Consider the following 55,762-nt stretch of genomic DNA (forward strand, 5'->3'; position numbering starts at 1 on the left):
CGGCGTCATCTGGCTCTCCTGGCCGTTCCCGTGGTTCTTCTTCCTGTCGCTCGGCCTGAAACGCGAGCACCTCACCAGGTACACGGGATGGGTGGGGGCGATCGAGGGGTGGGTCCCGGGCGTTCGGCGTGGTCGTGTTCGCCGCGTCGTGGCCGCTCACTGATCCGGAGCCGATCCGGCACCGATCCAGAAAGAGGACGTCTCATGCCGAAAGTCGTGTTCAGCATCGACCAGTCGAAGTCCATGCGCGAGCAGGCCGTACCAGGGCACAACCGCTGGCACCCCGACATCCCCGCGGTCGCCACCGTCCGGCCCGGGGACGAGTTCCGCGTCGAATGCCGGGACTGGACCGACTGCCAGGTCGGCAACAACGACTCCGCCAACGACGTGCGGGACATCGACCTGACCCAGGTGCACATGCTGAGCGGGCCCTTCGCGGTCGAGGGGGCGGAGCCAGGCGACCTCCTGGTCGTCGACATCCTCGACATCGGCCCTATCCCGTGTCCCGAGCGGACCGGCGACGTCCCGGGGCAGGGCTGGGGGTACACCGGCATCTTCGCGAAGGCGAACGGCGGCGGGTTCCTGACCGACTACTATCCCGACGCGTACAAGGCGATCTGGGACTTCCACGGCGTCCAGGCGACGTCCCGGCACGTGCCCGGCGTCCGGTACACCGGGATCACCCATCCCGGCCTGTTCGCCACAGCGCCGTCGGCGGAGTTGCTCACGGGCTGGAACCGGCGGGAGAAGGCGCTCATCGACACCGACGCCGGCCGGGTCCCGCCGCTGGCCAACCCGCCGGAGCCAAACAACGCGGTCACCGGCACGGCGACCGGCGACCTCGTGGAGCGCATCGCCCGTGAGGGAGCCCGCACCGTCCCGCCACGCGAGCACGGCGGCAACCAGGACATCAAGAACTTCACGCGGGGAGCGCGGGTCTTCTTCCCCGTCTACGTCACGGGCGCCAACTTCTCGCTCGGCGACCTGCACTTCAGCCAGGGCGATGGGGAGATCACCTTCTGCGGCGCGATCGAGATGGGCGGTTTCATCGACCTGCACGTCGATCTGATCAAGGGCGGCATGGCGAAGTACGGGGTCACCACCAACCCGATCTTCATGCCGGGCAACGTCGAGCCGCGGTACTCCGAGTTCCTCTCCTTCGTCGGGATCTCGGTCGATCACGACACGGACACCAACCACTACCTCGACGCGACGGTCGCCTACCGCAGGGCGTGCCTGAACGCGATCGAATACCTGAAGACGTGGGGCTACTCCGGCGAGCAGGCGTACCTGCTCCTCGGCTCGGCGCCCATCGAGGGACGGATCAGCGGGATCGTCGACATCCCCAACGCGTGCTGCACCCTCTACCTGCCGACCGAGATCTTCGACTTCGACGTGCGGCCGAACGCCGACGGGCCGGTGAGGAAGGACCGCGGGCGGTGCGCCGTGACGTCCTGACCCCGCCGGTGACCCGCCCGCCCGCCTGACACGTACGGCTCCCGCCCCGGGAAGACGGGGGCGGGAGCCGTAGCCGCATGTTCAGGTGCCGGGCACGGGCGCCTACTCGACGGTGACGCTCTTGGCCAGGTTGCGCGGCCGGTCGACGTCCCGGCCGAGGGCGACGGCGGCGTGGTAGGCGAAGAGCTGGAGCGGGATCGTCAGCAGGATCGGGTCCAGCTCGGTCTCGTTCTTGGGCACCACGACGCAGTCGTCGGCCGCGTCCGCCGTACGGTGGCCGATCATCAGGATGCGGCCGCTGCGCGCCCGGATCTCGCCCAGCGTGGTCAGGTTCTTGTCGAGCAGCTCGTCGTCGGGGACGATCGCCACGGTCGGCAGCTCGTGGCTGATCAGGGCGAGCGGACCGTGCTTGAGCTCGCTCGCCGGATACGCCTCGGCGTGGACGTAGGAGATCTCCTTGAGCTTCTGCGCCCCCTCGCGCGCCACCGGATAGCCCCGGACCCGGCCGACGAACATCATGCTGGGCGCCTGGGCGTACTTCTCGGCGAGCGTCTTGATGTGCTCGTCCAGCTTGAGGATCTGCTCGATCTGCTCGGGCAGCTTGCGCAGGCCCTCGCAGATCCGCCGGCCGTCCGCGGGGGAAAGGTCGCGCACCCGCGCCAGGTGCAGGGCGAGCAGCGCGAAGGACACGGCGGTCGAGGTGAACGCCTTCGTCGAGGCCACCGACACCTCGGGGCCCGCGTGGAGGTAGAGCCCGCCGTCGCACTCGCGGGCGATCGCGCTGCCGACCGTGTTGACGATGCCCAGGACCCGGCCACCCTTGCGCTTGAGCTCCTGGACGGCGGCGAGCGTGTCGTACGTCTCCCCCGACTGGCTGATCGCGACGTAGAGCGTGTCGGGCTCGACGACCGGGTTGCGGTACCGGAACTCGGAGGCGGGCTCGGCGTCGGCGGGGATGCGGGCCAGCTCCTCGATGAGCTGCGCCCCGATCTGCCCGGAGTAGTACGCGGAGCCGCAGCCGATGATCTTGACGCGGCGGAACGACCGGGTCTCCCTGGCGTCCATGTTGAGGCCGCCGAGGTGAGCGATGTGGAAACGGTCGTCGATGCGGCCGCGCAGCGTGCGGGCCACCGTGTCGGGCTGCTCCGAGATCTCCTTCAGCAGGTAGTGCTCGTAGCCGCCGTTGTCGTAGTGGCCGGTGTCCCAGTCGACCGTGAAGGGCTCCTTCGCGGTCTCCCTGGCGTCGCTGGTGAACGTGTGGAAGCCGTCGGCCCGCAGTACCGCCAGCTCGCCGTCCTCCAGGTGGACGACCTGCCGGGTGTAGCGGACCAGCGCGGCGACGTCGGAGGCGGCGAACATCTCCTTCTCGCCGATGCCGAGGACGATCGGGCTGCCGTTGCGCGCCACGACGATCTCGCCGGGGCGCTGCGCGTCGATGACGGCGATGCCGTACGTGCCGACGACGCTCTTCAGCGCGCGGCGGACGGCGTCGTCCAGGGAGTCGGTCTCCTTGACGGTCCGCGCGATCAGGTGGCAGAGGACCTCGGTGTCGGTCTCGCTCTCGAAGGTGACACCCTCGCCCTCCAGCCGCTGCCGCAGCGCGTCGGCGTTCTCGATGATCCCGTTGTGGACCACCGCGATCCGCTGCTCATGGTCCAGGTGCGGGTGCGCGTTGACGTCGCTCGGCACGCCGTGCGTGGCCCACCGCGTGTGCCCGATGCCGCAGGCGCCCTTGAACCGGGCGGGTACGGCCTCCGCCAGGTCGGCCACCCGGCCCTTGACCTTGCGCATCTTCAGCGACTTGCCGTTGACCACGGCGAGGCCCGCGGAGTCGTATCCGCGGTATTCCAGTCGCTGGAGCCCTTCGAGCAGGATGGGGGCCGCGTCCTTTGGCCCGACATAAGCGACGATTCCGCACATATCCGCTCCTATCCGTAGACGATCCGGCGCAGCTGGCGTAGAGACAGCTCCGGTGCCGCGACGCGCCTTCCCGAGAGCTCTGCCGAGATCCTCGGGAAGATCTTGTCGTTGGAGAACCCCTTCGACTTGAGCTCACCGTGGCGGCGCCGCACGTAGTCGTCGACGGGCTCACCGAAGTAGATGAGCACGTCGGCGACCACACGCGCCGCTTCTCCGGGACCGAGCGCGGTCGTCCGGGTCAGGTGAGCGATGAGGTCCTCATGGGGATGCCGTTGCGTCGACACAGAGCAGGACCTTACGGAGGGCGAATGTGGAACACCAAGTTTCGTGCCCGAAATCGGGCAGGATCAGTATCTCAGAGCCCCCCGAGATCGTCGCGTGCGGGTTCTCGGCCGCCGTCGTGGTCCGTCAGCGGAGCAGCGCCGCCCCCTGGCGCACACTCTCGATCATCAGGTCGCGATGCTCTGGGAAAGTCCGCCGGGCGAGTGATCGTGGTGCTCGTGAGGCGGCGCAGGCCGTACGCCCGCGCCGGGGGTCAACGGCGCGGATTCCACCGGCCGAGAAAACGGACACGGTTCCCGATCCGGCGCGGCCCGCGCTCGTCGTTGCACGGGCAGGGGCCGGAAGGCGATAGAGTCTTCCGCGTGGCCGGGAGTTCTCCCGGAAGCACGCGGAAGTGGCTCAGTGGTAGAGCATCACCTTGCCAAGGTGAGGGTCGCGGGTTCGAATCCCGTCTTCCGCTCGGGTTCGTCGGCGGGCACCTCGTGTGCTGACGACGTACGATCCTGGTGGAGTGGCCGAGAGGCGAGGCAGCGGCCTGCAAAGCCGCGTACACGGGTTCAAATCCCGTCTCCACCTCTGGCGGATGGCACGGACACCCCGTCTGATCCGCTAAAGTAAAGAAGGCGTCGCCGAGGGAGACCTCGGAGATCGCGCGGAAGTGGCTCAGTGGTAGAGCATCACCTTGCCAAGGTGAGGGTCGCGGGTTCGAATCCCGTCTTCCGCTCGCAGTTCCTGCACGGACGATTAGCTCAGCGGGAGAGCGCTTCCCTGACACGGAAGAGGTCACTGGTTCAATCCCAGTATCGTCCACCAGCGTCGAGGACCCCGGGCCGAAAGGTTCCGGGGTCCTCTGCTTTTCCTCCACCTTCTCTCGGCGGAGAGCAAATGCATCGCGACGGGGCGTTCCTGAATTGCCTGGATGGCAGGGCCCGGCGATTCTCGTCGCGCGCCGGAAAACGCGGGACGGCAACCGGGCGGCGGCATCGGGGCGGAAAGGATCCGTCTGGTTTTCCGCCGGACTCTTCTCCCCGTTTCGATCCATCCCCATGGATCCCCCGGCTGCTTGACTCGACAGGACCGGCGTCGTGTACTGGGCCACATTAGGCCGCCTACCTGCGAAGACGATCGTCACGAACCTCGGGAACACGGGCTGGGAGCGGTCGTGTGCGCCCTGCGGTCCCGGCAGGGTGGACGGCGCGGAACATCGCGCGAGGGCCGGGGAAAACCCCGCGGCGAACCCGGCAAGAAATCGCATCCCGATGCCAAGAATGCGTTTCGCGGGACGCCCGGGACGGCCACACGGGTATCTGCCCTCAGACCGATTCTCCGAATGAACGGAGACTTCAATGGCAACGACCTCGACGCAGTACGACCAACTGCAGCGACAGGCCTCGAACCTGAGCCCCGCGGATCGCCTTCCGCTGGACTCTCCGTACGAGATCTCCAACGAGCTGTACGACGCCCTGCGCAAGGTGCTCCACGACGTCGGCGGCCAGCCCGACACCCCCGTTCCGTTCACGGAGAAGGGTGAGGAGGACTGGGAGATGAACACCTACCTCACCTGCGAATGCCTCGGATGGCGTGGGGTGTGGAACTCCGAGGAACGGCGGCGCCGCGAGAACGACCTCGGCGCGACGCAGTACTTCGGGCTCCCGTACTACGCCCGGTGGATCACGGTGGCGGCGAAGGCCCTCGTCGACCGGGGACTCATCACCACCGACGAACTCGGCCAAAAGATCGACGAGGTGCGGACCCGCCTGGAAAGGAAGCGCTCATGAAGACGATGACCCCGCGGTTCCAGGTCGGCGACAGGGTCACCGTTCGTGACGCGACGACGATGTTCCACACCCGGACCCAGGGCTTCACCCGCGGCCAGACCGGCACGGTGGTGGAGCACCGGCCCGCGTGGATCGTTCCCGAGGACGAGGCGTTCGGCATCATGGAGAACGGGCGGTACACCCCCTTCTACGTCGTGCGCTTCAAGCAGACCGACCTCTGGCCGGACTACACCGGCTTCGAGGTCGACACGCTCGAGACCGAGTGTTCGGAGATGTGGCTCGAACCAGCAGGCAAGGGGAAGAAATGAGCACGACGCACAGCCACGCTCCGCTCGAGGAGTCGCCGCTCACCGAGTTCGAGGTCCTCGAACTCGCGGTGCGCGAACTCGCGATCGAGAAGGGACTGTTCTCGGCGGACGACCACCGCCGGTTCTCCGAATGGGCGGAGGCCCGCACGTACACCGTGGGCTCCCGGATGACCGCCAGGAGCTGGCTGGACCCGGCGTTCAAGGAGCGGTTGCTGAGCAACGGCACCGAGACCAGCAAGGAGGTGGGCGTCGACTGGCTCCAGCCGACCGGCCAGGGGACGCCCAGCGACTACACCTTCTTCTACGTCCTGGAGAACACGCCGAAGGTGCACAACGTGATCGTGTGCACGCTGTGCTCGTGCTATCCCCGGCCCGTTCTCGGGATGTCGCCGGACTGGTACCGGACGCCGAACTACCGCCGCCGGATGGTCCGCTGGCCGCGCCAGGTGCTCGCCGAGTTCGGCCTGCACCTCCCGCCGGACGTCGAGGTGCGGGTGCACGACTCCAACCAGAAGTCGCGGTTCATGGTGATGCCCATGCGGCCCGAGGGCACCGACGGATGGAACGAGGACCAGCTCGCCGCCATCGTCACCCGCGACTGCCTCATCGGGGTCGCGCTGCCGCGCGCGGACGTGACCGCCTCCCAGGTCCCCAAGCAGCCCAAGGGACGGAGCGGGGGGAAGAAGCGATGAGCGGCGGAAACCGCCCGTACGACGTGCTCATGAGCACCCTGGGCGACGTGGAGGAACGCACGAGTGCCGATCTGGTGTGCGGTGAGCGGACGCCCGCTCCCTGGGAGTCCGCCATGCAGGCGACCTGCGAGTGCCTCTCCTCCGGGGGGACGCTGGACAACCTGGAGCGCCGCCAGGCGGAGGACCGTCTCGGCGAGTCGGTCTACGCCCGGTTCCCCGTTCACACGCGCTCGGCCCTGATCGTCGCGCACTCGCTCATGGACCGGGACGTCATCACCGAAGAGGAGCTCCGGGCGAAGATGAAAGAGGTACGCGCCCGCCTGGAAATGGTGTAGACGTGCTCTCTGATCGAGCTGGGACGATCACCGCGAATCCTCACAAAGGCATCGACCGGCGGGACTGGACCCGCATCGGCGCGATGGCCGCGGTGATCGTCCTTCTTCATGCCGTCGCATGGGGCACGCTGCTGCTGGGCGTGTTGCCGGGGCACTACACGATCGGCTCCCAGGTCTTCGGGCTCGGACTGGGCGTCACCGCCTACACCCTCGGCATGCGGCACGCGTTCGACGCGGACCACCTCGCGGCGATCGACAACACCACGCGCAAACTGATGAACGACGGCGGGCGCAAACCGGTGTCGGTGGGCTTCTGGTTCGCGCTCGGCCACTCCAGCGTGGTCCTGATCCTGGCGCTGATCATCCTGGTCGGAGCGCGCGGGGTCGGGATGCTGACCTCCGAGCGGTCCACGGCCCACCACGTGCTGAGCTTCATGGGCACCAGTGTCTCGGCCGGCTTCCTCTACCTGATCGGCCTGCTCAACCTCGCCGCCCTGATCGGCATCGTGAAGGTGTTCCGGAGGATGCGCAGGGGAGACTTCGACGAGGCCGAGCTGGAGAACCGGCTCAACAGCCGGGGGTTCCTCAACCGCTTCCTCGGCGGGCTCACCCGGTCCGTCCGGAGCCCGGTGCAGATGTTCCCGCTCGGGCTCGTGTTCGGGCTGGGATTCGACACCGCGACCGAGGTCACGATGCTCGTCCTGGCCGGAACCGGCGCCGTCGGCGGGCTGCCCTGGCATGTGATCATCGTGCTGCCGCTGCTGTTCGCCGCCGGGATGACGCTGCTCGACACGATCGACGGCACCTTCATGAACGTCGCGTACGGCTGGGCGTTCGCCAATCCGATCCGCAAGGTGTACTACAACATCACCGTCACCGGGCTCTCGGTCGCGGTCGCGCTGGTCATCGGGAGCATCGAGCTGGTGGCGATCCTGCGCGACGACTTCGGCCTGGACAATCCCGTGACGGCGTGGATCTCCGGACTCGACCTCAACAACGTCGGCTTCGTCATCGTCGGGTTGTTCGTCGTCGTGTGGGGCGTCTCGATCGGCTACTGGCACCTGTTCCGGCTGGAGCGGAGACTGGAGCAGGGATACGAACGGGCACCGGAGGCCCCACCGGTCCCCTGACCACCGCCACCGGCCCGCGATCCGATCCGCGGGCCCGGATCAGAGCCGGACAGTGCCACACAGAGTGGATTTTGTGCAATTCCGGATGATATGTACTGCTATCGCGGGACAAGATCTGTAAAGTGCCTTACCAATGATGTCGGCGTGAACTCGTCGTGACGCGGAACGCGTCGTTGTTGGGGTGGGCATGGAGGGTCGTACGGCCAGGCCAGCCGTACCGGGCGCTCCCACGCCGCTGGTCGGACGGCGGGACGCGCTGGGCGCCCTGCACGACGCGCTCGGCGCGATCGGGCGGGACGGGTTCCGGTTTCTCGCGCTGGCGGGCGAGCCCGGGGCGGGCAAGACCCGGCTGCTCGGTGAGCTCGCCACGATGGCCGCGGACCTCGGCCGCGTCACGATGTGGGGCCGGGCCGCCGAGTTCGAGCAGATGATGCCGTTCAGCCCGCTGGTGGACGCGCTCGACGACCATCTGGAGACCCGGCGCGCGGACATCACGGACATTCTCGGACCCACGACGGCCCGGCTGCTGGCGACGGTGTTCCCCTCCCTCACTTCGCATCACACCGGGCACCACGCGGAACCCGCGCGTTCCGGGGCGCCGGAGGAGTCCGGGGAGCCGGGCCCGGATCGGGGCGGCCTGGCGCGCTACCGGCTCTACCGCGCCGTGCGGCAGATGGTCGACACGCTGTCGGCGCCGCGCGGGCTCGTGCTGATCCTCGACGACGTGCACTGGGCCGACGAGAGCTCGCTGGAGTTCCTCGACCACGTCACGCGCCACCCGCCGGCCGGGCCGGTGCTGCTCGCGGTCGCCTTCCGCCCGGCCCAGGCGCCGCCGCGGCTGGCGACGCTGCCCCTGGGCGCGGGCGCGCGCGGCCACGAGATCACGGTCGGTCCCCTCGCCCCGGAGGAGGCCGACGAACTCCTCGGCCCGCGGTTCAGCAAGGGGCGCGGCCGGGCCCTGTACGAGGCGAGCGGGGGCAACCCCTTCTACCTTGAGGCGCTGGCCAGGATGGACGGCGACGCGCCCGAGGCGATGGGGGCGCTGCCGCCCACCGTGCTCGCGGCGCTCCAGGTCGAGCTGGGCGAGCTGTCCCCCGGCGCCCTGCTGGTGGCGCAGGGCGCCGCCGTCGCGGCCGACGAGTTCGACCCGGCCATCGCCGCCGTCGCGGCCGAGGTCCCCAGGGCGTCCGCGCTCGACGCTCTGGACGAGCTGGCCCAGCGCGACATCGTCCGGGCGCACGGCGGCCGGTTCCGGTTCCGCCATCCGCTGGTCCGGCGCGCCGTCTACGAGTCGGCGGCGGCCGGCTGGCGGGTGGCCGCGCACGGGCGGATCGCCGCCAGGCTGGCCGCGCTGGGCGCGCCCGCCGTCGCGCAGGCGGGCCATCTGGAGCGTTCTGGGTCGTTCGGGGACCAGCGCGCCGTCGAGGTGCTGGTCGACGCGGCCCGCGCGGTCGCCGCGCACGCGCCCGCCACGTCCGCGCACTGGCTGCAGGCGGCGGTACGGCTGATGCCCGACGCCCCCGCCACCCGCGACTCCCGCATGGAGCTGCTGCTGGAGCTCAGCCGGGCCCAGGGCGTCAGCGGCAGGTTGGCGGAGGGCCGGGACACCGCCCGCGAGCTCCTGCGCATGCTGCCGGGCGACGACTATCCCCGAAGAGGCAGAGCGGCGCGGCTGTGCGCGCTGATGGAGCGCCAGCTCGACCGCCCGCACGAGGCCCGCGCCCTGCTCCTCGACGAGCTGGGCCGGATGCCCAACCCGCGGGCGGCCGCCGCCGTTCCGCTGCGCATGCGGCTGGTCGCCGAGAGCCTCATGCGGGTCGACTTCGACGCGGCGCAGGCCGTACTCGACCTGATGCCGGACGCCGCGGAGGACTGGGAGCCCGGCCTCGCGGTGGCGGTAGCGGCGCTGCGGCCCATGTCGGCGTACGCGGCGGGCCGTACGGACGAGGCCGTGCGCTACGCCGAGTCGGCCGGGAGGCTGATGGCCGCCGCACCCGACGACCACCTGGCCGAGTGGCTGGACGCCATCTCGTGGCTGTGCTGGGCCGAGATGAACCTCGGCAGGTACGGCGAGGCCCTGCGGCACTTCGACCGGGCGGCGGCGGTGGCCGCGGCGACCGGGCAGAGCTACATCCTGACGCACCTTCTGGCGGGCAAGGCGCGAACCCTGGTCATGGCCGGCCGGCTGGCCGACGCCCTGGCGACCGCGGAGGAGTCGGAGGGTGAGGCGCGGCTGCTCGACTCCGGGCAGCAGCTCGTCTTCGCGCTCACCCAGCGTTGCCTCGCCGCGTCCTGGTCCGGTGACGACGACGCGGCGATCCTGGCCGGCGAGGAGGCGGTACAGCGCGGCGTGGGCGGCGGGGAGGTCTGGGGGGCGATGGCCCGGCACGCGCGGGGTCAGGCCCTGATCAACGCCGGTCGCCTGGAGGAGGGCGCGGAGGCCGTGCTGGACGCCTGTGACAGGTTCTCCGCGCCCCGGCTGGACCGGGGGACGCTGCTGCTCTGCTGCGAGACGCTCGCGCGGGCGGCGGCGGAGCTCGGACGCCAGGACCAGTCGGCGGCCTGGGCGGACCGGGCCGCCACGCTCGAGGATCCCGGCCTGCCCGCCTTCCGTGGGCTCATCCCGCTCGCCCGGGCGCACGCGCTGCGGGCGAACGCACCGGCCCGCGCCGCGGCGGCCGCGCGGGAGGCGGCCGGCCTGCTGGCCGTGGCGGAGCGGCGGCTCGACGCCGGGCGGGCCCTGCTGGTCGCCGGTCTGGCGCACCTGGAGGCCGGGGAGCGGGCGCGGGCGCGGGAGGACCTGAAGGCCGCGGCCGCCGCCTTCGACGCGTGCGGCGCGCGGAACCTCAAGGCGCGGACCGACCGCGAGCTGCGCCGCCTCGGGGTGCGGGTGGCGAGCGCGCCCGCCGGGAAGGCGGACACGCCGTTCGGGCTCTCTCCGAGGGAGTTGGAGGTGGCCATGCTGGTCGCCGACGGGCTCACCAACCAGCAGGTCGCGCAGCGGTTGTTCCTCAGCGTCAGGACCGTCGAGACGCACCTCTCGCGGATCTTCGCCAAGCTCGACGTCTCGTCGCGGGTCGGCGTGGCGACGGCCCTGAGCCGTTCCGGCTGATCCGAGCCGGCCCGTACGGCGCGTGCGGCGCGTGCGGCGCGTGCGGCGCGTGCGGCGCGTACGGAACTCCCTTGAACCTGAGTGACGTCTGTACGGGAGATGTACGGGTTTTCCACGATGCCGCCGATACCCGCGGTGTTGGGAACATGAACGCCGTCAAGGAGGAGTAACGAGATGGGCCACAGCATTCCGCGTTTCACGCTGGACGGTGTGTCCGGCGCGACCGTGTCGGTCCACCCGTTCACGACCGAGGACGATCTCGGGCTCACACTGACCCGGTTCCTCGACCCCGGCGCGGGCGCGTCGGAGGGCGACGTCGTGCTGTTGGTCCACGGACTGACCTCGTCCAGCGACATGTTCATCATGCCGGAGCACACGAACCTGGTCAGGTTCCTGCACGGCAACGGGTTCGGGGACGTCTGGGCGCTCGACTTCCGGATGAGCAACCGGTTCCCGTACAACGTCGAGACGCGCAGGCACACGCTGGACGACATCGCGCACTTCGACCACCCGGCCGCGTTACGTGAACTCCGCCGCCACGTTGGGGCGCGGCGGATCCACGTGATCGCGCACTGCCTGGGGTCGGTGTCGTTCCACATGAGCCTGTTCGGGGGCGCGCTTGACACCGATGACGACGGTCCCGGCGGCGGCGTCGCCAGCCTGGTCGCGAACAGCGTCGGGCCGATCCCGCGGGTCCACCCGTGGGCGCGGCTCAAGCTGAGGCTCGGCCCCGCCCTCCTGGAGCACGCGGTCGGCCTGTCCTGCCTGGACCCGCGGTTCGCGGACGCGCCGCCGCTCTCCCGCCGTCGCCTGCTGGCCGGGGCGATCTCGCTGGCCCATCCCGAGTGCCGGGAGCCGGCCTGCCACATGCAGAGCTTCATGTGGGGCAGCGGCAGGCCCGCGATGTACCGGCACGGCAACCTCCGCCCGGAGACGCACGTGCACGAGCGGCTGGCCGACCTGAACGGCGCGTCCGGCCTGCACTACTACCGGCACGTCGCGGCGATGGTCACGGCGGGGCGGGTGGTGCGGCACGATCCCGGCGACCCGCGGCACGCCGGCCTCCCCGGCGACTATCTCGCGCACCACCTGGCGAACCCGGGGCGGGTCACCACGCCGATCCTCTTCCTGACGGGCGACCACAACGACGTGTTCACCGACTCCAACATCGTCGCCCACCGGATCCTGGAGCGGGCCGCGCCCGGGCGGCACGAGCTGGAGATCCTGCCCGGTTACGGGCACATCGACCCGATGATCGGCAAGAACGCGCACGTGGACGTGTTCCCCCGCATCCTCGACTTCCTGAAGCGGCACTGACGTGGCATCTGACACCGAACATGTGGACGTCGTCGTCGTCGGTTCCGGTTTCGGCGGCTCTGTCACGGCCTACCGGCTCGCCGAGGCCGGACTCTCGGTGGTCGTGCTGGAGCGCGGCCGGCCGTACCCGCCGGGATCCTTCCCGCGCAGCCCCTCACAGATGGGCCGCGCCTTCTGGGACCCGGCCGAGAACCTGTACGGCATGTTCGACGTGTGGAGCTTCCGCGACTGCGACTCGGTGGTGGCGAGCGGCCTCGGCGGCGGCTCGCTGATCTACGCCAACGTGCTGCTGCGCAAGGACGAGAACACCTTCGTCCACGAGGAGCCGCTGCCGGGCGGCGGGTACGAGTGCTGGCCGGTGAGCCGCGCCGACCTCGACCCGCACTACGACGCGGTGGAGCGCATGATCGGCGTCACGCCGTACCCGTTCGACCGGCCCGCCTACTCGGGCACGCTCAAGACCGGGGCGATGCGGGACGCGGCGGCCGAGCTGGGCCTCGACTGGCGGCTGCCGCCGCTGGCGATCAGCTTCGCCCCCTCCCCCGGCGCGGAGCCGGGCCTCGGACTGCCCGTCGCCGACCCCCATTACGGCAGCATGCACGGCGTGCTGCGCCGTACCTGCCGGTTGTGCGGCGAGTGCGACATCGGCTGCAACGACGGGGCCAAGAACAGCCTCGACCACACCTACCTCGCCGCGGCCCGGCACCACGGCGCCGACCTGCGCACCCTGCACGAGGTCAAGACGATCGGGCCACGACATGGGCGCGGGCACGGCGGCGGGCACGGCGGCGGGTACGCGGTCGACTACGTGCGGCACGACCCCGCCGATCCGGATCGGCGATCCGCGGGCACGATCACGTGTGATCGTCTCGTGCTCGCCGCGGGCACGCTCGGGACGTCGTACCTGCTGCTGAAGAACCGGGCGCGCCTGCCCGGCCTCAGCGGGACGCTCGGCACCCGGTTCTCCGGCAACGGCGACATCCTCTCCTTCCTGCTCCGGGCCAGGGACCGCAGCCGCACTCTGCCGGTCAGCGCCAGCCACGGGCCGGTCATCACCAGCGCCATCCGGCTGCCGGACGGCGAGGGAGGCCGGGGGGCCTACATCGAGGAGGGCGGCTATCCGGGGTTCGTCGACTGGCTGGTCGAGGGCGCCGACGTGCGCGGCGAGCTGGGCCGGGTGGCCCGCTTCGTCGTGGACCGGCTGCGCGCCCTGGCCGGGCACGACACCAACATGTCGGCGGAGATCGCCGCGCTGCTCGGGCCGGGCGACCTCTCGGGGAGCTCGCTGCCGCTGCTCGGCATGGGCAGGGACGTTCCGGACGGCGAGCTCAGGCTCAGGGACGGGCGGCTCGACGTCGTGTGGACGGCGGAGACGAGCGAGGTGTACGTCGAGCGGGTGCGGGCCACCATGCGGCGGATCGGCCATGTCCTCGGGGCCGAGTACGCCGACAGCCCGGCGCGGCACCGCGAGCGGACGATCACCGTGCATCCGCTCGGCGGCGCGCCCATGGGCCGCCACCCCGGTGAGGGGGTGTGTGACGCCCACGGCGAGGTCTTCGGCTTCCCCGGCCTGTTCGTCGCGGACGGGGCCGCGATGCCGGGCCCGGTGGGGGCGAACCCGTCGCTCACGATCGCGGCCCTCGCGGACCGCATGTGTACGCGCCTGCTGGAGGCCGGGCCACCGGTCCTCACGGCGGGTGTGGGGGGAGACGCGGCGTGCGACCGCCTGGACGGACCGGCCCATCTGGGTGGCCCGGACCGGGCGGGCGGGCGCACGTCGCTGTCGTTCGTGGAGGAGATGCGCGGTTTCCTCGCCCCCGGCGCGACCGACCCGCGCGAGCTCGACGGCATGCCCGAGGGGGGCCGGTTCGCGTTCCGGCTGACGGTCACCGCCGACGACGTGGACCGCTTCCTGGCCGAGCCGGAGCATCCCGCCCGGGCCGAGGGATGGATCGACGCCGCCACATGCGGGGGCCGGCGTCCGGTCGAGCGGGGCTGGTTCAACCTCTTCGCCCCGGGCGACAGCCCGGACCGCAGGGAGATGCGCTACCGGTTGCAGTTCACCGACGGCGAGGGCCGGCCCCGCACCCTCGTGGGCTGGAAGGACGTGCGTCCGGGCCCGCCGACCCGGGTGTGGCCGGACACCACGACGATGCTCGCGCGGCTGCTCGACGGCCGTCCGGCCGACGAGAAGGAGGACGACGGCGCGCCGGTCCTCGCGGCGGGAACGCTGCACGTGCTGCCGTCCGACCTGGCCCGGATGCTCACGACGTTCCGTACGGAGGGGCCGGGGGGCACGGCCGCGCTGGCCAGGTTCGGCCGGTTCTTCCTGGGCGAGCTGTGGGAGGTCTACCGGCCGCGCCAGGGGTCGTAGTCGACGTCGAGCGGCTCCTGGGCGGGCCGTTCCGCCTCGGGGACGTGCTGGAGGTTCACCCGGATCCGGGTCCAGGTGGAGCTGCGGCCGCGCATGGAGTCGACGAGCACGTCGGCGGGCCTGAGCAGGCGGGCGGCGCCGGGATGGCGGGCCTTCCAGCGCTCGAACCCGGCCATGGCCTCGTCCACGGTCTCGGCGCGGGCGATCTCGATGAGGGGCATGACCGAGCGGCGGCGGCCCCTGGTCTCCCCGGAGTCCGAGGAGTCCCCGCCGTGTTCGGCCCCTTTGGCCGCTTTGGCTGCGCTGGCTGCTTTGGCTGCTTTGGCGGGCGCGGGCCGGGGGCCCTGCGCCTCGGCGAGTTCGAGCAGCCCGTCCAGCGATCCGGCCGTCTCGTCCATGGGCGCCCAGGGGTCGCCGGCCCCGGCGAGGCGGTCGGGGACGGTGGTGAGCGTGAACGCGTCCGGGCGGCACCGCTCCACCTCGTCCCAGTGGAGGGGTGTGGAGACGTGACCGGTGGGCCGCACCGAGTACGCCGAGGCGACGGTCCGGTCCCTGGCGTTCTGGTTGTAGTCCACGAAGACGCCCTGCCGCTCCTCCTTCCACCAGCGGCTGGTCGCGATCTCGGGGGCGCGCCGCTCCACCTCGCGGGCGACCGCCTCGGCGGCCCGCCGTACCTCGCGGAACGTCCACCGGGCCGCGATCCGGGAGTAGACGTGGAAGCCGCGCGAGCCCGACGTCTTGGGCCAGGCGGCCAGGCCGTGGTCCTCCAGCACGTCCCTGGCGTGCAGGGCGACCCTGACGATCTGCTCCCACCCGACGCCGGGCACCGGGTCCAGGTCGATCCGCAGCTCGTCGGGGTGGTCGAGGTCCGCCGCGCGTACGGGATGGGGGTTGAGGTCGACGCAGCCCAGGTTGACCGTCCAGAGGAGGTGCGCGAGATCGCGGACGACCACCTCGTCGGCGCTGCGCCCGGAGGGGTAGGAGAACTCCACGACCTCGATCCACTCGGGCCGCTTCGCGGGTGCCCGCTTCTGGAAGAACGGCGCGTCCTCGACGCCGTGGACGTACCGCTTGAGGATCACCGGACGGTCCGCGACGCCGCGCAGGGCCCCCTCGGCCACCGCCTGGTAGTAGGCGACCAGGTCGCGCTTGGTGTGTCCCGTCCGCGGGAAGACCACGCGGTCCGGGTTGGTGATCTTCACGTCCCTGCCGCCGGGTTCGAGCACCATGCGGCCACGATACGTGGTGACGGCGGGTTACAAGGGGACGCCGAAGATGACCCGGCCCCTAGGCTTCTCGGCCACGGTCCAGACCGTGTTCTTGCCCCGCCACACGGTGAGGTCCTCCGGCCCCTTGGGGTACTTGCGCTCCTGTACGGCCTGCCCGGGGAGCGCGGTGAGCAGCCGGTCGTTCGCGCCGGTGCCGCCGGACTGGCTGAAGTACCAGCGCCCCTTGTAGGAGACCGCGCCCTGGATCTTCTGGCCGGGGCTGTTGTACGCGTCGACCGGAACGGCCGTGCCGTCCGCGTCGGCCGCGAGGGTGCCGTCGGCGGCGAGGGCCCAGCGGACCACCCGCCCGGTGCCCGAGGTGAGGTACTCGCCGGACACGAGCAGGACGGGGTCGGCGCTCCGGTCCAGCGAGGCGAACGAGAACCTCGCGCCGAGCGCCGGGTCGCAGCGCCACATGTCCGACTGCGGCAGCATGAACGAGTAGCCGAAGAGCCCGCCCTCGCTCAGGTCGCGCAGGTCGAAGATCCGCAGGCCGCCCGTGGTGTCGGGCACGTAGAGCAGGTTCTTGTACCAGACGAGCCCGCCCGCGTGCACGTTGATCGGCGTGGGGTTCCCGTCGGCGTCCGGCTCCACCAGCAGCACGTGGGCGTACCGGAGCGTGGCCACGTTGAGGAAGCTGACCCGGATGCCCCGCTCCGGCTCGGCCGTGGGGTCGGGTTTCCAGTACCAGCTGACCGCGAACGCCGACGGGCTGCTCAGTCCGGCGTCGGAGCCGCACGACAGGCCCTGGGGGTACCACTTCTCGGTGGCGTCGTCCTTGGCGTCGAAGCAGAACCAGTCGCTCGCGGCCACGCCGTTGAGCGCGGCGACCGGCCGCTTGCGCGTCGCCACCCGGGACGCGGTCGCGAGAACCTTCGCCACCGTGGTCGTCCTGTGCGCCCCGCGGAAGGCCGCGAGGGCCTGCTCCCGTGCCGCCGCGCCCGTCGTGTCCCGTCGCAGCGCGTACGGCAGGGCCGCCGAGGCGGGCAGCCGCGCCACCCGAGCCAGAGCCACCTGTCGCCTCCATCGTGTGGGGATGGCTTCCACCCTGCCGCGCCGAAGCACGAAATATCGCCGTTCGGGGGGAGCGGTCACCGATTCGTGATCGAATCATCCCGAACCGGTATCCGCGAGGAGATCCCGGGGTCAGCGGACCGTGTAGCCGCCCACCAGCCCCGCCCGGGCCAGCCGATCCAGGTTGGCCCGCTGGTCGGCGGCGACCCGGCCGAGATCCCTGCCGCTGCCGGCGACGTCCTGCTCGACGACGACCCACCCCTCGTAGCCGGCCCGCCCGAGCTCGCGGACCACGCCCTCGACGTCGAGGTCACCCGCGCCGAGCGGCGGGAAGACCCCGCCGCGGACGGCCTCCCACAGGTCGCCGCCCGCCGCGCGGACCCGGGCGAGCGTGTCGCGGGAGGCGTCCTTCACGTGCACCTGCCGGATCCGGCCGGCCCAGCGGCCGATCGCGGCCACCGGGTCGCCGCCCGCGAGCCACAGGTGCCCGGTGTCCAGGCAGAGGGACACGTCGGTCAGTTCGAGGAGCCGCTCGATCTCCCCGGAGGTCTCCACGTCGGTGCCGAGGTGGTGGTGGAAGACGGGCTCCAGGCCCCGGTCTCTGCACCGGGCGGCGGCGCGGAGCACCCGGACGGCGAAGCCCGCCCACTCCTCATGGGTCAGCCCGAGCCCCGGGTCCACCGGCGCCCCGGGCCGGGCGAACCTGGCCAGGTTCGGCGGGCAGGCGAGCGTCGGCCGCGGCGCGAACCTGGCGTCGTCCACGGGGACCCCGGCGAAGACGTCCAGGGCCGCGTCCAGCGCGGCCAGGTCCTCCTCGAACCCGCCGGCGTCGCCGTATCGGAGGTCCACCCAGCCGCCCGCCAGGCCGAGGCCGTACCGCGTGAGCCGCCCGGCCAGCTCCGCTCCGGTCCCCAGATAGCCGATGGGGCCGGAGTCCGTGCCGGCGTATCCGGCGTCGCGCATCGTGGCGAGCATTTCGTCGGGGCCGATCGCCGCGCCCTCGGCCGCGTAGACGCCGAAGCTGACGGGCGCGCTCGCGATCCTGATGGGGCCGGGGGCGGGCGGGATGCGGTCCGGCGGGATGCGGTCCACGGCGGGGATTCCTCTCGCGCGGGTCTCCCCCGACCCCTACCCCGGCGTACGGCGGGGCACGCGGAGACGGTCAGTCCTTGGGCCGCTCGTCCGGGAAGCGGACCAGCCGTCCCTGCTCGCGTGCCGAGTGCGTGGTGCCGGTCGCCCCGCTGACATGGACGAGGATGCGGGTGCGGTCGCCCCGGAAGACGTCCTGCGAGAACTCGAACGGGACGCCCTGCTCGTCCGACGTGGTGCGGGTGATGGCCAGCACGGGGACGCCCGGCTCGACTCCGAGGACCGCCGCCTCCTCCTCACCCGCCGACACCGCCTCGATGCGCTCCAGCGCGGCAGCGGGGCGTACGCCGTACTGGCCGGCGAGCAGCTCGTAGACGGATCCGCCGAGCGGCTGCTCCAGCAGGCCGGGGAAGCGCATCGCGGGGAACCGCGCCTGCTCCAGGGACAGGGGGACGCCGTCGGCGAACCGGATGCGGACGATCTCGGTCACGAGGTCGCCGGGCTGGATGCCGAGGGCCGCGGCCGTCGGCTCGTCGGCACCCGCGATGGTGGCCCTGACCACCCGCGACCCGGCGGTGAACCCCTGCTCGCGCAGCAGGTCGGGCACGCCCACGACGCTCGACAGGTCGCGCTCGACCTTGGTGCCGCTGACGAAGGTGCCTCCGCCGCGGCCGGGCACCCTGCGCACGGCCCCGACCTGTTCGAGCAGGCCGAGCGCCGTGCGCAGGGTGGTACGGCTGACGCCCATCCGGGCGGCGAGCTCCCGCTCGGAACCGAGCCGCTGCCCCGGCTGGAGCTCGCCGGTCGAGATCAGCCGGAGGACCTCCTGCCGAGCCGTATCGACCGCGGACTCACCGTCCAGGTCGCGGGACACCTCACTCACCTCATTCAACGGCGGCGAACCATGACGAACCATGAAGAACCATAGGTCCGCCCGATTAGATCACACTACGTCGAGTGCTTCCTGCGATTCCGGCAGGACCTGGCCGCCGTCCACGACGAGGGAGTGTCCGGTGATGAACGCCGCCTCGTCGGTGGCGAGGAAGAGGCAGGCGTTGCCGATGTCCTCGACCGAGCCGAGCCGGCGCATCGGGATCGCGGCCTCCATGGAGCGCAGGTACTCCTCCCCCAGGTCGGCCAGGCCCTCGGTCATGATGTTGCCGGGCAGGACGGCGTTGACCGTGATGCCCTTGGACGCCAGCTCCAGCGCCGCCGTACGCATGAAGCCGAGCTGGCCCGCCTTGCTCGCGCCGTAGTGCGACCAGCCGGGAAACCCGGTGAAGGGGCCGGTGATGGAGGACGTCAGGATCACCCGACCGCGTCCGGACGCCTCCAGCGCGGGCAGGCACGCCCGTACGGTGAGCATGGTGCCCTTGAGGTTGACGCCGAAGACCTCGTCGATGTCGGCCTCGGTCATGTCCGCCAACCTCTTGTCAGGAAATATCCCGGCATTGGCGCAGAGGACGTCCACGCCGCCGTACCGTTCTGCGGCGGTCTCCGCGATCCGCGCGCAGTCGTCGGCGCGGGAGACGTCCGCGACGACGTGGGTCGCGCCGAGTTCCTCGGCCGCCGCCTTCAGGCCGCTCTCGTCCCTGCCCACGATCAGCACGTTCGCGCCCGCACGGGCGAAGACCCGCGCGATGCCCTTGCCGATGCCCTTGCTTCCGCCGGTGACGACGACCGACCGACCCGCGACTGAGGTGAACACACGCACTCCTTCAGAGTCCGTTTCAGAGTGATCCGGTGAGGTAACGCTCGGCGAGCTCGCAGCTGCCGTGGGTGTATCCGGCGCCCAGTTCCCCGGCGACGTCGGCGGCCGAATGGGAGCCGATCCAGGCGACCAGGAGCAGGCGGCGGAGCATGATGAACGTCCAGATCTCGTCCTCGTCCTCCTGCGGGAGGTCGAGCACGGTCCGGTAGCCGCGGACCCAGGAGTCGATCATCCGCGGCACCAGGGGATGGTGCTCGATGAAGCTGACGGCCGCGCCGAGGTCGTAGAGATACCAGCCGAGGCCGCAGTCGTCGAAGTCGATGACGCTCGTCCCGGCGGCGTCGTCGACGAGCAGGTTGGCCAGCCGCAGGTCCGCGTGGATCAGGCCGTAGCGTTCCGGCCCCCTGCCGAACCTCGCCAGCCGGTCGCGCAACTCCGCCTCCAGCCGGGAGAGCACGGCGAGGGCCTCGCGGTCCACGCCCACGCCGTCCTGCCATCTGCCCCACCGGGGGGCCGGGCCGAACGCGGCGTCGGCGTCCCAGTGGAAGCGGGTGAACGCGGCCGGCCGTGCCCACCCACGGGCGTGCCGGTGCATGCGCGCGGTGATCGCCCCCAGCGGCTCGAACTCCTCGACCAGGCGGTCCTCGGCGGGCTCCGCGCCGGGGAGGAACTCGAACATCACGCATCGGCGCGGCTCGGCCCCCGGATCCTCCACGGTGACGACCCGCGATCCGTCGCGGGCGGGCAGCACCGTGGGGGTCCGTATCCCGGCCTCGGCGCGTAGCGCGCCCAGCCAGTCGAGTTCGGAGGCGATCGCCTCCGGCGAGTGGTAGCCGAGCCGGTGCACCCGCAGGATCGTCCGGGATCCGCGGTCGTCCACCGCGAAGGTGGCGTTCTCCGAGACGTTGAGGAGGCTCACGTCGGCGTCTGCGGAGACGTCGTACCGCCGGAGGGCGCCGCGGGCGACCCTCTCGATTCGGGCGAGCACGTCGTCTCCCCCGGACAGGTCGTGGACCTGCATTCGTTCTCCTAGGGCTCTCGTGGCTCCTATGGGTGGGTCGCGGGCGCGGCCCGCTTCCAGGTCGTGGCCCTTCGCACATCGCGGGACGTCCCTGGATCGTTTCCGGGTACATTCCGCGGATCTTCGCCGAGGCGCCGGCCGGGGCCGTCCGGCGCCTTTTAGTGATCCCGGCCCTCGTCAGTGATCCCGGCCCTCGACGGACTCCAGGACCCGGACGATCGCGTCGCGGGCCGCGCGTACGGAGCCGGGACGGCCGCTGATGTACAGCCGCCCGGCCGACCCGATCATCTGCACGTCGACGAGGGTGATGTCGGGCGCGGCCGCCTCGGCCTCGTTGGCCGCGACGGTCGCGAACAGCGCAGGGGTCATCTCGCAGACCAGCAGCGTCTCCCCCGGCAGCACCATCGACGCCTGCCGGTTGCGGTTGACGAGCACCGCGTGCTGGTCGGTGATCTCCTCGATGACGTCGGTGTAGAGGATGCGCGGCCGGAGCTGGTCTCCGGCCGACGCGCCGATGCCGTCGAGGATGGCCTGGCCGGCCCGCCGTACGTCGTCCAGGGAGGAGCCGTGCACCTCCAGCACGCCGAACTGCCGCTCGACGAACAGGATGCCGGGCTCGACGGACGGTACGGCGCGCAGCGCGAGGTCGATGACCCGCTCGATCGCCAGGCCGGGGGCGACCTCGACGATGAGCGCGTGCTGCCCCTCGTACGGCGGGTAGCCGCGGGCGCGGGTGGGCGCCGCCATCGCCGCCGTGAACTGCCGCCGCAGGTTCTCCACCAGCAGGTAGACCCGCAACTCCGCGGACCGCCGGCCGGCGGGCGGGGTCTCGGACGCGGGTGTCCCGGGGGTGGGTTCCACGGGGGCGGGCGCCGCCTTGGCGGCGCGCGCACGGGGGCGGGGGGAGGCGGGGGCGCTACTCACCGGTCGAGACGTTGAAGGCGCGCGTCAGGTCGGCGTGCGGGCGCGGGATGACGTGGACCGAGACGAGTTCGCCGACGTTGGACGCGGTCTCGGCGCCGGCCTCCGTCGCCGCCTTGACCGCGCCGACGTCACCGATGACGGTGACGGCCACGAGCCCGGAGCCGACCTGCTCGCGGCCCACGATGGTCACGTTGGCCGCCTTGACCATGGCGTCGGCGGCGGCGAGCGCCGCAACGTAACCCTTGGTCTCGATCAGGCCGATCGCGTTGTTCGCCATTGTCGTTTTCTCCTTCAGGCGGGGTCGCTTGCGGGGATGCCGCTCATTGGGGGTCGTCGATGGAACCGATGATCAGTGCGTCGATCGGCGGCGGTATCTGCCGCGCGGAGAACCAGGAGGCGGCCACCGAGCCCTGGACGATCAGGACCCGCTCGCCGATGCCGGTGCCGAGCACGTCGAAGGCGACCAGGGCGGCCCCGCCGTCGAGCTCGACCTCGAGGAAGGCGCCTCCGGGTACGCCGTCGATGCGTTTGGTGGCCCACACGCTGGCCGTGACGGTGCCGCGCAGCATCAGTCCTCCCTCTCCACGGCGAGGCCGCTCGCGCGCACCCGCTCCCTGGCGAGCGGGGTGAGCACGGCCCTCGGCCCGAGGACCAGCCGCGCGCCCGCCGCCGCCGCGGCCGCGACATGGCGCTCGGTGACGGCGCCTTTCTCGTGACGATGCACGGCCTCCGGCGGAACCGCCGCCGCCACAGTGGGCTCGGCGGGCTCGGCGGGCTCGGCGAGTGCCTCCGTCCGGGCGGGTGGCGGATCCAGGCGGAACCTGAGCCGTCCGGCACGCAGGTCGGCGCTGCGCGCCGGATCGGCCGCGAGGTCGAGGACGCGCAGGGCGAAGGCGGTGAGGTCGCCGTCGGCCCCGACCGCGACCTGCTCCACGACAGGCTCCGCGACCGGTGTCGCACCGGCGGCGGACCGCCCCGCCAGGGCCGGAAGCACCGCGGGCAGGAGGTCGCGCAGGACCTCCCTGACCAGCAGGCGAAGCTCGTCCGGCTCGGTCATCTCCGGCCTCCCGGTGACGGCACACGGTCGCCGAGGGCCTGCCGCGCGGCGTCGGCGGCCTGCCGTACGTCGGACTCGCGGCCGGACAGGTACACCCGGCCGGTCGCGCCCATCATGCGGTAGTCGACGACCTTCACCTCTGCGGCCTTCTCCGCCTCGTTGACGGCGAGGATGGCGTACGAGGCGGGCTGGCATTCCAGGACGAACAGCGACTCGCCCGGCAGCGCCAGCGAGCCGACCCGGTTCCGGTTGATGAGGAAGGCGTGCTGCCCGTCCAGACTCGACACGATCTCGGAGGCGAGGATGCGCGGGGCGACCGCGTCGGCGACGGTGGCGCCGAGCGCGTCGAGCACCGCCCCGGCCGCGGCCCTGACCTCGCCGATCTGGCCGTGGAACTCCAGGTAGCCGAACTGCCTCTCGACGACCAGCACGCCCGCCTTCACGTCGGCGTGCTTGAGCGCCACGTCGGTGAGCGGCTCGATGTCAAGGCCCGGGGCGATCTCGATGATCTGCGCCGCCTGGTTGAGCCGGGGCAGCGCGCCGCGCATCCAGGTGCCGAGGTAGCACATGGTCTGCGGCTGGAGTTGGTCGATGAAGATGAAGGAGCGCAACTCGGCCATGTCAGGACCTCACCAGCGACGCGAGCTCTTCGAGGATCAGCCGCCTGATCTCGTCGCGCAGCGTGTCCTGCGCCGTGCCGGACGAACCCGTGCCGGACGGGCCCGCGCCCGGGTCTCCGGACGGCATCCCGGGTGCGGCCGCGGACGTACGGCGGGCGTTGGACGGCTCGGGATAGCGCGGGACCGGTCCGTCGGGCGGCGACCACGGATCGAGCCCGGCGAAGTCGCCGAACGGCGCGTCCACGTGGTAGGCGACCCGGGTCCAGTCGACGAGATCGCCCGGCTGGAGGTTCGCCCCCGCCGACGATCCGCCGACGTACCCGGTGCCGATCGTCATGGAGATCGGCAGGTTCGTGTGGACTCCGGAGGAGCCCAGGCTGTTGCCGGCGTTGACGGAGATCCGCAGCACCGGGACCGCCGCGCCGAACTCCATGATCGTGCGCGGGTCGGTGCTGTGGATCGCGGCCGAGTGACCGGCTCCGGTGATGCGCAGCACCGCCCTGGCCGCGTCGATCCCGCTCCTTGCCGAGGGCACCCGGAGCAGGCCGAGCACCGGGCAGAGCTTCTCGTGGGCCAGCGGCTCCTCGGGCACGGCGAGGTCGATGGGGGCGAGCAGCACCCTCGTCCCGGGCGGCACGCGCACACCGGCGCGCTCGGCGATCCAGGTCGCGTCCTTCCCGACGAAGCGGGTGTCGAAGGTCCCGCCGGGGAAGAGCGCGTCGCGTACCCGGTCGCGGTCGGGGCCGGACAGCAGGTGGGCGCCGCGCATGAGCGACACGAGCCGGTCGGCGACCGCGTCCTCGGCGATGAGCACGGACTCGTTGGTGCAGAGGATCGAGTTGTCGAAGCTCTTGCTGTCCACGATCAGCCGCGCCGCCGACTCCAGGTCGGCGCTGCGGTCGACCAGCACCGGGACGTTGCCGGGACCGACGCCGAGCGCCGGGTTGCCGGACCGGTACGCGGCCCGGACGACCGGGGTCCCTCCGGTCGCGACGACGACGTCCACGAGCGGACTCGCCATCATCGCCTCGACGAGCGGCAGTTCCGGCTCCTCGATGACCTGGACGACCCCGTCGGGGGCGCCCGCGGCGACGGCGGCCTCGGCCAGCGTCCGCGCGGCGTCGGAGCAGCACTCCTTGGCCATCGGATGGGGGCTGATGATGATCGCGTTCCTCGTCATCAGCGACAGGATGATCTTGAAGTAGACCGTGGCGACCGGGTTCGTCGACGGCGTGAGCGCGAAGACCACGCCGGCCGGCCGGGGAATAGACATGATCTTCTCGGCGGCGTCGGTGCGCGGCGACACATAGTCGTGGCCCGCGTACGCCTCGGCCAGCCCGGTCGAGCAGGCCACGTTCTTCAGCGCCTTGTGCTCGGCGACGCCGAACCCGGTCTCGCGCACCGCCCACTCGGCGTAACGGGTCGCGTTGTCCGCCGCCGTCCGGGCGACGGCCGCGACGATCCGGTCCACGGTCGCCCTGTCGTAGCGGGCGAAGGCACGGGAGGCCCACCGCGCGCGTTCCAGCAGGCCGTTGCCCGCGGTCGCCGTCTGGCCGCTCATCGGTGGACCTCCTTCGCGGCCCGCGCGATCGCGTGGGCCGTACGGTCGAGCATCTCCTCGGCCAGCGACGGGTCGATCAGGATGCCCGGCTTGTACTGCAGCACCCGGGGATCGAGGGTGGAGAAGATCGCCCAGACGCCGTTGTCGTAGAGCTGCCGCATGACGTGTTTGGCGCCCTCGGGGTGGTCGAACTCCAGGCCGATGACCAGGCCGTTCTGCCGGATGCCGGTGAACCAGCCGGGGTGGTCGGCCCGGATGCGCTCAAGGCCGCGCCCGATCAGGTCGGAGGCGTGGTGGACGATCGAGCGGGTCTGCGGCCGGTTGCAGATCTCCAGCGTCTTCATCGCGGCGACGCAGCCGAGCTCGGCGCCGCCGAAGGTGGCCATGTGGGCGAAGCCGTCCTCCGTGAGCCAGCCGGCGCAGCGTTCGCTGACCAGGACGGCCGCGATCGGGTAGAGGCCGCCCGAGATGCCCTTTCCGGTGACCATGATGTCGGGCGTGATGCCGTGCTTGGTGATCGCCCACAGCTCGCCGGTGCGCATGAGCCCGGTCTGCACCTCGTCGGCGATGTAGAGCGCGTCGTACGTCTCGCAGAGCCGCTTGACGCCCTCCAGGTAGCCGGGCGCCGGCAGCGGGAAGCCGTACGTCGCGGGGATGGTCTCCATGATCACCGCAGCCACGTCCCGGGCGCGCAGCGCGGACTCCATCGCCGCCAGGTCGTTGAACGGAACATGGGTGAACTCCTCCGGCCGGTCGGCCAGGAACAGCTTGGCGAACCGGTCGTCCCCGGTGCCGACGGCCAGGCCGGTGTGCCCGTGGTACGCCTTGACGATCGAGACGATCCTGCGCTTCCCGGTGGCGTGCCGCGCGGTCTTGAGCGCGATGTCGATGGCCTCGCCGCCGCCGCTGCCGTAGATCACCTTGCTCATACCCTTGGGCGCCGAGGCGATCAGCGCCTCGGCGAGAGCCGTACGGGCGAGGGAGGGGAAGTGGTGGTTGCCGATGTCGAAGTGGTCCATGGCCTGCTTCAGCGCGGCCACGACCTCGGGATTGCGGTGGCCCAGGTTGTAGGTGCCCCCGTTGAGGTGCACGTCGATCAGGCGCCGGCCGGAGACGTCGTAGAGGAAGTAGCCCTCCCTGCGGTCGATGACCAGGGGGACCCCGGAGTCGACCCAGAACCGGGTCTTCCCCGGATTCCAGTACGTCGAGGACTTCTCCAGCACCTCGTCCTTCGACGCGAAGGTGAACAGCCCGTAGTCCAGCATCCCGGTCCCATCGGTCCGTCAATCGGTAGGACCAAATAGTTAGCCGGGCGACCATAAAACGTCAATGGTTCTTTCTGTGCGGATTCGGAAACACCACGGGTCTTGCTCGGGCCGACCATAGGGTGGCACGATTTGCGCACCTTGTGTGACTTGGCACACATCATCCCCCCCTACAACGGTCTCTCCGGAGGGCCCACCTGTGAGCACCTTTGAGACGCGGGCGGTCTCGCCCGCCGAGCCTCCCACCGGAACACAGGGCGTCAGCCGTCTGCGCAAGGACGCCGTCGGCCTGGCCGGCGTCATCTTCATGGCCGTCGCCACCGCCGCTCCCATCACCGCCATGACGGGCAACGTGCCGATCGCGCTCGGCTTCGGCAACGGCCTCGGCGCCCCGGCGGGCTACCTGTTCGCGACCATCGTGCTGACCGTCTTCTCGGTCGGCTACGTCGCGATGGCGAAGCACATCACCTCCGCCGGCGCCTTCTACGGCTACATCTCGCACGGCCTCGGCCAGGTCGTCGGCATGGTGGCCGGCCTGCTCGCGACCATGGCGTACGTCGTGTTCGAGGCATCACTCATCGGGTTCTTCGCCTACTCCGCCCACGACACGTTCCTGACCATGGCCGGGGTGGACGTCCACTGGCTGGTGTTCGCCTTCGTCGGCCTCGGCCTCAACGCCGTGCTGACCTACTTCGACATCAACCTCACCGCCAAGGTCCTCGGCTTCTTCCTGATCACCGAGATCTTCATGCTGGGCCTCACCGCCACCGTGACGCTGTTCCACGGAGGCGGCCCCGACGGCTTCATGGTCTCGTCGATCAACCCGCTGAACGCCTTCCAGTCGAACGGACTCGCGGCCGGCGCCGTCGGGCTCGGGCTCTTCATGTGCTTCTGGTCGTGGGTGGGCTTCGAGTCCACCGCGATGTACGGCGAGGAGTCGCGCGACCCCAAGAGGATCGTGCCCAAGGCCACGCTGGTCTCCGTCGTCGGCATCGGCCTCTTCTACACGTTCATCTCCTGGATGACGGTCGCCGCCAACGGCGTGAAGGCGCCCGAGCTCGCCGCCACCGAATTCGCCGGGATCTTCTTCAACCCGACCAGGGAACTCGTCGGCGCGTGGGCCGTGGACCTGTTCAAGGTGCTGATCCTGACCGGCTCGTTCGCCTGCTCGATGGCGTTCCACAACTGCGCCTCGCGCTACCTCTACGCGCTCGGCCGGGAGAACCTGATCCCGGGCACCGGCCGCACCCTCGGAGCCACCCACCCCAAGCACGGATCGCCGCACATCGCCGGATTCGTCCAGACCGCGATCTCCGTGGTGCTGGTCCTCGCGTTCTTCTTCGCGGGCATGGACCCCTACATCCACCTCTACACGCTGCTCGCGGTGCTCGGGACGCTGGCGATCCTCATCGTGCAGTCGCTCTGCTCCTTCTCCGTGATCGGCTACTTCCACGTGAAGAAGAAGCACCCCGAGACGGCCAACGTCTTCCGCACCCTGATCGCGCCGCTCACCGGCGGACTGGCCATGCTGTTCGTCGTCCTGCTGCTCTTCCAGAACCAGGAGGCCGCGGCGGGCGACGCGTCCAAGACCCTGCTGTTCCGCCTCATCCCCTGGATCGTGCTGGCGTTCGCCGCGCTGGGCGCCGGACTCGCCCTCTATCTGAAGGCCAGGAACCCGGCCAAGTTCGCGATCATCGGCCGCATCGTGCTCGAGGACACCGTCGAGCGCGACTGACCCCGTCCCGCCGATCTCCCCGCCCGTTCCCCGCCGCAGAACCGCAAGGAAGGAGAGCGCGATGATCCCTCCGTACGACAGCGACGACGACAGCAGACCGGCCGTCCCCGGACCGGTCGGCCGGATCCGCTTCATGGACGCCCAGCGGGTCAACCTCGACGGTTTCGCCGTGGAGAATCCCGAACTCGGACTGGTCGCCCTCGCCTCGCCGTACGACCCGAAGCCCGGTCTGGTCGTCGAAGACGGCGTGGTCACCGAGATGGACGGGGTGAAGGCGGCCGACTTCGACTCGATCGACGCGTTCATCGCGGCCCACGGCCTCGACCTCACCGTGGCGAGCGAGGCCATGGCGCTGTCCGACGTGGCCGTGGCCCGCATGATGGTCGACCCGTCGGTCCCCCGCTCGGAGGTCGTCTGGCTCTGCGCCGGGATGACACCGGCCAAGCTCGCCCGGGTGCTGGCCCTGCTGCGCCCGGCCGAGCTGGTCATGGCCATGACGAAGCTGCGGGCCCGCCGCACGCCGTCGAACCAGGCCCACGTCACCAACCGGCTCGACGACCCGCTGCTGCTCGCCGCCGACGCGGCGACCGCCGCCGCGTTCGGGTTCCGCGAACTGGAGACGACCGTGCCCGTGCTGGCCGACGCCCCGTCCAACGCGGTGGCGGTCTCGATCGGCGCGGCCGTCGGATCGCCGGGCGTCCTCGTGCAGTGCTCCGTCGAGGAGGCTCTCGAACTGGAGCTCGGCCTGCGCGGGTTCGTCTCGTACGCCGAGACCGTCTCGCTGTACGGGACCGAGCAGGTCTTCACCGACGGCGACGACACCCCGTGGTCGAAGGCGTTCCTCACCAGCGCGTACGCGTCCCGGGGGATCAAGATGCGGGTCTCGTCCGGCGCCGGGGCCGAGGTGCTCATGGGCGGGGCGGAACGCCGGTCGATGCTCTACCTGGAGTCACGCTGCGTCGCGCTGGCCCGGGCGATGGGCGCCCAGGGCGTGCAGAACGGCGGCATCGACGGCGCCAGCGTGGCCGGCGCCGTCCCGCGCGGCGTGCGCGAGCTGATGGCCGAGAACGTCATGGTCATGGCACGCAACCTGGAGTCCTGCTCGGGCAACGACGCGCTGATGTCGGAGTCCGACGTGCGCAGGACCTCGCGAACGCTGCCCATCTTCCTGGCCGGATCTGATTTCGTCTGCAGCGGATTCGGCTCGATCCAGCGCTACGACAACATGTTCGGCCCGTCGAACTGGAACGCCGAGGACATCGACGACTACCTGGCGATGCAGCGCGACTGGGGCGTCGACGGCGGCCTGCGCACGGCCGACCCCGCCACGGTCGCGGAGCTGCGCGAACGGGCGGCCCAGGCCGTACGCGCCGTGTACGCGTGGTTCGGCCTGGCCGACTTCACCGACGAGCAGGTGGCGGCGGCGGTGGACGCGGCGGGGTCCAAGGACCTCGCCGGGCCGGACACGGTGGCCGTCATGCACGCCGCGCGTGTCATCCGCGAAACCGGGCTGACCATGGCCGACGTCGTGACCGCGCTCCAGGAGACCGGTTTCGAGCCCGAGGCGGAGCGGCTGCTCGACATGCTGAAGGTCAGGGTGGGCGGCGACTGCCTGCAGACGTCGGCCATCCTCACGCCGGAGATGCGCGTGTTGTCCCTCGTCACCGATCCCAACGACTACACCGGGCCGGGAACGGGGTACGAGCCCACGCCGGAGCGCCAGGCGGAGATCGACGCCATCCGCCAGCAGCGCTCCGTCGAGGACCTGCGCCGCGAGCAGGCCGCGTACGCCTCGGACGCGCTGCGGCCCCGCGGCCCGGCGACCCAGGGCGGCGATCCCCGCGAGGTCGTCGTCGGCGTCTCCCCCGCGACCGGCAGGGACGTCTGGGTCACGCTCTCGGGGCTGCCCGTGGTGGAGGTCCTGCGCCAGCTCCTCGCCGGCCTGGAGGAGGAAGGCTGCGTCGCGCGGATCGTACGGTTCGACGACACGATCGACCTCGGCATGATCGGGCTGTCCGCGGCCCGCCTGTCCGGCTCGGGGATCGGGATCGGGCTGCAGGCCAAGGGGACCGCGCTGATCCACCGCAGGGACCTCGCCCCGCTGGCCAATCTGGAGCTGTACAGCATCGCCCCGGTGCTGTCGGCCGACGACTATCGGCTGATGGGGGTGAACGCGGGCCGCCACGCCAAGGGCGCGACCCCGGAGCCGGCCCGCAACCCGTACACCGACGAGGCGATCGAGGCCCGCTACCACACCAGAGTGGTCTCGCTCGTCGCCATCGAGCGCGCCTGCTGCCGGGCCGCCGGACCTGAGGAGCTGACCTTATGACGAGCCCCGGACGACGTGCGTACTCCGGACGGCCGGTGGAGTCGGTGACCGTGGAGTCCGTACGGCGGGGCGAGGTGACCCAGGACGACCTGCGCATCCATCCGGAGACGCTGGAGTCCCAGGCGGTCGTCGCCGAGCGGCACGGCAACCCGCAGCTCGCGGCCAACCTGCGGCGGGCCGCCGAGCTCGCCCTCCTCCCGGACCGGGACGTGATGCGCGTCTACGAGGCCCTGCGGCCGCGCCGCTCGACCGCGGACGAGCTCTCGGCCCTCGCCGGATGGCTGGACGAGCGGGGCTGCCCGCGCAACGCCGCGCTGGTCCGCGAGGCCCGGGACGTCTACGTACGGCGGGGCCTCGCGCGATGAGCGCCCTCATCGCGGGCGTGGACGTCGGCAACGCGACCACCGAGATCGTGGTGGCGCGCGACGGCGTCCCCGTCGCCTGGGACCGGGTCGTCACGCGCGGCGTCAAGGGATCGCCCGCGTCCCTGGCCGGGGCCGTCGCCCTGCTGCGGCGGATCGAGCGGGGCCTGGGCGCGCGGGTGGACGAGGTCGTGATGGCCCCCCTGCGCCCGGTCACGACGACCACCGCTGAGGTCCCGTACGGGCCGGGGCGCACCGGGCGCCTGCGCGTCGTCGCCGCGGGAAGCCCCACCCCGGGAGGCGAGGGCGTGGCGGTGGGCCGCCCGTACCCGCTCGGCGGGCCCGTCGGCGAACCGCCCGAGGGAGGGCTGATCGCCCTGGTGCCCCGCCGGACGGGGTACGAGCGGGCCGCACGGGAGATCCGCGCCGCGCTGGGCGCCGGTGTGCCGATCACCGGGGTGCTCGCCGAAGGGGACGAGGGCCGCCTGATCGCCAACCGGATCGGCGTGACCGTTCCCGTGGCCGACCAGGTCGACGTCACGGCGGTCGCCGCCGCCGAGCTGGTCGCCGTGGAGGTGCGCCCGCCGGGCCGTCCCCTCCGGCACCTGTCCGACGCGCTCTTCCTCGGGTCGCGGCTCGGCGAGCGCGAGGGCGCTCCGGCGGTCTGCGCGCGGCTCCACGACGTCTCCAGCGCGGTCGTCGTCCTGCTGCCCGGCGGCCCTCCCGCGTCGCCGGCCGATCGGGAGCCCGCCGAGGACGCGGCAGCGGGCACGGACGTGCCGGCGGCCTCGACCGGGCGGGCCGTGATCGACCTGGACGCGGTGGCGGGATCGGTCAACGCGCGGGCCGGCACGACCGGCTCGCGATCATTGCTGGTGGCCACGCTGGGGCCGGAGTCCCCCGCCGTCCTGCCTGCCGATCTCGGCGTGCCCGTACGGCTCGCGCCGAGCGAGGCCGGGGCGGCACGCGCCGGGGCGCTCACCACGCCGGGCGCCGACGAGGGGGCCCTGGTCGTCGACCTCGGCGGCGGCACGGTGGACCTGATCGGCCCGTCGGAGGAGGTCGTGGCGGCCGGCGCCGGGGATCTGCTCACCGCGGCGGTCGCGGCCGTGCTCGGCGTCCCGCGCGGCGCGGCCGAGTGGGTCAAGCGCGGGCCGTGCGTCCGGGTGGAGACGCCCGGCGTGACGCTCGGGGAGGACGGCGTCCGCGTGTTCCTCGACTCCACCGCGCCGCCCGGGACGGTGGGGTGGCTGACCGTGCCCGGCCCGGCCGGGCCGCTGCCCTTCTCCCCGGCGATGAGCCCGGCGGAGTGGCGCGCCCTCCGGCTGTCCATCAAGCGCGAGGTGCTCGGCGCCACGGTCAGGCGGGCGCTGGCGGAGCTGGACGGTCCGGACGGGGTGGGGCGCGGGGCCGTCATCGTGGGCGGCCCGGCGGGAGACGACGAGGTCCTCGGCGTGCTGGCCCGCGAGCTGCCCCGTGGCCTGGCGATCGGACGCGGCGACGTGGCGGGCACGCTCGGCCACCGGTACGCCGTCGCCTACGGCCTGCTCGTCTCGGCCCCGCCCTGACGCGTCTCCTGCCGGGATGTCCGCAGGACGCGGCGGGCCTGGCGGACCACCGCCTCGTCCACGAACCGCCCGTCCGGGAGGGCGACCGCGCCGCGACCGGCCGCCGCGATCACCTCGTGGGCGGCGGTGATCTCCGCCTCGGTCGGGCGGTACGCGTTTACGATCACCGGGAGCTGGGCCGGGTGGATCGCCGCCCGGCCGCGGAACCCCGACGCCCGGCCCTCCAGGCAGGACGCGGCCAGCCCGGCGAGGTCCCTGACGTCCGGGTAGACCGACTGGGCGGGCGCGGGCAGCCCGGCCGCGCGGGCGGCGACAACCACGCGGGACCGCGCCCAGGCCAGCCCGGCGTCGGCGGTGACGCCGAGGTCGGCGCGCAGGTCGGCCTCGCCCAGCCCGATGCCCGCCACCGCCTCAGCGGCGGTGGCGATCTCGAAGGCGCGTTCGAGCCCGAGCGCGGATTCGAGCAGCGGGTGCAGGGGCACGCCGGGCACCGCCGCCGCGATCTCCCTCACCTCCGCCGCCGACTCCACCTTGGGCACCCGGATGCCGCACGTCCCGGTGACGAGGGCGGCCAGCGCGTGCAGATCCGCCTGCCCGTACGGCGTGCGCACGTCGTTGACGCGGACCTGGACCCGGGGCTGCGGCGTGGCGAGCAGCGCGACGGCCTCGGCCCTGGCCTGGCCCTTGTTCTCGGGCGCGACCGCGTCCTCCAGGTCGACGATCACGACGTCGGCGTCCGTGGCCAGCGCCCTGGCCACCCGGTCCGGCCGGTCGGCGGGGACGTACAACCAGGTCAGCGGTGCGGTCTGCGGCACGGCGTCACTCCTCATGGCGTTCGCGGTCGCCTGATGATCCCCCTGACGCGCCGGGTCAACCCCGGCCGGGCTGTGATCCGTCACACGATGCCCTTCGCGCGGAGCGCGGCGATCCGGCCGGGAGGCAGGCCGAGCGAGGTCAGCACCTCCTCGGTGTCGGCCCCGTGCGGGCGGCCGGTCCAGCGGATGGCGCCGGGCGTCCCCGACAGCCGGAACATGACGTTCTGCATGCGCAGCGGCCCCAGCTCGGGGTCCTCCACCGTGGTGATCGCGTCGAGCGCCCGGAGCTGGGGGTCGGCCATGACGTCCCGCACGTCGTAGATCGGCGCGACCGCGGCCTGCGCCTCCTCGAAGGCCGCGAGGACCTCGTCACGGGTGCGGTCGGCCACCCAGGCGGCCACGGCCGCGTCCAGTTCGTCGGCGTGGCCGACCCGCCCGGCGCCGGTGGCGAACCAGGGTTCTGCGACGTACTCGGGCCGGCCGACGAGCCGCATGACGCGTTCGGCGATGTTCTGCGCCGAGGTGGACACGGCGACCCAGGAGCCGTCCTTGCACCGGTAGGTGTTGCGCGGCGCGTTGTTGACGGACCGGTTGCCGGTGCGCGGCGGCACGACGCCGAGCCGGTCGTAGATGGTGGGCTGCGCCCCGAGGACGCCGAGGATCGGCTCGATGATCGACATGTCGACGACCTGTCCCCGGCCCGATCGCAGGGCCGTCATGATCGCGAACGCCGTGGCGAGCGCGCAGATCCCGTCGGCCAGGCCGAACGGCGGCAGCGTCGGCGGGCCGTCCGGTTCGCCGGTCATCGCGGCGAACCCGCTCATCGCCTCGGCCAGCGTGCCGAACCCCGGCCTGCGGGCGTACGGGCCGAACTGCCCGAACCCGGTCACCCGGGCGAGCACGAGCCGCGGGTTCGCCTCACCGAGCCGGTCGTAGCCGAGGTTCCACCGCTCCAGCGTGCCGGGACGGAAGTTCTCGATCACCACGTCGGCGTCCCGTACCAGCTCGACCAGGAGGTCCTGGCCGTCCGGCGTGGACAGGTCGAGGGTGATCGCGCGCTTGTTGCGGCCGAGCGTCTTCCACCACAGCCCTTCCGGCCCGTGACCGCGCGCGGGGTCGGGTTTCGCCGGATGCTCGACCTTGATCACATCCGCTCCGTAGTCGCCGAGCAGCATCGCGGCCATCGGCCCGGCGAACAGGGTCGCGAGGTCCAGCACGCGGACGCCCGACAGCGGCGGCGCGGGCGGCACCTGTGGCGCAGGTGGCGCAGGTGGCACCGGCGGCGTGGCGGGGGTGGTCATCGTTCCTCCGTTTCGGAATTCCACGCGGCCGGAGGCCGGCCGGGGCGGGGTGCGGGGCACCACCGCCCGGCCGGCCTCCGGTCACAGCCCTCCGGTCACAGGAGGGCCGCGTCGATCTCGGCGCGGCTCGGCATGGACGTGCTCGCGCCCTCGCGCTGGACGGACAGCGCGGCGGCCGTCGAGGCGAACCGCAGTGCCTGCGCGGGCTCGCGGCCCTCGGCCCTGGCGACCGCGAGCGCGCCGACGAACGTGTCCCCGGCCGCCGTGGTGTCCACCGCCTCGACGGGTACGGCCGGCACGAGCAGGCGGGTCCCGGCGCGGGAGCCGTACAGCGCGCCCTTGGAGCCCAGGGTGATCACGGCCTCCGGGACGCGGTCCAGCAGGATCTTGAGCGCGTCGTCCGGGTCGTCGGCGCCGGTGATCGCGGCGGCCTCGTGCTCGTTGGGCACGATCAGGTCCACCGAGTCGAGCAGCTCGTTCGGCAGCTCGACCACGGGAGCGGGCGTCAGGACGACGGGCACGCCGGCGGCGCGGGCCGCGCGGGCCCCCGCGACGACCGCGTCGAGCGGCAGTTCGAGCTGCAGGAGGAGCGCCCTGGAGCGAGCGATCATCTCGATGTCCTCGGCGGTGCATCCGGTGATGGTGCCGTTGGCGCCGGGCACGACGATGATCGAGTTGCCGCCGCTGTCCTCCACGACGATGTGCGCGATTCCCGACGGTCCCGGCTCGACCCGCAGCCTGCTCGTGTCGACGCCCGACTCGAACAACGCGCCGCGCAGGGCCGGGCCGAAGGGGTCGTCACCCACGGCCCCGATGAACGCGACCTGGGCGCCCGCCCTGGCGGCGGCGACCGCCTGGTTGGCGCCCTTGCCGCCGGGCACCGTGCGAAACGCCCGTCCCGTGACGGTCTCACCCATCTTGGGGGCGGACGGTACGTAGGCCACCAGGTCCATGTTGGCGCTGCCGAACACCGAGATCACGATGCTTCCTCCAGGATCGTCACCTTTATCCCGCTTACCCTGCCATCAACCGGGTCCGCCGGGCGAGCTCGCCCAGGGCGATGCCGTCGAATCCGGTGATGCTGCTGGTCAGGCGGTCCTTCATGGACCACTGCCCGGGAACGCCCCCGTTCAGCGCTCCGGCGATCGAACCGACGGTCGCACCCGCCGAGTCGGTGTCCCAGCCGCCCGCGACCGCGCCCGCGATCGAGGCGGTGAAGTCTCCCCCTCCGTGGACCAGCGCCGCGGCGATAAGGGCGGCGTTGTTGATCGTGTGAACCCAGTGCAGGTGGCCGTGCCGGGCATGCAGGTGGTCCACGACCCGCTCGAAGTCCCGCTCCGCGCCCGCCACGGCCACGGCGTCCCGTACGGCCGCCGCCAGCCGGGACCCCGCCGGGACGACGGACAGGCCCGCCTCGACCACCTCGGTGACGGACGAGGCGTCGAGGGACCGCGCGCACATGGCGGCCGTGAACATCGCGCCGTAGACGCCGTTCGCCGTGTGGCTGAGCCGGGCGTCCCGCCAGGCGAACTCGGCCGCCGTCGCGGGGTCTCCCGGGTTCGCCCAGCCGTACACGTCGACCCTGATCAGGGCGCCGATCCATTCACGGAACGGATTGCGGTAGGTCGCGGTCTCCTCCGGCTCGATGCCCGTCAGGAGGTTGCGGTAGGCCACCCGCTCGGCGGTGAACACCCGGCCGCCCGGCAGCTCGTCCAGCCACATCTGGGCGACGTTCCCGGTGGTGAAGTCCCTGCCGTGCCGCTCCAGGACGGCGAGCGCGAGCAGCGCGAAGTTGAGGTCGTCGTCCTCGGGGATCCCGTCGATGTTCTCCGCGAGGCTGTTGACCGCGCTCCGCCGGTTCCACGGCCACCTCCGGGCGGTCTCCGGCGGCAGGCCCCTGGCGGTGAACCAGCCGCGGATCGGCCAGTTGCCGGTCGCCTCGGCGATCTCCCTGATGCCCTCGCGCGGGATCTTCTCCACCGGCTTGCCCAGCACGCATCCGGCGGCCCTGCCCTGCCAGGCGCCGAGCACCCGGGCCGGGTCGGCGCCCGGCACCCGGTCCGCCCGTCCTCGGGCCGGCCACGCGGGGCAGGCGGCGACGATCTCGTTCCAGCCGGACGGCTCCGGCAGCGGCGAGGGGATCGCGGCCAGCCGGTCGAGCAGATCCTCCGCCAGGCGGCGCAGCCGTACGGGAGGGGCCTCCGGGGAGGCGCCGGCGCGGGGCGGCGCCGCCTGGCCTCCCGCCGCGTGCCAGCGCGCGGCGATGTCCCGCACCTCGGGCAGGTCCCACCGGCCGTCCTCGGCGGCCTGGCGCAGCTCGTGGCCGACCAGGTCCTCCGGCTGGACCCAGGTGAGCCGCATCACGAGGCGTCTCCGGCGGCCAGCAGCTCGGCGAAGGCGGCGTCGGCGGTCCGGCGGCGCTCCGCGTCGGCGGCACGCACCCGGCGCGCCACCGCGGCGATGGCGAGTCCCGGGGCGACGAGGTCGGTCCTGCTGGCCGCCGACACCTCCTCGACCCACCCGGCCGGTACGGCGGCCCGCCCGCCGAGCGCCCCGGCGACCGCGCCGCCCATCGACGCGATCGAGTCGGCGTCCCGCCCGTAGTTCACGCCGCCGAGCACCGTCTCGCGGTAGTCGCCCTTGGCGATCAGCAGGAACGCGAGGGCGAGCGGCAGCTCCTCGATGCTGTGCGTCCGGCTCGGGCGGCGGGCGCCGAGCCCCTGGTCGCGGTAGGTGTCGGCGACCGTGTCGTAGGGCCGCATGGCGGCGCGCAGCGCCTCGAAGGACTCCTCCCAGTGGCCGTGGTCCCTGGCCGCCGAGCACACCGCCTCGATGGCCGCCTTCGTGCCGTCGCGGGCGAGCCGTACGCAGGTCGCGACCACGGAGTCGGGCGTGGCGCCGGGGCGCATCGCCTCGGCGACGGCGGCGGCGAGGACCCCCGCCGCCTCCCGGCCGTAGCTGGACTGGTGCGCGCCCGCGAGGTCGATCGCCTCGGCGTAGGCGCCGTCCGGGTCGCCCGCGTTGACGACGCCCACGGGCGCCATGTACATCGCGGCGCCGCAGTTGACGATGTTCCCCACGCCGGCCTCGCGCGGGTCGACGTGCCCGTAGTGCAACCGCAGGACCAGCCATTTCTCCGCCAGGAACACCCGGTGCAGCGGCAGCGCCTCGGCCTCCAGCTCGGGGATCCAGCGTTTCTCGCCCATCATCTCGGGGACGAGGTGCTCGGCCGCGGCGTAGGCGTCCAGATGCCCGCCGGCCCGCTCGTACACGCGGATCAGCGCATGGGTCATCAGGGTGTCGTCGGTCACGTGGCCGTCGCCCTTGTGGTACGGCGCGATCGGCCGGGCGTTGCGCCAGTCCTCGAAGTACGGCGGGACGACGCCTTCGACGCGGCCTCCGTACCGCGCCAGGATCTGCTCGGGCGTCCACCCCTCGGTGGCCCCGCCGAGCGCGTCCCCCACCGCTGCCCCGGCCACGCAGCCGACGGCCCTGTCCTCAAGCGGCGTCATGCCGTCCCCTCCGATTCGACCCACGCGGAACCATGGAACCGCGCAACTGTGATGAATGCCGTGTATCGCGGTTGTCCGGGCCACGGCGTCATGCCGGGCTCCCCGTCCCATGATCGGACGCCAGCGCCCGCGCGACGGCGAGCAGGTCCACGCCCGCCATCTCCGGCAGGCAGCAGCCCGTCAGCGTGCGCGCCGCCGCCCGCCATCCCTCCGGCAGCGCCGCGTGTCCCGCGTACGCGCCGGCGAGCGCGCCGGTGAGCGCGGGGGCCGAGTCGGCGACCGACGCCAGACAGGCCGCCGCCGACACCGCGGCTCCGAACGCCCCACCGGACGGGCCCACAGGCGAACTCGCGGACGAACTCGACGACGAACTCGACGACGGACTCGCCGACGGGCTCACGGACGACATCGCGGCGTCGGCGAGGGCCAGGGCGATCGGGACGGTCTCCGCGGCCGCCACGCCGTAGCTGTAGACGTGGCCGAGCAGCGCCGCGTCGAGCGCCGGGACCGCGGCGAACGGGTCGCCGTGCTCCCGTGCCACCGCCACGGCCCTACGCGCGGCGAGCCCGATCGCGCTGTCCTCCGGGAGCGCACCGACCGCCGCGTCGATCGCCTCCCGCATCGGCGCGCCCCGCACCAGCCCGCCGACCGCCGTCGCCATCGCCACGGCGCCGAGGACGCCGTCCCCCGAGTTGGTGACCCGCGCGTCGGCGACCGGGTCCATCCCCGCGGCGCCGAACGCCACGGCCCGTACGGCGGCCGCGTCGTCGAAGAAGTGCGGGTTGTCGTGGCCGCTCGCGGGTGGCCCCAGCCCCGCGGCGAGGTTGTCCAGCGCGGACCAGACGGAGATGCGGGCGCGCAGGTCGTCCCGCTCGACGAGCCGCCCGAACGCCTCGGCCCGGTCCTCGTGGATCGTCGTCGCCGTCCAAGCGAGCCATTCGGCGTCGTCGGACGGGCCCAGCGCCAGCGGCTCGACCGGCTGGTTCAGCGCGAACGGCACCGGCAGCGTGGTCACCTGGCGTTCCTCCGCGAACGCGTCCAGCTCGCGGTACAGCCGCCTGCTCCACGGTGCCAGCCGCAGCGAACGGTGACGCGCGGCCGGCCAGCCGGCGGCGTCCCCGGCGGCGAGCCCGACGAAGGCGCCCAGGATCCGATCCTCCGACGGCGGCGTGCCGCCTCCGCCCCCCGATGACATGTCCCTACGTTCCTTCCACGTGTCGGCCGGTGAGCCCGAGTCGTTCCGCGAGCCGGTCGGCGAGCTGATCGGCGAGCTGATCGGCGAGCTGATCGGCGACGTCCAGGACGTGCCGCCCCGCGACCACGGGCAGGCATCGGCCGTGGACCGGCCCGATCCTGCGCGCCCAGCGCGCGGGCACGCCCGCCTCGCCGGTGCCCGCGCCCGCGAGAGCGCCCGCGATCGCGGCCGTGGTGTCGGCGTCCCTGCCCAGGTTCGCCGCCGTCACCACGGCCGCCTCGACCTCTCCGCCGCCCCTGATGTAGGCGGAGAAGGCGAGCGCGACCGCCTCCGGGGCCAGATCGGTCCACGGATAGTGCTTCACGACGACGGCGTCATGGAGCGCCCGCGCGAACTCCTCGCGCGAGCTCCCCTCTCCCTGGGCGTCGGCGATCTCGACGGCCTTCCTGACGCAGCGCGCGGTCCACGAGTCCGCGGGGATCGCCCGCAGCCCCGCGTCGATCACGTCGCCCGGTTCGGCGCCGGTCATCGCGACCGCCACCGCGGCGGCGACCGCGCGGCCGCCGAGAACGCCCTCGCCGCCGTGGCTGACCCGCCCGTCGATCTCGGCCAGCCGCGCCGCCTCGTCCGGATCGCCCGCCGCGAAGATCCCGTACGGCGCCGCCCGCATGGCGAGGCCGTCGGACCAGCCGTGCGGGTGCCACCGGCCGGTCAGCGGCGGCCGGAGCCCGAGGCGGAGCGCCTGGACGGTGCCGAGCTCGGAGAACCCGGCCCCGCGCATCGGCCCGTCGAGCCGCGCCACGATCTCGGTGCGCCACGCCTCGGCGACGTCGTCGGAGGTGAGCGCGTGACCGTGCCGGAGGAGGAGGGACGCCGCGAACAGGGTGTATTCGGTGTCGTCCGTTCCTCCGCCCTCGATCTCAACGAGCACGCCCCATCGGGCCGCGATGGTCTCGGGGGTCAGGTTCTCCGCGGGCGCGCCGAGGGCGTCTCCGGCCGCCAGGCCGAGCAGGCATCCCCGGGCGCGGTCCCGCGGCGAGAGTGGATCGATCACTGGGCGTACCGCTCCAGCACCTTGTCGCCCTCCTCGACGAGCTTCTTCGCCGCCTCGTCGAGGCTGATCTTTCCGGCGAAGTACTCCTGGAGCGTCGGGGTGCCGACCTTGCTCTTCCACTCGTCGTAACCGTTGACCTTGAGGTACGGCGCGACCACGAGGTTCTTGGCCGACGCGGTGGCGACGTCCCAGAAGTTGTCCTTGGTGGTCATGGCGGGGTCGGCGGCCGCGGCGGTGCTCGTCGGGAGCAGCCAGTCGCCCTTGGCGAGCCTGGCCTGGTTCGGGCCGTTCAGGAAGAACGAGATGAACTTCACCGACTCCTGCGGGTGCTTGCTGTCCGCGGCGACCGACAACGTCTGCGACGTGGCGCCCTGCTGGGCGGTGACGCCCTTCAGCGGTGGCAGGGTGACCCACTCGAACCCGTCGGGCGCCTGCTCGGCCACCTGCTGGCGCAGGTAGACGCCCGCGGGCACGATCGCGTACTTGCCGGCGAAGAAGCCGGGCAGCGGGTCGGCGGTGCCCATGCCGAGCGCCGAGGGGTCGGCGGACTTGTCCTTGTGAAGCTGGTCGTGGATGCGCCGCAGGACCTCGCGCTCCTCCGGCCCGACCTTGACCGTGGTCTTGCCGCCCTCGGTGGTGAAGAAGGTCCCGCCGAAGTTGAGCCCGAGGCTGAGCACCTTGTTGACCGGCGACTTCATCGGCCAGGCCACGCCGTACGCGCCGCCCTTGGTCATCTTCTTGGTCGCGGCGGCGAACTCGTCCCACGTCCAGGGGTCGTCGGAGGTCGGGACGCGGACGCCGGACGCGTCGAGCAGCTTCTTGTTGGCGAAGAGGACCTGGGACTCCTGGAGGAAGGGCACGCCGTACACGCCCTGGCCGCCCTTGCCGTCGCCGAAGGTGACCGTGTCCCACGCGGCCTGCGGGATGTCGCCCTTCAGCTCGGCGGGCAGCGAGCTCGACAGGTCGAGCAGGAAGCCCCGCGAGGCGAAGCCCGACAGGGCCGGCGAGTCGTCGTGGATCACGTCCGGCGGGTCGCCCGCCTCGAACGAGGTGACGAGCTGGTCGTTGACGTTGTCCCAGCTCCCCTGGACGTACTCGACCTGGATCTTGGGATTGGCCGTGTTCCATTCGTCGACGAGCTGCTTGTTGGCGGCGATCGACTCCTTCTGCCAGGCGAGGCTGAGGAACCGCAGCTTCACCGGCCCGTCGGACGCGGCATCGCCGCCGTCGCCTCCCCCGCCCGAACATCCGGCGGCCAGAACGACGGCCGCGACCGCGAGCGCGGCACTCCAACGCCTCATGTGATTCTCCTATCGGGGGACTGGGGGGTTCTGGGAGATCTCGGGGGCACGGCTATCCCTTGACGGCGCCGGCCATCAGGCCGGATCTGAGCCGCCGCTGGATGACCGCGAAGAACGCCAGGCTCGGGATCGTCGCCAACAGGGAGGCGGCGGCGAGCGGGCCCAGCCGTACGACACCCTCCGGGCCGGTGAACTTCACCAGCGTCAGCGGCAGGGTGGCCACCTCGGGGTCCTTGAGGACCACGAGCGCGAAGAGGAACTCGTTCCAGGACGAGATGAAGGCGAACAGCAGGGTCGCGACGACGCCGGGGACGAGCAGTGGCGCGACGACGCTGGCGAGGGCCCTGAGCCGTCCCGCGCCGTCCACGGACGCCGCCTCCTCCAGCTCGCGCGGTACGGCGCGCACGTAGCCCTGGAGCATCCAGAGGGCGAACGGCAGCGTGAAGGTGACGTGCACGAGGGCGAGCCCGGGCAGCGTGTTCACCAGCTCAAGCCGGCGCAGCACCATGAACAGCGGGATGATGATCAGGATGACCGGGAAGACCTGGCTGACCAGCACCCACCCGATGGCGACCTTGTTCAGCGCGCTGCGGAACCGCGCCAGCGCGTACGCCGCGGGAAGGGCGACGACCACGGTGATCACGGCGCTCGCCAGCGCGACGGCCAGGCTGCGCGCGGCGCTGCCCACGATGTCCTGCTCGCCGAAGGCGTCGGCGAAGTTGGCCAGGGTCGGGCGGCGCGGGATCCAGGTCGGGTCCAGGTTCGCCATCTCCTGCGGCGTCTTCAGCGCCGTGGACAACAGCCAGACGAGCGGGAACGCCAGGAAGACGATGTAACCCAGCAGGGCGAGGTACTTCAGGGCGGTGCGCATCAGTCGGCCTCCCGCATCTGCCGCCACAGGTAGACGCCGAGCACGGCGAGGACGACGATCGTGATCGCGACGCCGAGGGTCGCCGCGTACCCGAAGAAGCCGTAACGGAACGCCTCCTCGTACGCGAACAACATCGGCAGCCGCGTCCGCCCTCCGGGCCCTCCCTGCGTCAGCACGTAGACCAGGCTGAACTGGTTGATGTTCCAGACGAAGTCGAGCGAGGTGATCGCCACGATCACCGGGCGGAGCTGCGGCAGGGTGACGTTCCAGAAGCGCCGCCACACGCCCGCGCCGTCGACCCCGGCCGCCTCGTGCAGCTCCTTGGGCACGTTCTGCAGCCCGGCCAGCAGGACGACCGTCGTCTGCGGCATGCCCATCCAGATCCCCACGAGGATCACGGCGGGGAGCGCGACGGAGAAGTCGTTGAGCCAGTCCACGTCGGTGCCGAGCACGGCGTTGAGGATGCCCGCGTCCGGGTGGTAGACGAGCCGCCACATCAGGCCGATGACCACGGGCGGCATCGCCCACGGCACCAGCGCCAGCACCCGGGCGAACCCGCGCAACCGCAGGTCCTGGTCGAGCAGCAGCGCGAGCCCGAGCGACGCGAGGAACTGCAGCACGGTGACGGAGACGGCCCAGATCATGCCGATGCGGAACGACTCCCAGAAGTCGACGTCCGTGAGGAGGTCACCGAAGTTCGCCAGGCCGACGAACGACGTCTCGGTGTTCCGCCCCGACCTGGCGTCGGTGAAGGCGAGCATGATGCCGTAGACCAGCGGACCGACGCTGAGCACCAGCACGGGGATCAGCGCCGGGAGCATCAGCATGAAGGTGTCCCGGTTCCGCGCCCTGTTGGGGGCGGGTCCGCGTCCGGCCCTGGCCGGCCGGACGTCCGTGAGGGTCATGGGCTCTCCTCCCCCTCGGTGCCTTCGCCGGCCCCCGGCACGTCGTCGGTCCCGTCCCGTACGCCGGCCGTCGAGGCGCGTACGGCCAGGCGCGGCTCGACGGTGACGACGCGCGCCTGCCGCTGGCCGTTCTCCAGCCGGTCGAGCAGCAGCTCGGCGGCGGCCCGGCCGCGTCGCTCGGATCCGAGCGACACGCTGGTCAGCGCGGGCCAGGCGACCCCCGCCAGGTAGGTGTCGTCCATGCCGACGACCGCCACGTCCTCGGGCACCCGCCGCCCGGCGCGGCGCAGCACGTCCAGCGCGCCGAGCGCGATCAGGTCGTTGGCGCACATGAGCGCGTCCACGTCGGCGGCCCGGTCCAGCAGGGCCCGTACGGCGGTGGCGCCCTCGGCGCGGTAGAAGTCGCCCACCTCGACGAGGTTCTCGTCGTACGGCAGGCCGAGGGCGTCGAGCGCCTCTCGGTAGGCGGCGGCCCGCGCGGCGCCGGGGACGGTGTCGGGCGGACCGTTGACGAACGCGATGCGGCGCCGGCCGAGCCCGTAGAGGTGGTCGAGCGCGAGCCGTACTCCGGTGCGCGAGTCGGCCCGCACGTTGTCGACGCCGGTCTCCTCGGGCACCGAGCCGATGACGACCACGGGGGCCCTGGCGGCGGCGAGGGCGCGCAGGTGCTCGTCGGTGACCCGCAGCGGGCTCATGATCAGCCCGTCGACGTACCGCTCGCCGAGCCCGCGCAGCACGTCCAGCTCGTCGGCGACGTCGGCGTCCGTGGAGTGCAGCAGGAGGCGGTAACCCGCCGCGCGGAGCACCGGCTGGATCTCGCGCACCATGGCGAGATAGACCGGGTTGCCGATGTCGGCCATGGCGAACGCGACCTGGTTGGTGCGCCGGTTCTTGAGCGAGCGCGCCACGGAGTTGGGAACGTAGCCGAGCTCCTCCGCCGCGCTCAGCACGCGGCGGACCGTCTCCTCGCGGGTCGGCAGTCCGTTCAGAACGCGAGAGACAGAGGCGATCGACACCCCGGCGCGCCGCGCGATCGTGTTGATCGTGGGGCCTTCGGTCACAAGTCACCTCGTCAGTGCTGGTGTAAACGTTTACGGAAACACCGCGTCTGTAAACGTTTACGGGTGGGATGAGGCCATGAAACACGCCCGTAACGGAGAGCGTCAAGTCACGATCACGTAAACCGATCAGGCTAAAGATCAGCATCAAGCGGTGGGTTGGTTCACTCATTCGGCCGGATTCGCCCTAGAATCCGCCGATGTGAACGAAGGTCACGACGACCCGCCGAAGCTTCCCACCCGGGAGCGATCCTCCCGGCCCGGAACCGGCCGCCACCGGCGCCCGCTCCCGGCGAACCTGCCGCCGGACGCGCCCGCCTTGGTGCTGGCCGTTCCCGGCATGGCGGGAGACGTCGCGGCCGAGATCGCCTCGGTCATCCGGCTCGACAACCCGCAGGTCGATCTGCGCCTGGTCTCCCTCATGGACGGCGGCGCCGATCTCGCCAAGGCTTTCGTCTCCGCCGCCGCCGACCGGCCGGCCGCGGAGACCGCGGCGGTGGTCGTCCCGCTCGTGACCGGCCCGCACCCCCGCGTGATGCGGGCCGTGCGCGACGCGGTCACCCAGAGCGAGAGCCCCGTGACGATCACCGATCCGCTCGGCCCGCATCCGCTGCTCGCCGAGGCGCTGCACATGCGGCTGTCGGAGGCGGGGCTGGCCCGCGTGGACCGTATGCGGCTGTTCAACGTGACCTCCCCCGTCGACGGCATCATCGTCGCGACCACGGGCGGCGACGAGGGTGCGCGCGGGGCGGACGCCACCGCGGTGCTGCTGGCCGCGCGCCTCACCCTGCCCGTGGTGCCCGCCGCGCTCGACGGCGTGCCGAACGTCGGCGACGCCGCCGAGCGGCTGCGCAAGATCGGCGCCAACCGTCTCGCGCTGGTCCCGTTCGTCATCGGGCCCGAGGCCGACCACGACAAGGCCACCGCCGCGGCCGAGGCCATCGGCGCGGGCTGCGCCGCGCCGCTGGGCGCGCATGAGGCCGTGGCCCGCCTGGTGGGCATCCGCTACGGAGCCGCGCTCGGCGAGTACGAGGAGATCGACGAGGACTGAGGTCCTGCCGGGGCCTCAGGGCGTGTTTCGTGGATCTTCTTGGCCTACTGCGGTCGCCCATATGGCGCCTCGCGGCGTTGCCACCCCGCCCAGGAAACACTTCCGAGGCGGGCTCGGGCGGTCCGGCGGCCCCGAACGACCTCTTCCCTGCCTGACAGACGCCCGCCCCCCGTCGACGATCTGAGGATCCGAGGAGCGGGCGCCGTGAGACAGGGCGGAACGTCAGTCCTCCTGGTCGTACCAGTGGGGCGTGGCGACCGACAGCGGGTCAGGGGCCGGACCGGCCTCGGGTCCGGGGACGACGTGGAGGTCGACGGTGTCCGAGCTGTGGTGGCTGGAGCCGTCGACGACCCAGCCGTCCTCGATACGGTCGGCCGTGACGCGCTGGTCGAAGAAGCCGCCGCCCGGAAGAGTCCAGTGCAGGCGGTAGCCCGCCTTCAGCCCCCGGCGGCCCAGCTCGGCCCGAACCTCCGCGACCGTCCTGCCGTGGCTCCGGTAGCCGTCCAGGGCCTCCTCGCCCGACGGGTCGTATGCGGGCTCGTCGGCGTAGGGCTCACCCGGCGCGGCGGGGCGGCCGACGCCGAAGACTACCCGGCCCGAGTAGTGGGCGGGCAGCCACACCTTGCCGCAGAACGCCGACGCGCACGGCGCCACGCCCTGCACACCGATGCTTCCCGGCCCGCGAAAGCCGTCGCGGGGACGATCGGGCCGATCAGCCTGCCCACGTCGCCCGGCGCCACCGGTATCACCTTCACCGTCACGTTCAGGCCGACCGCGCGGAACGCCTCCTCGAAACGCCGTGGGTCGGCCGCGGGGTCGGTGATGGTGACGCTGAAGTAGTCCGTAGCCTTCTCGATGGAGACGGCCGCGTTGGCGTAGCGGACGGCGGGGCCGCCCGGCAGGTCGACGCCGATCGCGACGGCGACGCCCAGCCCCACGGAGACCGCGCCGAACGCGAGCGCCCGCCGCATCGGGACGCGTCTCGGGGCTCGGAGACGCCGCCATGGCCAGGCCCCGCGCGAATCGCTTGCGCGCCCGGTAGAGCCTGATCCGTACGGCGTTGCGGGAGATGCCGAGGGTCGTGGCGAGCTGCCCGGTGTCGAGCCTCTCCCAGGCGGCCAGGGACAGCGGCTCCCTGTCTCCGTCAGACAGGGTGCGAAAGACCCTGCCGACCGGGGAGAAGTCCTCCCCCGGCGAGCGCGCGTGCGCCAGGAGGGGCAGGGAGGCGAGATGCTCGCGCAACGCCTCCGTACGCTGCTCCCTGCGCAGCTCGCCCCGCCGGTGGTTGGCGAGGACCCGGCGGGCCACGCCGTACAGCCAGAGCCTGGCCTCGTCGCCGTCGGGCAGCTCCTCGACGCGCCGCCAGGCGATCGTGAACGTCTCGGCCACCACGTCGGCGGCGTCCTCGGGGTCTCGGCAACGCCGCAGGACGTACCCGAGTATGGGTTCGTAGGCGTGTTCGTAGATTTCCACGAACCGGCCGTGGGGATCGGCTCCCATCCGGCCTCCTCACTTGGATCGTCGGTCACCCCGTCCATGTCCGCGGCACCGGAGGCATTTCGCGGCGTAGGGTCGGCGGGTGAGCACGTCCGATCGTGGTCCCGATCTCTCGTTCATCGCCGGGCTGACGCGCGTCCGGGCGGCGGCGGGCGCGCTGATCCGGGACGAGGCGGGCCGGGTCCTGCTCGTACGTCCCACGTACAAGGGGACGTGGGACATCCCGGGCGGCTCGCTGGAGCCGGGCGAGTCCCCTCGGGCGGCGTGCGTCCGCGAGCTGGACGAGGAGCTGGCCATCACGCCGGAGGTCGGGGCTCTGCTGTGCGTGGACTGGGTTCCCCCGGCCCCTCCGTGGGACGGCGGGCTGATGTTCGTCTTCGACGGCGGGGTTCTGCCCGCGTCGGAGGTGGCGGCCATCCGGCTGCCTCCCGAGGAGCTGGAGGGGTTCGCGTTCGTGGCGCCCGGCGATCTCGACGGCCCCCTGACACCGGAGATGGCCCGCCGGTTACGGGCCTGCCTGGGACGGCCGGGCAGGGGCGGCGTCTATCTGGAGGACGGCTACGCGGAGAGCGGCCCTCCGGAGAGCGGCCAATCGGACGACCGCCATCCGGAGACCTGACCCCCGCCGAGCCCGCCGCTCACCGGGGCAGCGGGCGCCGTCCGGGGAAGCCGAGTTCGGTGCGGTGGTACCAGCCGAGGTCCTTCTCCCCCTCGATCCAGCACAGCCGGACGGAGACTCCGTCGAGCACGGCGGGGAAGTCGACGAGGACGGGCGCCACGCCCTTGAGTTCGACGCCGTGGTCGCCGAACCACAGGAGGATCTCGCCGATGCGGGCCTCCAGGGCCTTGCCCTCGGGGATGCCGCCGAGGGGTGAGCCTCCGGCGTTCTCCAGGTCGTAGGAGAGCTCGGCGAGGTCCGCCCGGAGCGCCACCAGGTCGGTCACGCGCGCGACGACCTCGGGCATGAGCGACCTGGCCTCGTCGAGGCTGAAGATCCGGTCCATGCTCGGCACGCTACCGCCTGCCGGGACGGCGGGGTGCCGGAATCCCCCGCGCTCGACCCCATCCCCCGTGCCCGATCACGCCCCCGATCACGCCCCGGACCCGCGCTCGCCCCATCCCGATCCCGCCTCCCGATCCCGCCTCCCGATCCCGCCGACGTACCGGTGGCTTACGTCGGGATTCTGTCGGGATTCCGGCGGCGGATGACGACTGCTGAAGAGAACAGGAAGAACGGCTGTAACAGCGGCACCATATGGCGCGAAAATGGCGAAATATCCCCCTTATCACCTATTTGTCAGATAGTGGTGAAGCTATGTGTCACCTCCTATAGATTGTCCTAAATATTGGCTTATGTCGTATTTAAGGGGGATCGCGTGGCTTCTTGGTCCATGCGTCGCCGGATGCTCTCCATCGGCGCCACGGCGCTCGTTGCCGCGTTCACGGTCTCCGCCTGCGGCAGCGGCGGAAGCGGCGGGCGCGGCGACGGCGGCGGCGCCGCGAGCGCGAAGGGCGGCATCGCGCTCGTCAACGCCGGAAAGCTCACGACCTGTACGCACCTGCAGTTTCAGCCCTTCCAGTTCAACCAGGGCGCCAAGGTCGTCGGGTTCGACGTGGACGTCATCGATCTCGTCGCCAAGAGGCTGGGCGTGACACAGGACATCATCGACATCGACTTCGCCCCGATCAAAAGCGGTGCAGTGCTCAGCTCCGGAAGGTGCGACCTCGCCGCGGCCGGCATGACGATCACCGACGAGCGCAGGAAGAACATCGAGTTCTCCGTGCCGTACTTCGACGCCACGCAGGCCCTGCTGGCCAGGAAGGGCAGCGGGCTGACCTCGCTCGGCGACGTGAAGGCGAAGAACCTCAAGATCGGCGCGCAGGCCTCGACGACGGGGCTGGAGTACGTCAAGCGCAAGGGCTTCGACCCGATCGAGTTCGCCGACTCGCCCAAGGAACTGCTCGGCCTGCAGACCGGCCAGGCCGACGTGATCGTGCAGGACCTCCCCGTCGTGGCGACCTGGCTGAAGAAGCCGGACGTGCGCGCGAAGTACGAGGTCGTCGCCGTCCTGGACACCGGTGAGCGGTACGGCATCGGCATGAAGAAGGGCAACACCGCACTGTCCAAGGTGGTCAACGAGGTGATCGAGGGCGCCAAGGCGGACGGCACGTACGACACCATCTACAAGAAGTGGTTCGGCACGGAGCCGAGCCCGGCGACGGCGTCGTGACGGCGCAGCGGCTCGCCCCCTCCCCGCGACAGGGCACGCGACAGGGGTGGAGTCCCCGCAGGCGGCAGCGGGTCAGCAGGGGCGTCCAGTACGCCCTCCTGATCGCCGTCGTCGCCGTGCTCGCCTCCCTCGCCGACTGGAAGTCGATCCACCAGTCGTTCTTCAACGGTCAGGTGGCGGCCGACGGCCTGCCCCGGTTGTTCACCGTCGCCCTGAAGAACACGGTGATCTACACCGCCTGCGGGTACGTCGTCGGGTTCGCCCTCGGCATGCTGCTGGCGCTGATGCGGCAGTCCTCGGTCGCTCCGTACCGGTGGATCGCCTCGACGTACATCGAGATCTTCCGCGGCCTCCCCGCTCTGGTGATCTTCCTGATGATCGGGAGCCTGCCGCTGGCGTTCCCGGGACTCAGGATCCCGGGCGACGTGTACGGCCAGGTCACGCTCGGCCTCGGGCTCGTCTCGGCCGCGTACATGGCCGAGACCTTCCGGGCCGGCCTGCAGGCCGTGCCGCGGGGGCAGATGGAGGCGGCCCGCTCGCTCGGCATGCCGTACATGCGCTCCATGGTGTCGATCATCATTCCGCAGGCGGTCCGCATCGTCATCCCGCCTCTGACGAACCAGTTGGTCCTGCTGTTCAAGGACTCGTCGCTGGTCCTGTTCCTCGGGCTCACGGCGGCCCAGGTGGAGCTGGCCAAGTTCGGCAACGACCAGGCGTCGACCTTCGCCAATCCGACGCCGATCCTGGTGTCCGGGCTGACGTACCTGCTGATCACCATCCCGCTGGGGTACGTCGCGCGACGGCTGGAGTCACGGCAGGAAGGGAAGAGGTGAACGACAGATGAGCACTGTCGAGATCAAAAACCTGCACAAGTCCTTCGGGCCGCTCGACGTGCTCAAGGGCATCGACTTCACGGTCGAGGCCGGGCAGGTCGTCTGCGTGATCGGCCCTTCGGGGTCGGGCAAGTCGACCCTGCTGCGGTGTGTCAACCTGCTGGAGCGGCCGACGTCCGGCCAGGTGTTCGTGGACGGCACGGAGCTCACCGATCCGGACGTGGACATCGACGCCGTACGCCGGCGGCTGGGCATGGTCTTCCAGCAGTTCAACCTGTTCCAGCATCTGACGGTGCTGCGCAACGTCACGATCGCGCAGGAGCGGGTGCTGAAGCGCGGCAGAGCGGAGGCGAGGAAGATCGCCGGGGAGACCCTGGAGAAGGTCGGACTCGGTGAGAAGGCCGACTGCTTCCCCGCCCAGCTCTCCGGCGGCCAGCAGCAGCGTGTGGCGATCGCCCGCGCCCTGGCCATGAACCCGTCGCTGATGCTGTTCGACGAGCCCACGTCCGCGCTCGACCCGGAACTCGTCGGCGACGTCCTCTCCGTCATGCGCGAACTCGCGCGGGACGGCATGACCATGCTGGTCGTCACGCACGAGATGGGCTTCGCCAGGGAGGTCGCCGACCGGGTGGTCTTCATGGACCGGGGCGCGATCGTGGAGGACGGGCCGCCGGAGCAGGTGATCGCCGCTCCCCGGCACGCCCGTACCCGCGAGTTCCTCGGCCGGGTGCTGCACCCGGAGCACTAGAGCCTGTACGGGCTTGAGATCATGATGGTGCGGATTCGCCTACGCGGAGCCCGCTGACCTGGTAGATCATCCCGCCGTGCGCGGGGTGACCTTGCCGATGATGAAGGGCGCCCGGCTATGGGAGTGCCCCCTCCGCGCCTTTCGTGGGAGCGTGGGCGTGCGGCGACGAACGCCGGGCCAGGTACGAGAGGGCGACCATGTCAGCGAGATCACGTCAGGGACTTCATGACCGCGCATGAGAGAGGGGGCGGGCCGCACGAGCGGGCTCTGGCGCGTGTCCCGGGCGACGCCGCGTCGCTGGCCGAGCTGGTGCGCGACCTGTACGCCGACGAGCGGCAGGGGGGCCGGGTCCGCCACCTGGCCGCGCTGCTGGCGGAGCGACGGCGGGTCCACCACCTGGTGCCGCTGCTGGAGCACCCGCCAGAGGAGCCGGACGCGTGGGCCGAGCTGGTCGCCTGCCTCATCCAGGAGCTGGTGGCACGCCGCGTCACCCTGGTCAGGGTGCCGGCGGCGGCGCGATGCGCGGAAGCCCTGCGGGGACTCGGTCACCCCCTGGCCGGACTGCCCCTGAAGCGCACCCGGGGAGAGCGGCGGATGGACGCGGCCGTCCTCGGTCCCGGCTGGACGCCACGCGGCGAGCAGGCCCTCCCGGAGCCTCCGGAGCGGGACGACTGGCTCGCGGGCCGGGGTTCTCCGGACCGCGCGCCGAGGATCGTCAGCATGCGGGAGGACGAGCGGCGCATCGCCTCCGCGGTGGAGCACTGGAGCGCGCCGGCGGTCGCGGCCGTCATCGAGCTTCCCCGGCGGATCGATGCTCAGGACCTTACGCCGCTGGGGGTGAACGCGTTCCTGCCGGGCGCGCTCCGTGCCCAGATCGCGCTGTACGGCGCGATGACGAGCCTGGACGCGGTGGTGAGCGAGCTGTTCGCCGTGGCCTACTGCGACGCCAGCTACTCTCGTGGCCTCCGCGGCGGATACGGCAGGCTCGCGGCGTGGCAGTCGGTCGCCGGCCTCGTCCGCGCCCCGGCGGGCGCGTCCGTCCACCGGATCAACGAACTCGCCGCTCGATGGCGATGGACGGTGTTCCGGATCATCCGGCGGCAGCCGTACTGGGTGGATCAGGAACTCGCGATCGGCGCGCTCAGCCCGCGCGGAACCGTCCTCAGTCTGCTCGTCACCCACGACACCGACTAGCGACACCGACTAGGTGCCCCTCCCGGGGTGGCCGACCTTGTTCACGACGGTGTCGCCGGCGTTGAGCCGTCGCCCGTCGGTGGATCGGACCTCGAGAGCACGAAGCGGATGCCCGTGCCGACGGTCGACCATCTCGGAGTGAGGTTCGTCGGGGGCGAAGAAGTGCGCCTCGCCCCACTGCCGCAGCGCCACGATGACGTTGAAAAGATCCCTGCCCTTGGGGGTCAGGACGTACTCGTTGTAGGCGCTGCCGTCGGATGCCGGGACGACGTCGAGGATGCCGCCGTCGACGAGTGTGCGCAGGCGCGCCGCGAGGATGTTCTTGGCCACGCCGAGGCCGCGCTGGAACTCGCCGAAGCGGCGGCTGCCGTCGAACGCGTCGCGCACGATCAGCAATGACCACCAGTCTCCGATCGCGTCGATCGATCGCGCGACCGGGCAGTCACTGTCGTTGAAGCGGGTCCGCTTGACCATCGCGCCCTCCCTCCACCTAGCCGGTTGCAACATGCTACCAAACTCGCCTAGTGTCGGCTGGTAGCAAGATGCAACCGATCGAACGAGGGGGATGCGGTGGCCCGCCGCGAGGGAACGACGACGATCACGGACGTGCCCGAGGAGACACCCGCTCCCGCGCCGTCCCGCCACGTCACGCTGCTGTTCGCCATCGCCTGCGGGACGGCGGTCGCCAACGTCTATTTCGCGCAACCGCTCCTGGTCACCCTGGGCCGGGACTTCGCGATGGGACCCGCGACCGTCGGCGCCGTCGTCACCCTCACGCAGATCGGCTACGGGCTGGGACTGTTCTTCCTCGTACCGCTGGGCGACCTGGTCGATCGGCGGCGGCTCGTCGTCACGCAGTCGCTTCTGCTGGCGGCGGCGCTGGCCGCTGTCGGCACCGCCGCCACCGCGCCGGTCCTGCTCGGCACCATGGCCGCGGTGGGATTCCTCGCGGTCGTGACCCAGACGCTGGTCGCCTTCGCCGCGTCCCTGACCGGACCCGACCGCCGCGGGCGCGTCGTCGGCGGTGACCAGCGGCGTGGTCATCGGCATCCTGCTCGCCCGCACGGTCTCCGGCGCGCTGGCGGACCTCGCGGGCTGGCGGTCGGTCTACCTCACCTCCGCGGCCGTCACCCTCGCGCTCACCCTGGCCCTGTATCGCCTGCTGCCACGCCACGGCGGGCCCCGCGCGTCCATGGGTTACGGGCGGCTCCTGCGCTCGACGATCGCCCTGTTCGCCCGGGAACCCGTGTTCCGCGTCCGCGCCCTGCTCGCCATGCTCGTCTTCGCCGCGTTCAGCACCCTGTGGAGCTGCGTCGCGCTGCCGCTGAGCGCGGCCCCGCTGTCGCTCTCCCACACCGCGATCGGCGCCTTCGGACTCGTGGGCGCGGCGGGTGCCCTGGCGGCGGCCCCGGCCGGACGCCTGCACGATCGCGGCCTCGGCCAGTGGACCACCGGCACAGCGCTGGTCCTGCTCGCCGCGTCCTGGCTGCCCCTCGCGTTCACCCGGCAGTCGCTGTGGGCGCTGGCGATCGGCGCGGTCGTCCTCGACCTGGCCGTCCAGGCCGTCCATGTCACCAACCAGAGCCTGATCTACGCGCTGCGCCCGGACGCGGGCAGCCGGCTGATCGGCGGCTACATGATCTTCTACTCGATCGGCAGCGCCACCGGCGCCCTCGCCTCGACCGCCGTCCACGCGGTCGCCGGGTGGAACGGCGTATGCGTCCTGGGCGGCGCGATCAGCCTGCTCGCCCTCGTCCTGTGGGCGGTCACGCGGCGCGGCGCCCGGCGAACCTAGTCCGGGTACGGCAGGCAGCAGCGGACTCCTACGGCCAGCGTCGCCACGATCGCGAGCTCGGCCCAGACCAGCCCCCCGACCAGGTACAGGCCGCCGAAGACGGCGACCGCGGAGGCCTGAGCGAGCATCGGACCGGTGGAGTTCAGCGCCGTCAACGCCGAGGCGCCGTCGGGGCCGACTCGGCGGGCCAGCCTGGCGACCAGCGGGGTGTAGCCCGCCGCGTGCCCCGCCGAGGCGACCAGCAGCACCGGCGCCGACCATGCCCCCGGCCAGCCGCCCCCCGCCGCGAGGACGGCGACGGCCGCGGCGAAGACGGCGGTGCCGACGGCGGGCAGGTGGCGTCCCGGCAACCGGTGGGCGAGCAGGCTGGTGCCGCCGAACCCGACGGCGTACGGCAGGAAGGCCAGCCCCGCCCCCAACGGCCCCACCCCCAGCTCCCCCTGCAGGTGGAGGGTGAGAGAGAAGATCAGACCCGCGTACGCGGCCGACACCAGGCAGCAGTTCACCAGCCCCGGCACGATCCCCGCGCGCAGGGTCAGCCGGAGGTCGAGCAGGGGAAAGGCGGTCCTGCTCTCGTGGCGGACGAAGGCGGCCAGCAGCCCCGCCCCGGTCAGGAGGGCGATCCACGTCCAGGGCCGCCAGCCGTACTGCCTGCCGAGCATCAGAGGGACGGTGAGGGCGAGCATGGCCACGGTGAGCAGCACGACGCCGGCAGGATCGAGCCGTACCGACCGGTCGCCGCCGGCGACGGGCAACGTCCGCCGACCGATGGCGAGCACCACCAGTCCGACGGGCAGGTTGATCAGGAAGACGGCCCGCCAGCCCAGTCCGGGCAGATCCGCACCCGCCACCAGCCCGCCGAGGAGCTGGCCCACCGCGACGCACAGGCCGAGCACCATCGCGTACAGCCCGACGGCCCGTTCGCGTGCCCGCCCGGCGAACCGCAGCTGGATCAGCGAGAACACCTGCGGGATGAGCAGCGCCCCCGCGACCGCCTGGGCGACCCGCGCCACGACGAGGACGGCGACCGACGGCGCGAGCCCGCACAGCGCGGAGGCCGCGGTGAAGCCGGCGACGCCGGAGAGGAAGGCCCTGCGGTGACCGAGGAGGTCGCCGAGGCGGGCGCCGGTGACGATCAGCACGCCCATCGTCAGGCCGTACCCCGTGGCGATCAGCTGCACGGTCGCGCCGTCGGCGGCGTAGGCGCGCTGGATGGAGGGGAGCACGACCGTGACGATGTTGCTGTCCAGTGACGCCATGGCCTGGCCGGCGAGGAGGACCGGCAGGACGGTCCGTTGGGCGGTTCTCATGGCGGCCACCATCGCCCGCCGCGATCCGGACCGTCTTGAACGAATATGATGCCCAGCCGTGGAGTTCGCCGTACGTGTGGTGGTCTGCGCGGACACGATCCCCGGCTGGTCGGCGCCCCGGCCGATCGACGTCCACCAGATCGTCTTCGTCCGCCGCGGCGGCTTTCGCGTGCGTAGCGACGGTGAACGGCTGACCGCCGACCCCAGCCTGGGCTACCTGCTGATCCCCGGACGCGACCACCGCGTCTCGCACCCGATGGGCGGAGACGTCTGCACCACGATCACCGTCGGCGACCGGCTGTGGCACGAGGTCACGCAGGGGCGGCCGGTGCGCGCCGGCGTTCCCGTGGACGGCCGCCTGGAGCTCGCGCACCGGCTGCTGTTGCGTGGCGCCGACCCCGAGCCGCTGGTCCGCGCGCTTGAGCTGGTCGCCGCCGTCCCCGCGAGCTACGGGCGGCCGGGGTTGGCCGCGCTGGCGCGTGAGGCGGTGCTGTCCGGCGTCCCCGACGCCTCCGATCTGGTACGGCTGGCGCGCACGCTTGGCGTCTCTCCCGGTCACCTCAGCCGGACCTTCCACGCGCACTGTGGCATGACGTTCAGCCGCTACCGCAACAGGGTGCGGGTGAGCGGGGCGCTGGCCAGGATCGAGCAGGGCGAGACCGACCTGGCCCGGCTGGCGGCCGAGCTCGGCTTCGCCGACCAGGCCCACCTGGCCAGGACGGTCCGCCGGGAGACGGGCCGCCCACCCGGCCGGATACGGGCCCTGTTTCACCGGGCCCGTTCGGCAGGCGTCCCTCCCTCAGTCGTCCCTTCCTCAGGCGTCCGGCGTCGCGGCCCGCACGTCGGCGTGGGCGGCCGGGA

General features: G+C 72.1%; 52 protein-coding genes, 4 tRNA genes and 2 pseudogenes (2 of these 58 cut by a window edge). 27 read left to right on the plus strand and 31 right to left on the minus strand.

The window, feature by feature from the left end; genetic code table 11:
* Both AB0I59_RS34565 and fmdA read left to right on the plus strand, forming a co-directional pair.
* A protein-coding gene (locus AB0I59_RS34565) for an AmiS/UreI family transporter (RefSeq protein WP_358139645.1) crosses the window boundary here: on the plus strand, positions 1 to 163 show its final stretch. Its footprint begins 185 nt before the window's first position; only the last 163 of its 348 coding nucleotides appear in the window; its start codon lies off the left edge, out of view; the stop codon is at positions 161 to 163.
* Between the two features lie 41 nt (positions 164 to 204).
* On the plus strand, positions 205 to 1,458 hold the full coding sequence (fmdA, locus tag AB0I59_RS34570; protein WP_358139648.1) for a formamidase: 1,254 nt from the start codon (positions 205 to 207) through the stop codon (positions 1,456 to 1,458).
* A gap of 102 nt (positions 1,459 to 1,560) precedes the next feature.
* Here fmdA and glmS read toward each other — a convergent pair whose 3' ends face one another.
* Positions 1,561 to 3,378, minus strand: coding sequence for a glutamine--fructose-6-phosphate transaminase (isomerizing) (gene glmS, locus AB0I59_RS34575; RefSeq protein ID WP_061256998.1), 1,818 nt, complete (start codon positions 3,376 to 3,378; stop codon positions 1,561 to 1,563).
* An 8-nt stretch (positions 3,379 to 3,386) separates the two neighbouring features.
* Positions 3,387 to 3,662 carry a hypothetical protein gene (locus AB0I59_RS34580; RefSeq protein ID WP_061256996.1) on the minus strand — a complete coding sequence of 92 codons (276 nt, stop codon included), beginning with the start codon at positions 3,660 to 3,662 and terminating at the stop codon, positions 3,387 to 3,389.
* 386 nt (positions 3,663 to 4,048) lie between these two features.
* On the opposite strand from AB0I59_RS34580, the gene AB0I59_RS34585 reads away from it, so the two are divergent.
* The 12 genes from AB0I59_RS34585 (at position 4,049) to AB0I59_RS34640 (ending at position 14,706) form a co-directional block, all read left to right on the plus strand.
* A tRNA-Gly gene (locus AB0I59_RS34585) sits at positions 4,049 to 4,120 on the plus strand.
* A 45-nt stretch (positions 4,121 to 4,165) separates the two neighbouring features.
* Positions 4,166 to 4,236: transfer RNA gene (locus AB0I59_RS34590), tRNA-Cys, on the plus strand.
* Positions 4,237 to 4,312: 76 nt separating this feature from the next.
* Positions 4,313 to 4,384, plus strand: a tRNA-Gly gene (locus AB0I59_RS34595).
* 14 nt (positions 4,385 to 4,398) lie between these two features.
* Positions 4,399 to 4,473: transfer RNA gene (locus AB0I59_RS34600), tRNA-Val, on the plus strand.
* A gap of 533 nt (positions 4,474 to 5,006) precedes the next feature.
* Positions 5,007 to 5,438 (plus strand): SH3-like domain-containing protein, encoded by a 432-nt coding sequence (locus AB0I59_RS34605; protein ID WP_082776991.1) that lies wholly within the window; start codon positions 5,007 to 5,009, stop codon positions 5,436 to 5,438.
* Positions 5,435 to 5,746, plus strand: coding sequence for an SH3-like domain-containing protein (locus AB0I59_RS34610; RefSeq protein ID WP_358139653.1), 312 nt, complete (start codon positions 5,435 to 5,437; stop codon positions 5,744 to 5,746). Before AB0I59_RS34605 ends, AB0I59_RS34610 begins: the two co-directional genes overlap by 4 nt.
* Positions 5,743 to 6,438: a thiocyanate hydrolase subunit gamma gene (gene scnC, locus AB0I59_RS34615; protein WP_061256994.1), complete on the plus strand. Its 696-nt coding sequence runs from the start codon at positions 5,743 to 5,745 to the stop codon at positions 6,436 to 6,438. The genes AB0I59_RS34610 and scnC overlap by 4 nt, the downstream gene beginning before the upstream one ends.
* Positions 6,435 to 6,773, plus strand: a complete 339-nt coding sequence (locus tag AB0I59_RS34620; RefSeq protein ID WP_061256992.1) for a nitrile hydratase subunit beta — start codon at positions 6,435 to 6,437, stop codon at positions 6,771 to 6,773. The genes scnC and AB0I59_RS34620 overlap by 4 nt, the downstream gene beginning before the upstream one ends.
* Positions 6,774 to 6,775: 2 nt before the next feature.
* On the plus strand, positions 6,776 to 7,903 hold the full coding sequence (gene nicT / locus AB0I59_RS34625) for a Nickel transporter NicT (protein ID WP_358139658.1): 1,128 nt from the start codon (positions 6,776 to 6,778) through the stop codon (positions 7,901 to 7,903).
* Between the two features lie 187 nt (positions 7,904 to 8,090).
* Entirely contained in the window at positions 8,091 to 11,015 is a 2,925-nt protein-coding gene (locus AB0I59_RS34630) for an ATP-binding protein (RefSeq protein ID WP_358139661.1), read from the plus strand.
* A 174-nt stretch (positions 11,016 to 11,189) separates the two neighbouring features.
* Positions 11,190 to 12,332, plus strand: coding sequence for an alpha/beta hydrolase (locus AB0I59_RS34635; RefSeq protein ID WP_358139664.1), 1,143 nt, complete (start codon positions 11,190 to 11,192; stop codon positions 12,330 to 12,332).
* Position 12,333: 1 nt separating this feature from the next.
* A complete protein-coding gene (locus tag AB0I59_RS34640; protein ID WP_061256986.1) occupies positions 12,334 to 14,706 on the plus strand; it encodes an FAD-dependent oxidoreductase in 2,373 nt (790 codons plus the stop codon).
* Here the strand turns inward: AB0I59_RS34640 and ligD are convergent.
* From ligD to AB0I59_RS34705, 13 genes are all read right to left on the minus strand, one after another.
* Positions 14,682 to 15,935 (minus strand): non-homologous end-joining DNA ligase, encoded by a 1,254-nt coding sequence (ligD, locus tag AB0I59_RS34645; RefSeq protein ID WP_358139667.1) that lies wholly within the window; start codon positions 15,933 to 15,935, stop codon positions 14,682 to 14,684. The genes AB0I59_RS34640 and ligD overlap by 25 nt on opposite strands.
* A gap of 27 nt (positions 15,936 to 15,962) precedes the next feature.
* Positions 15,963 to 16,988, minus strand: a complete 1,026-nt coding sequence (locus tag AB0I59_RS34650; RefSeq protein WP_358139670.1) for a hypothetical protein — start codon at positions 16,986 to 16,988, stop codon at positions 15,963 to 15,965.
* A 132-nt stretch (positions 16,989 to 17,120) separates the two neighbouring features.
* Positions 17,121 to 18,080, minus strand: a complete 960-nt coding sequence (locus tag AB0I59_RS34655; protein WP_358139673.1) for a TIM barrel protein — start codon at positions 18,078 to 18,080, stop codon at positions 17,121 to 17,123.
* Between the two features lie 70 nt (positions 18,081 to 18,150).
* Positions 18,151 to 18,951 (minus strand): GntR family transcriptional regulator, encoded by an 801-nt coding sequence (locus AB0I59_RS34660; protein WP_358139676.1) that lies wholly within the window; start codon positions 18,949 to 18,951, stop codon positions 18,151 to 18,153.
* 69 nt (positions 18,952 to 19,020) lie between these two features.
* Positions 19,021 to 19,785: a 3-oxoacyl-ACP reductase FabG gene (fabG, locus tag AB0I59_RS34665; RefSeq protein WP_358139679.1), complete on the minus strand. Its 765-nt coding sequence runs from the start codon at positions 19,783 to 19,785 to the stop codon at positions 19,021 to 19,023.
* 22 nt (positions 19,786 to 19,807) lie between these two features.
* The gene (locus AB0I59_RS34670; protein WP_061256979.1) at positions 19,808 to 20,809 is read right to left on the minus strand and encodes a phosphotransferase enzyme family protein; all 1,002 of its coding nucleotides are present in this window, start codon (positions 20,807 to 20,809) and stop codon (positions 19,808 to 19,810) included.
* Positions 20,810 to 20,986: 177 nt separating this feature from the next.
* Positions 20,987 to 21,733: a microcompartment protein gene (locus tag AB0I59_RS34675; protein WP_358139682.1), complete on the minus strand. Its 747-nt coding sequence runs from the start codon at positions 21,731 to 21,733 to the stop codon at positions 20,987 to 20,989.
* Entirely contained in the window at positions 21,726 to 22,010 is a 285-nt protein-coding gene (locus AB0I59_RS34680) for a BMC domain-containing protein (protein WP_061256977.1), read from the minus strand. Before AB0I59_RS34680 ends, AB0I59_RS34675 begins: the two co-directional genes overlap by 8 nt.
* Before the next feature lie 43 nt (positions 22,011 to 22,053).
* Positions 22,054 to 22,302, minus strand: a complete 249-nt coding sequence (locus AB0I59_RS34685; protein ID WP_061256975.1) for a EutN/CcmL family microcompartment protein — start codon at positions 22,300 to 22,302, stop codon at positions 22,054 to 22,056.
* Positions 22,302 to 22,790 (minus strand): hypothetical protein, encoded by a 489-nt coding sequence (locus AB0I59_RS34690; RefSeq protein WP_358139685.1) that lies wholly within the window; start codon positions 22,788 to 22,790, stop codon positions 22,302 to 22,304. Before AB0I59_RS34690 ends, AB0I59_RS34685 begins: the two co-directional genes overlap by 1 nt.
* On the minus strand, positions 22,787 to 23,410 hold the full coding sequence (locus tag AB0I59_RS34695) for a BMC domain-containing protein (RefSeq protein WP_061256971.1): 624 nt from the start codon (positions 23,408 to 23,410) through the stop codon (positions 22,787 to 22,789). Before AB0I59_RS34695 ends, AB0I59_RS34690 begins: the two co-directional genes overlap by 4 nt.
* Position 23,411: 1 nt before the next feature.
* Positions 23,412 to 24,971: an aldehyde dehydrogenase family protein gene (locus tag AB0I59_RS34700; RefSeq protein ID WP_358139689.1), complete on the minus strand. Its 1,560-nt coding sequence runs from the start codon at positions 24,969 to 24,971 to the stop codon at positions 23,412 to 23,414.
* Positions 24,968 to 26,236, minus strand: a complete 1,269-nt coding sequence (locus AB0I59_RS34705; RefSeq protein WP_061256967.1) for a class-III pyridoxal-phosphate-dependent aminotransferase — start codon at positions 26,234 to 26,236, stop codon at positions 24,968 to 24,970. Before AB0I59_RS34705 ends, AB0I59_RS34700 begins: the two co-directional genes overlap by 4 nt.
* Positions 26,237 to 26,435: 199 nt before the next feature.
* Between AB0I59_RS34705 and AB0I59_RS34710 the strand changes: the two genes are divergently transcribed.
* From AB0I59_RS34710 to AB0I59_RS34725, 4 genes are all read left to right on the plus strand, one after another.
* The gene (locus tag AB0I59_RS34710; protein ID WP_358139692.1) at positions 26,436 to 27,971 is read left to right on the plus strand and encodes an APC family permease; all 1,536 of its coding nucleotides are present in this window, start codon (positions 26,436 to 26,438) and stop codon (positions 27,969 to 27,971) included.
* A gap of 61 nt (positions 27,972 to 28,032) precedes the next feature.
* Positions 28,033 to 30,300, plus strand: a complete 2,268-nt coding sequence (locus AB0I59_RS34715; RefSeq protein ID WP_358139695.1) for a propanediol/glycerol family dehydratase large subunit — start codon at positions 28,033 to 28,035, stop codon at positions 30,298 to 30,300.
* Positions 30,297 to 30,665 carry a diol dehydratase small subunit gene (locus AB0I59_RS34720; protein ID WP_061256963.1) on the plus strand — a complete coding sequence of 123 codons (369 nt, stop codon included), beginning with the start codon at positions 30,297 to 30,299 and terminating at the stop codon, positions 30,663 to 30,665. The genes AB0I59_RS34715 and AB0I59_RS34720 overlap by 4 nt, the downstream gene beginning before the upstream one ends.
* On the plus strand, positions 30,662 to 32,230 hold the full coding sequence (locus AB0I59_RS34725; protein WP_358139698.1) for a diol dehydratase reactivase ATPase-like domain-containing protein: 1,569 nt from the start codon (positions 30,662 to 30,664) through the stop codon (positions 32,228 to 32,230). The genes AB0I59_RS34720 and AB0I59_RS34725 overlap by 4 nt, the downstream gene beginning before the upstream one ends.
* On the opposite strand, the gene AB0I59_RS34730 is transcribed toward AB0I59_RS34725, so the two are convergent.
* The 11 genes from AB0I59_RS34730 to AB0I59_RS34780 form a co-directional block, all read right to left on the minus strand.
* Positions 32,200 to 33,045 carry an HpcH/HpaI aldolase/citrate lyase family protein gene (locus tag AB0I59_RS34730; protein WP_358139701.1) on the minus strand — a complete coding sequence of 282 codons (846 nt, stop codon included), beginning with the start codon at positions 33,043 to 33,045 and terminating at the stop codon, positions 32,200 to 32,202. The two genes, AB0I59_RS34725 and AB0I59_RS34730, sit on opposite strands and share 31 nt — an antisense overlap.
* 80 nt (positions 33,046 to 33,125) lie before the next feature.
* Complete coding sequence (locus AB0I59_RS34735; RefSeq protein WP_358139704.1) at positions 33,126 to 34,346, minus strand: CaiB/BaiF CoA transferase family protein; 1,221 nt, start codon at positions 34,344 to 34,346, stop codon at positions 33,126 to 33,128.
* Positions 34,347 to 34,441: 95 nt separating this feature from the next.
* Positions 34,442 to 35,326 (minus strand): ribokinase, encoded by an 885-nt coding sequence (gene rbsK / locus AB0I59_RS34740; RefSeq protein WP_082776988.1) that lies wholly within the window; start codon positions 35,324 to 35,326, stop codon positions 34,442 to 34,444.
* A gap of 34 nt (positions 35,327 to 35,360) precedes the next feature.
* The gene (locus AB0I59_RS34745) at positions 35,361 to 36,707 is read right to left on the minus strand and encodes an ADP-ribosylglycohydrolase family protein (protein WP_358139812.1); all 1,347 of its coding nucleotides are present in this window, start codon (positions 36,705 to 36,707) and stop codon (positions 35,361 to 35,363) included.
* The gene (locus AB0I59_RS34750) at positions 36,707 to 37,858 is read right to left on the minus strand and encodes an ADP-ribosylglycohydrolase family protein (protein WP_358139706.1); all 1,152 of its coding nucleotides are present in this window, start codon (positions 37,856 to 37,858) and stop codon (positions 36,707 to 36,709) included. The genes AB0I59_RS34745 and AB0I59_RS34750 overlap by 1 nt, the downstream gene beginning before the upstream one ends.
* Before the next feature lie 88 nt (positions 37,859 to 37,946).
* Positions 37,947 to 39,053, minus strand: a complete 1,107-nt coding sequence (locus tag AB0I59_RS34755; protein WP_358139708.1) for an ADP-ribosylglycohydrolase family protein — start codon at positions 39,051 to 39,053, stop codon at positions 37,947 to 37,949.
* Between the two features lie 4 nt (positions 39,054 to 39,057).
* The gene (locus tag AB0I59_RS34760; protein WP_358139711.1) at positions 39,058 to 40,107 is read right to left on the minus strand and encodes an ADP-ribosylglycohydrolase family protein; all 1,050 of its coding nucleotides are present in this window, start codon (positions 40,105 to 40,107) and stop codon (positions 39,058 to 39,060) included.
* Positions 40,104 to 41,408, minus strand: coding sequence for an ABC transporter substrate-binding protein (locus AB0I59_RS34765; RefSeq protein ID WP_358139714.1), 1,305 nt, complete (start codon positions 41,406 to 41,408; stop codon positions 40,104 to 40,106). Before AB0I59_RS34765 ends, AB0I59_RS34760 begins: the two co-directional genes overlap by 4 nt.
* 52 nt (positions 41,409 to 41,460) lie before the next feature.
* Positions 41,461 to 42,279 (minus strand): carbohydrate ABC transporter permease, encoded by an 819-nt coding sequence (locus tag AB0I59_RS34770; RefSeq protein WP_061256946.1) that lies wholly within the window; start codon positions 42,277 to 42,279, stop codon positions 41,461 to 41,463.
* On the minus strand, positions 42,279 to 43,184 hold the full coding sequence (locus tag AB0I59_RS34775; RefSeq protein WP_061256944.1) for a carbohydrate ABC transporter permease: 906 nt from the start codon (positions 43,182 to 43,184) through the stop codon (positions 42,279 to 42,281). Before AB0I59_RS34775 ends, AB0I59_RS34770 begins: the two co-directional genes overlap by 1 nt.
* Positions 43,181 to 44,245, minus strand: coding sequence for a LacI family DNA-binding transcriptional regulator (locus AB0I59_RS34780; protein ID WP_061256942.1), 1,065 nt, complete (start codon positions 44,243 to 44,245; stop codon positions 43,181 to 43,183). The genes AB0I59_RS34775 and AB0I59_RS34780 overlap by 4 nt, the downstream gene beginning before the upstream one ends.
* A gap of 199 nt (positions 44,246 to 44,444) precedes the next feature.
* Here AB0I59_RS34780 and AB0I59_RS34785 point away from each other — a divergent pair, with 199 nt between their 5' ends.
* Complete coding sequence (locus AB0I59_RS34785; protein ID WP_063818794.1) at positions 44,445 to 45,293, plus strand: sirohydrochlorin chelatase; 849 nt, start codon at positions 44,445 to 44,447, stop codon at positions 45,291 to 45,293.
* Positions 45,294 to 45,515: 222 nt separating this feature from the next.
* Here the strand turns inward: AB0I59_RS34785 and AB0I59_RS34790 are convergent, their stop codons facing one another.
* Entirely contained in the window at positions 45,516 to 46,793 is a 1,278-nt protein-coding gene (locus AB0I59_RS34790; RefSeq protein ID WP_358139720.1) for an RNA polymerase sigma factor, read from the minus strand.
* 79 nt (positions 46,794 to 46,872) lie between these two features.
* On the opposite strand from AB0I59_RS34790, the gene AB0I59_RS34795 reads away from it, so the two are divergent.
* Positions 46,873 to 47,409, plus strand: a complete 537-nt coding sequence (locus tag AB0I59_RS34795; RefSeq protein WP_358139723.1) for an NUDIX domain-containing protein — start codon at positions 46,873 to 46,875, stop codon at positions 47,407 to 47,409.
* Positions 47,410 to 47,428: 19 nt separating this feature from the next.
* On the opposite strand, the gene AB0I59_RS34800 is transcribed toward AB0I59_RS34795, so the two are convergent.
* Positions 47,429 to 47,794: a DUF2203 domain-containing protein gene (locus tag AB0I59_RS34800; protein ID WP_061256934.1), complete on the minus strand. Its 366-nt coding sequence runs from the start codon at positions 47,792 to 47,794 to the stop codon at positions 47,429 to 47,431.
* A gap of 372 nt (positions 47,795 to 48,166) precedes the next feature.
* On the opposite strand from AB0I59_RS34800, the gene AB0I59_RS34805 reads away from it, so the two are divergent.
* The 4 genes from AB0I59_RS34805 (at position 48,167) to AB0I59_RS34820 (ending at position 51,796) form a co-directional block, all read left to right on the plus strand.
* Positions 48,167 to 49,021: an ABC transporter substrate-binding protein gene (locus AB0I59_RS34805; protein WP_358139727.1), complete on the plus strand. Its 855-nt coding sequence runs from the start codon at positions 48,167 to 48,169 to the stop codon at positions 49,019 to 49,021.
* Positions 48,982 to 49,854: an amino acid ABC transporter permease gene (locus AB0I59_RS34810; protein ID WP_228646372.1), complete on the plus strand. Its 873-nt coding sequence runs from the start codon at positions 48,982 to 48,984 to the stop codon at positions 49,852 to 49,854. The genes AB0I59_RS34805 and AB0I59_RS34810 overlap by 40 nt, the downstream gene beginning before the upstream one ends.
* Positions 49,855 to 49,861: 7 nt before the next feature.
* On the plus strand, positions 49,862 to 50,602 hold the full coding sequence (locus AB0I59_RS34815; RefSeq protein WP_358139731.1) for an amino acid ABC transporter ATP-binding protein: 741 nt from the start codon (positions 49,862 to 49,864) through the stop codon (positions 50,600 to 50,602).
* Positions 50,603 to 50,827: 225 nt separating this feature from the next.
* A complete protein-coding gene (locus AB0I59_RS34820; RefSeq protein ID WP_061256927.1) occupies positions 50,828 to 51,796 on the plus strand; it encodes a DUF6183 family protein in 969 nt (322 codons plus the stop codon).
* A gap of 9 nt (positions 51,797 to 51,805) precedes the next feature.
* On the opposite strand, the gene AB0I59_RS34825 is transcribed toward AB0I59_RS34820, so the two are convergent.
* Positions 51,806 to 52,303 carry a winged helix-turn-helix transcriptional regulator gene (locus AB0I59_RS34825; protein ID WP_358139815.1) on the minus strand — a complete coding sequence of 166 codons (498 nt, stop codon included), beginning with the start codon at positions 52,301 to 52,303 and terminating at the stop codon, positions 51,806 to 51,808.
* A gap of 99 nt (positions 52,304 to 52,402) precedes the next feature.
* Between AB0I59_RS34825 and AB0I59_RS34830 the strand changes: the two are divergent.
* Together AB0I59_RS34830 and AB0I59_RS34835 are read left to right on the plus strand one after the other, a co-directional pair.
* Positions 52,403 to 52,759, plus strand: a pseudogene (locus tag AB0I59_RS34830) (MFS transporter); the annotation flags it as partial.
* Between the two features lie 61 nt (positions 52,760 to 52,820).
* Positions 52,821 to 53,591, plus strand: coding sequence for an MFS transporter (locus AB0I59_RS34835; RefSeq protein WP_358139734.1), 771 nt, complete (start codon positions 52,821 to 52,823; stop codon positions 53,589 to 53,591).
* Here AB0I59_RS34835 and AB0I59_RS34840 read toward each other — a convergent pair.
* Positions 53,588 to 54,901, minus strand: a complete 1,314-nt coding sequence (locus tag AB0I59_RS34840) for an MFS transporter (RefSeq protein ID WP_358139737.1) — start codon at positions 54,899 to 54,901, stop codon at positions 53,588 to 53,590. The two genes, AB0I59_RS34835 and AB0I59_RS34840, sit on opposite strands and share 4 nt — an antisense overlap.
* A 256-nt stretch (positions 54,902 to 55,157) precedes the next feature.
* Here AB0I59_RS34840 and AB0I59_RS34845 point away from each other — a divergent pair.
* A pseudogene (locus tag AB0I59_RS34845) lies at positions 55,158 to 55,649 on the plus strand (helix-turn-helix domain-containing protein); the annotation flags it as partial.
* A 66-nt stretch (positions 55,650 to 55,715) separates the two neighbouring features.
* Here the strand turns inward: AB0I59_RS34845 and AB0I59_RS34850 are convergent.
* Positions 55,716 to 55,762: the end of a pirin family protein gene (locus AB0I59_RS34850; protein WP_061256919.1), read on the minus strand. The gene runs 940 nt beyond the window's last position; only the last 47 of its 987 coding nucleotides appear in the window; the start codon falls outside the window, past its right edge; its stop codon occupies positions 55,716 to 55,718.

Source organism: Microtetraspora glauca (genome assembly GCF_040656155.1).
GTDB classification, from domain to species: domain Bacteria; phylum Actinomycetota; class Actinomycetes; order Streptosporangiales; family Streptosporangiaceae; genus Microtetraspora; species Microtetraspora glauca.

What these genes read in the sequence shown, in the direction of transcription:
- fmdA (WP_358139648.1), top strand. Translation starts at nt 205, where the DNA reads ATGCCGAAAGTCGTGTTCAGCATCGACCAGTCGAAGTCCATGCGCGAG.
- glmS (WP_061256998.1), bottom strand. Translation starts at nt 3,378, where the DNA reads ATGTGCGGAATCGTCGCTTATGTCGGGCCAAAGGACGCGGCCCCCATC.
- AB0I59_RS34605 (WP_082776991.1), top strand. Translation starts at nt 5,007, where the DNA reads ATGGCAACGACCTCGACGCAGTACGACCAACTGCAGCGACAGGCCTCG.
- AB0I59_RS34610 (WP_358139653.1), top strand. Translation starts at nt 5,435, where the DNA reads ATGAAGACGATGACCCCGCGGTTCCAGGTCGGCGACAGGGTCACCGTT.
- scnC (WP_061256994.1), top strand. Translation starts at nt 5,743, where the DNA reads ATGAGCACGACGCACAGCCACGCTCCGCTCGAGGAGTCGCCGCTCACC.
- AB0I59_RS34620 (WP_061256992.1), top strand. Translation starts at nt 6,435, where the DNA reads ATGAGCGGCGGAAACCGCCCGTACGACGTGCTCATGAGCACCCTGGGC.
- AB0I59_RS34630 (WP_358139661.1), top strand. Translation starts at nt 8,091, where the DNA reads ATGGAGGGTCGTACGGCCAGGCCAGCCGTACCGGGCGCTCCCACGCCG.
- AB0I59_RS34635 (WP_358139664.1), top strand. Translation starts at nt 11,190, where the DNA reads ATGGGCCACAGCATTCCGCGTTTCACGCTGGACGGTGTGTCCGGCGCG.
- ligD (WP_358139667.1), bottom strand. Translation starts at nt 15,935, where the DNA reads ATGGTGCTCGAACCCGGCGGCAGGGACGTGAAGATCACCAACCCGGAC.
- AB0I59_RS34670 (WP_061256979.1), bottom strand. Translation starts at nt 20,809, where the DNA reads ATGCAGGTCCACGACCTGTCCGGGGGAGACGACGTGCTCGCCCGAATC.
- AB0I59_RS34680 (WP_061256977.1), bottom strand. Translation starts at nt 22,010, where the DNA reads ATGGCGAACAACGCGATCGGCCTGATCGAGACCAAGGGTTACGTTGCG.
- AB0I59_RS34685 (WP_061256975.1), bottom strand. Translation starts at nt 22,302, where the DNA reads ATGCTGCGCGGCACCGTCACGGCCAGCGTGTGGGCCACCAAACGCATC.
- AB0I59_RS34690 (WP_358139685.1), bottom strand. Translation starts at nt 22,790, where the DNA reads ATGACCGAGCCGGACGAGCTTCGCCTGCTGGTCAGGGAGGTCCTGCGC.
- AB0I59_RS34695 (WP_061256971.1), bottom strand. Translation starts at nt 23,410, where the DNA reads ATGGCCGAGTTGCGCTCCTTCATCTTCATCGACCAACTCCAGCCGCAG.
- AB0I59_RS34700 (WP_358139689.1), bottom strand. Translation starts at nt 24,971, where the DNA reads ATGAGCGGCCAGACGGCGACCGCGGGCAACGGCCTGCTGGAACGCGCG.
- AB0I59_RS34705 (WP_061256967.1), bottom strand. Translation starts at nt 26,236, where the DNA reads ATGCTGGACTACGGGCTGTTCACCTTCGCGTCGAAGGACGAGGTGCTG.
- AB0I59_RS34715 (WP_358139695.1), top strand. Translation starts at nt 28,033, where the DNA reads ATGATCCCTCCGTACGACAGCGACGACGACAGCAGACCGGCCGTCCCC.
- AB0I59_RS34720 (WP_061256963.1), top strand. Translation starts at nt 30,297, where the DNA reads ATGACGAGCCCCGGACGACGTGCGTACTCCGGACGGCCGGTGGAGTCG.
- AB0I59_RS34725 (WP_358139698.1), top strand. Translation starts at nt 30,662, where the DNA reads ATGAGCGCCCTCATCGCGGGCGTGGACGTCGGCAACGCGACCACCGAG.
- AB0I59_RS34735 (WP_358139704.1), bottom strand. Translation starts at nt 34,346, where the DNA reads ATGACCACCCCCGCCACGCCGCCGGTGCCACCTGCGCCACCTGCGCCA.
- AB0I59_RS34745 (WP_358139812.1), bottom strand. Translation starts at nt 36,707, where the DNA reads ATGCGGCTCACCTGGGTCCAGCCGGAGGACCTGGTCGGCCACGAGCTG.
- AB0I59_RS34750 (WP_358139706.1), bottom strand. Translation starts at nt 37,858, where the DNA reads ATGACGCCGCTTGAGGACAGGGCCGTCGGCTGCGTGGCCGGGGCAGCG.
- AB0I59_RS34755 (WP_358139708.1), bottom strand. Translation starts at nt 39,053, where the DNA reads ATGTCATCGGGGGGCGGAGGCGGCACGCCGCCGTCGGAGGATCGGATC.
- AB0I59_RS34765 (WP_358139714.1), bottom strand. Translation starts at nt 41,408, where the DNA reads ATGAGGCGTTGGAGTGCCGCGCTCGCGGTCGCGGCCGTCGTTCTGGCC.
- AB0I59_RS34770 (WP_061256946.1), bottom strand. Translation starts at nt 42,279, where the DNA reads ATGCGCACCGCCCTGAAGTACCTCGCCCTGCTGGGTTACATCGTCTTC.
- AB0I59_RS34775 (WP_061256944.1), bottom strand. Translation starts at nt 43,184, where the DNA reads ATGACCCTCACGGACGTCCGGCCGGCCAGGGCCGGACGCGGACCCGCC.
- AB0I59_RS34790 (WP_358139720.1), bottom strand. Translation starts at nt 46,793, where the DNA reads ATGGGAGCCGATCCCCACGGCCGGTTCGTGGAAATCTACGAACACGCC.
- AB0I59_RS34800 (WP_061256934.1), bottom strand. Translation starts at nt 47,794, where the DNA reads ATGGACCGGATCTTCAGCCTCGACGAGGCCAGGTCGCTCATGCCCGAG.
- AB0I59_RS34815 (WP_358139731.1), top strand. Translation starts at nt 49,862, where the DNA reads ATGAGCACTGTCGAGATCAAAAACCTGCACAAGTCCTTCGGGCCGCTC.
- AB0I59_RS34820 (WP_061256927.1), top strand. Translation starts at nt 50,828, where the DNA reads ATGACCGCGCATGAGAGAGGGGGCGGGCCGCACGAGCGGGCTCTGGCG.
- AB0I59_RS34825 (WP_358139815.1), bottom strand. Translation starts at nt 52,303, where the DNA reads ATGTTGCAACCGGCTAGGTGGAGGGAGGGCGCGATGGTCAAGCGGACC.
- AB0I59_RS34840 (WP_358139737.1), bottom strand. Translation starts at nt 54,901, where the DNA reads ATGAGAACCGCCCAACGGACCGTCCTGCCGGTCCTCCTCGCCGGCCAG.